The following is a 57671-nucleotide window of genomic DNA, read 5'->3' on the forward strand; positions in this document are numbered from 1 at the left end:
GGGTTAATGCCGTCGTCATCGCCATACTCGATACCTTCACGCTTAACACCGACAGCAATTGCGGGTTCAGTGACTGCCTTGCTTTTTGAGTGTGGGTAAGCAATGCCGTCCATTGAGGTAATGCTTTGAGATTCACGAATTTCAATGTCTGCCAAGAAGGCTTCTTTATTACTGATTCGGTTGTTTTCAAATAACATGCTTGCCAATTCTTCAAACAGTCCTTTTTTATTATTCGCTTGAAGGTTGTTATTAATTAAGTTGACGTTAGTTAGCTGTGTGACCATTTATTAACTCATTCACTATTGAAGTTCTTGAATTAAAATTAATGGATTAACGGCATTCGCGAAATAGCAAATAAAAGCCCTTCACTGTACATTTGTACCAAGCAAAATTAAGTGTGATTTGCATCATTCATCCAGTGTGAGATGGGTCATATTTGATGGTGTTTTTGATTATGTTTTTGATACGCCGAGCGGCCTCATCAGAAACAAAAATGCCCCGCATGAGCAGGGCAGTAAGACTTTGTACTGAGTTCTAAGGGAGCTAGCTGTAAGCGCGCGCGACACGTCCAGCACAATCCAGTTTGTAGCTCTCAGCGTAAGCGGGAATGAAAACCGACTGGCCTTTCTCTATCACGCAGGTTTCGCCGCACTGGTGAGTAAGCACCATAGATTCGTCGAGAGGTAGTAGGATCTCGGCACCTTCGGTAGTGATCCGTCGCTGATGTGAGTTTTGCACGATAGAGAACTTAAAATCCTCGACTGGAATTTGGTATTCCATCACATCACCTTGCTCTATCGGGCTGAGCAGTAACCTATCCGCAGGCTTTTCCTTAAATCGAGTACAAGAAACCAGTTCATTCACGTCCATGTATTTAGGCGTTAACCCAGCGCGCAATACATTGTCTGAGTTCGCCATGATCTCTAAGCCCGTGCCTTTGATGTAAGCGTGGGGTGTCTCGGCATCCAGATACATGGCTTGCCCCGGCTTTAGCGTGATAACGTTCAATAGCAGCGGAGCAAACAGGCCGACATCCCCCGGATACTGTTGTTCCAACTCTGAAATCAACTGGAACACAAGGGCATCTGAAAGTTTCGCCTTCATCAACAACATGGTCAGCGCCATGCCTTTTTGTTCACCTTGCAAAGACAATAAACTCGCGAAGAAGCTCGCTAATCCATTAGGCGTTTGATCGCCCGCGAGGTCGTTAACCATCGAGTGCAGCTCAGGAATATCGAGGTAATGGAAGTGCTCAAGGATCTCGTTAATCGACCTAAAGCCATTCATCGCCGTGTAGTCCGTTAGGGCATACACCAGTTCTGGCTTATGATTAGGATCCTTGTAGTTACGATTGCCAGCTGTCATTGGAATGCCTTGCTGCTCTTCGAGTGCATACCCAGATTCCGCTTGCTGTTTGTTTGGATGTACTTGAACAGACAGTGCCTTCTCAGCCGCTAATACCTTGAAAAGATAAGGTAACTCGCCAAAGCGACTCGCCACTTTCTCGCTTAGAAACAAGTTTAGGTTCTTAGAAATCAAGCTCGACAATGTGGTCTGTTGCCCGTTATCAGTCACCATTGAGCAACCATTGGGGTGTGCGCCCATCCAAATCTCCGCTTGTGGCTCACCAGATTGGTTATTAATACCAAACAGTTGGCTAAACGAAGACGGGCTACCCCATGCGTAGTTTTGAATCACGTTGGTCATAGGGTAGAAAAAGCGTTGTACGAACGAGTCGTTCGCTAAAGAAAAATCAGACATCGAGATCACCATGAGGGAAACATGGCTTGAGCTCTACTCGATTTACTAAAATACGAGAGTAGAGGGACTCAAGCCATTGGAGTTGAAATGGCTTAAGCCGCTGCTGTTGCTAGCTTGGCTTTGCGTAGATTTTTAAGCGCGATACAAGTAACCGCAGTCACACCTGCACCTGATGCCATGCACAGCAGTGCCAGCATTGGGTAGTTCATTGCGCCGAGCAGAGCCACAACAGGGCCACCGTGAGCAACGCTGTTGGTGATACCAAATGAGAACGCCATAACAGCTGCAGTCATTGAGCCAAGCACGTTGGCAGGGATAACCGACATTGGATCTTGCGCTGCGAAAGGAATCGCACCCTCAGAGATACCTACTAAGCCCATCGCACCTGCTGCTTTGCCTGCTTCAATTTCAGAAGATTCAAACAGGTCGAACTTGCGGCCCAATCTGGTTGCGATAGCCATGCCTAATGGAGCGACAGGAATTGCACACGCCATTGCACCCATGAACTGAGTTTGACCGCTGGCGATCATGCCGACTGAGAATAGGAACGCCACCTTGTTGAACGGGCCGCCCATATCGAAACCAGCCATGCCACCCAGTACGATGCCTAGCAAAACCACGTTGCCTGTACTCATGCTAGTTAGCAGTGCAGTAAGAGCATCCATCAGCCCAGCGATAGGTGCGCCGATAACAAAGATGAATAGACCTGCGATGAACAAAGAGCCTGTGATCGGAGCGATCATTATAGGTACAAGCGGTTGAACGAATTTGTGGTAGTTAAACGAGGTAATCCACTTAACGAAGTAACCCACTAATAGACCTGCGATGATTGCGCCAATGAAGCCTGTACCCGCGTCAGCGCCATAGAAAGAGCCGTTGTTAGCAATCCAACCACCGATAAGGCCAGGGGTTAGGGCAGGGCGGTCAGCAATCGCATAAGCAATGTAGCCAGCCAAGATTGGGATCATCAATGTGAAGGCAACCACGCCCACTTCTAGGATTTGGTTCCACATGCTGCCAGCAGGAATCGCCATGCCAGATTCACTTGGCTCGCCGCCAATCGCCAGTGCAAGGGCTATCAATAGGCCGCCAGTCACGACGAATGGGATCATGTGAGATACGCCATTCATCAAGTAACGGTAAAGGTCTGAACGTGCTTGTGAGGCTTTTTCTACAACAGATTGGTTGGTCGGCGTTTGTTCAGCTTGGTAACTAGGTGCGTTGAGCGCTTGCTTAATCAAGCCTTGTGCGTCTTTGATTGGTGCTTTTACGTTGGTGCTGATGACGCGTTTTCCGGCAAAGCGAGCCATGTCGACCTGTTTATCACAAGCCACGACAATCGCGTCGGCGCGTTCGATCTCTTCTTGAGTCGGGCTGTTTTTAACACCAATAGAACCGTTAGTTTCGACCTTGATGTCGTAGCCAAGAGCCGCCGCGCCTTTCTCTAGCGCTTCAGCTGCCAAATAAGTGTGCGCAACGCCAGCTGGGCAGCCTGTCACACCAATGATGAAGCCTTGTTTCTCAACGTTGGTTTCCGTTTCTGAAGGCTCAGGTTTGCTAAGCAGTAGTTCTAATGCTTCTTGTTCAGATTGAGCATTCATAAAGCTTTCAATAAAGCCTTCTTCAATCAGTTTTGAAGAAAGCTCTGCCAATACTTCGATGTGGTGATTATCGCCGCCATCAGGAGAGGCAATCATGAAGAACAGTTTTGATGGCTGACCGTCATCGGCGCCGTATTCGATGCCCTGTTTATGGACGCCGATAACAACCGCGGGTTTGATCACCGCAGCGCTTTTCGCATGTGGCAGGGCGATGCCTTCTTCAAACCCTGTGTTGCCTTGTTCTTCACGCGCCTTAATGTCGGCAAGAAACTGTGCTTTGTCTGAAATTCGACCTTGCGCATAAAGTACGTCTATCAGCTCTTTAAATACGTCTTCTTTTGAATCAGCGCTAAGCGAAAGCTTAATCAAATCTTGATTGATCAATGTTGTGATCATAATGAACCCCTACTCTATTTTTATTTTGTTAGGGGTATTTTGGAATCTATGGCTTAGCTTCTGTAGTGAAGAAAAAATGCATTTACTGGATGATTGTTGCGTTATAAATGGAGTGTGATTTTGATCGGTCGAGTGGTCGTTTTTAGGCTTGTGTTGACAGAGTTTAAGATGTTTTGAGGCTTTTATTTATAAGGGCTTGGGCGTATTTCGTTATCCAGGAAACAACGTGCTTCATCAATTTCCGCACTGGAAATTTATTTCTAAAACTGGATTTTTGTAACCTAGATCTCAAATTGTGATTTTGCTCAATAGCACTATGTTTCACTAAGGAGTATATCTATTCCCATAGCTTTATTGCTGCCCATAAGAGTTTTAAAAATGATATTTCATGACTTAATCTCCTCTGTATTAAATGAGCGAGAACCGTTTCACAACATCTGGTTTGCTGGAGATTTTCATACGCCTCCAGCGTGCAGTTACCAGGTGAACTTTCCACGTTTAGAGTTGGTGCTAGACGGAGAGTACGTTAATGAAATGGAGAGTCATGATCGCAAAATAACCAACGTTATTGCCAAAGCCGGAGACGCAATTTTCATCCCTCCGAACTGTTGGAATAAACCTAACTGGGATACCGACTGTTCGGTGTTGAGCATGCTATTTGGTCGTCGTCAGCTGGGTTTAAGTTTGGTGAGTAAGCGCAAAGGCGAGGAGAGCTTTTACGATATTCAAAAGCACAGTATTCAGACTCGTTCTGGGTTTGCGATTGATAACATTTTGGAGGCGCTAAGTTCGTTAGCGAGAGAGAGTAACAAGCAGCCGATGGATGAGTTATTGTTGCAAGCTCTACTGCAATACAGCAAGACGATGTTGGAAGCGCCCGTAGAAAAATCTCATAGCCGAGTACAGGATGTGTATCAGGGGATCTGTATCTACATTCAAGAGAACTTCCACCGCCAAATAACCCGAGACAGCATTGCCTCTCGCTTTAGCATTTCATCGAACCACTTGTCGCGAATGTTCCGTCAACAAGGCCACATGACCCTGGCGGAGTACATTACCCGTGTTCGTGTCGACCGCGCTAAGTTCATGCTTAAGAAGTACAACTTCAAACTCAATGAAGTGTCAGTCCGCTGTGGCTTTAAAGATGTGAACTACTTCTGCCGAGTATTTAAAAACCGAACAGGAAAAACCCCAACCGAATATCGTGGTTCAATCTAATATACTCTAAAGTTCCCTTTTCTGACCTGAGCTTATACGACCGAAATTTGTATGACTAGAGCATCACTGCTGGCTCTGAGCTGTGGTGGTCACTTACTTTGTGTTTTCCTCTAGTGTTTATTTCTACGCTTCATCTCTAAGCTCGTTTTTCTATTTATCCCACTTCACTAAATACCCCTAATTAATAACATTAAGAGTTAGCTTTGCGAGTTGCTTATTATTTCCGCTCTCTATTAATTGAATTAAACGTGTGAGAATTGATGTATTAACGCGATGCATTTAATGAATGTTAAGTAAATTAAAAACCACTTATCGAGACGACAAAATCTTGTTATTGTTGTCCGAGTTACTGATTGAGGTTCTTTTAAGTGATTGATTTTAAATGTTTACTTCATGTCGGATTATTCTTTGTTTACTAGCGCGTAATTAATGCCTCGAAATCGAATATTCAGGTTTATATGTCCCATCACAATCTTGACTTATAATACTACAAATTAAATTTTCTATGGATAATATGCTCTTCAGATATTAATAATAAAGAAGACTTAATTCATGGAACTCAATACTCTGATCGTAGGAATTTATTTCCTTTTCCTTATCGCAATAGGTTGGATGTTTAGAACGTTCACCAGTACAACCAGTGACTATTTCCGCGGGGGCGGTAACATGCTTTGGTGGATGGTTGGCGCAACTGCGTTTATGACTCAGTTCAGTGCTTGGACTTTCACCGGTGCAGCAGGTAAAGCGTATGCCGATGGTATGGCTGTCGCGGTAATCTTCCTAGCAAACGCATTTGGTTACTTGATGAACTACCTGTACTTTGCTCCGAAATTTCGTCAACTGCGTGTAGTAACGCCAATTGACGCGATACGCATGCGATTTGGTAGCTTCAACGAGCAAGTGTTTACTTGGTCTGGCATGCCGAACAGTATTGTTTCTGCGGGTATCTGGCTAAATGGCTTGGCGATCATTGCATCGGGCATCTTTGGCTTCGATATGACGACAACCATCGTTCTAACCGGTCTTGTTGTACTGGTGATGTCGGTTACTGGCGGTTCATGGGCGGTTATCGCGTCTGACTTCATGCAGATGGTTATCATCATGGCGGTAACGGTAACGTGTGCAGCTGTGGCTATCGTGCAGGGTGGTGGCGTTACTGAAATCATCAACGATTTCCCTGTTGCAGAAGGCGCGTCATTTGTTTCTGGTAACAATCTGAACTACGTAAGCATCTTCGGAATCTGGGCATTCTTCATCTTCTTCAAACAGTTCAGTATCACCAACAACATGTTGAACTCTTATCGTTACTTAGCTGCAAAAGATTCAAAGAATGCGAAAAAAGCGGCTCTGTTGGCGTGTATTCTGATGACAATTGGTCCAATCATTTGGTTCATGCCACCTTGGTTTGTGGCAGGGCAAGGCGTTGATCTTGCGGCGCATTACCCAGATGCTGGTTCTAAAGCGGGCGACTTCGCTTACCTATACTTCGTAGAGCAATACATGCCAGCAGGTATGGTGGGGCTTCTCATCGCAGCAATGTTTGCAGCAACTATGTCTTCAATGGACTCAGGTTTAAACCGTAACTCAGGTATCTTTGTTATCAACTTCTACCAACCTATTCTTCGTCCAAACGCGACAGAGAAAGAGTTGATGGTTGTGTCTAAGTTGATGTCTTCGGTTTTCGGTGTCGCTATCATCCTTATCGCACTGTTTATCAACTCGCTGAAAGGTTTGAGCTTGTTCGACACTATGATGTACGTTGGTGCATTAATCGGTTTCCCAATGACGATTCCAGCATTCTGTGGCTTCTTCATTAAGAAGACTCCGGACTGGGCAGGTTGGGGCACGCTAGTGGTTGGCGCGATTGTGTCTTACATCGTAGGTTTCGTGATTACCGCTGAAATGCTACAAAACTGGTTCAATCTAGAGCCGCTAACAGGCCGTGAATGGTCTGATTTGAAAGTAGCGGTAGGTCTGATTGCTCACTTAACGTTTACCGGTGGCTTCTTCATTCTGTCGACTTTGTTCTACAAACCATTAGAAGCGTCTCGTCAGAAAGATGTCGATACCTTCTTCAACAACCTTGCGACACCGTTGGTTTCTGAATCAACAGCACAGAAGAAATTGGATAACAAACAACGTCACATGCTGGGCAATCACTGATTGCAGTATCTGGTGTGGCAGTAATGGCGATGTTTGCTCTACCGAACCCATTCTGGGGAAGAATGATGTTCGTGCTATGTGGCGGTATCGTGTTTATCGTTGGTCTAATGTTGGTGAAAGCCGTGGACGATTCGGTGGAAGATGCGAAACAAGAGAACAAAACGGCTTAGGTAACTAAACCTACAAGATAGGCAATTTAGAAATAGAACGGCTGAGCGTGATTGCTCAGCCGTTTTTTATTGTGTGAGCCATTGAGATTATAACCAATAGAGTGAGTAACTTAGTTGATTAGGGAAATGAATTTAAAAGGGGGAGATGAACTAAATCAGGCGTGAAGAGATGTACATCAATAGGGCCTGTAGGTCGACACTGCTACGGGTCTTTTGTAAACGCTCGTTGACCTGATCGTGAAGCAGGTTTCTGGTTAGATTAGTGGCCGCCACAATGTGCTCTCGCTGTGGCTTGGTAGGCAGTACCAAAGCGATGGCAACATGCACTTCACCAATGCGTGATGCCCAATCAATAGGATCATCACTGACAATGACTGCAATCGAGAGATCTTGAGTCGATTCAAACATCACATGCGGCAGTGCGATCCCAGGTGACACACACGTCGAAGAGCGTTCCTCTCGTTTAATAAACGCCAGAATCAGTTCATCCGGATCTTGTGGATACACCAGATGAGCAAGCCCTTTCAAGCATTCAAATTTGGTCAGTTGAGTTTGTGCTTTGGCATGGTGCCACTTGATGTCACAAGGCGGGCATATCTGCGGCATGCGCTGGATTAAGTCTTTCGAGAACTCATGGTTCACTTGTGAGCCGACCATGGCGTAATGCTCAGCAATCACATCTTTAAGAACGAAACACGCTAGCTCGGCATCGATGCCAATGGCAGTGATCTGGCACAAATCGCCACGAAGTAGGCCCACTTGCAACATCGCAACAGATTTGGAGAGATCAGCCGTTCGATTTTGAGTGATGTTGATAATTCGGATGGTACTTTTGAATTTCTTTGCTAAGCGGCTAAGTGGCTGCGCAACGTGTGAGTTAGCTGCAGGATCGTCAACGAAGAAGGTGATCTGATATTCGTTCATGAAAGGTTTAGGTTCGACAATGCTTAATAAAGACTTTATCGACACTCAACAACACTTCTTCCATTGGAATGAATAAGGTTTTAGCTGGGTCGAAGCGGCTTGGCTGTTCAATGTCGATATCAGAGACGATCAACACCTTGTCTGCGAGGCTAATGTCCTGTGCAGAGAGTAAGTTTTCAATACCCATAGCGCCTTGTGTTTCAACTTTGATTGAAACGTTGAATTTAGGGGCTGTTTTATTTAAAGCATCAGCTGCCATATAGGTGTGTGCGATGCCTGTAGGGCACGCAGTTACCGCTACAATTCTCATTATTATTCTCGGCTTAATCTCGTCCCTGTTACGTTACATAAGCTACCTTTCAGAAGCTATTTTGCAAAAGCTATCTTGCGTGGGAAATCCAGTATGGAAAGCTCGCATAGGGGAGGGGCGATATTGTTATGGGTTCTGTGGATTTTATGGATTGGCGTTTTTTATTCCAAGGTGAAAGTCACACTCTGAGTTCTTGGTTACAATAATCCAGTTAATGCACCTTTCGTCCTATATATTGAGTGCCCCCACACCGTTAATCTTTTCATCTTATTAACCTCTTTATCTCATTCATTCAAATTGGTACTCGGACGAGGCAGCACATGGATATCACTGACATTATCGAGCCCGAGATTATCTGCTTGGAATTGAAAGCAGACTCAAAACAGGCGGTATTTGAAGAGCTTGTCGAACTGCTCGACCGTGCTGGTAAGCTTTCCAATAAAAGTGAATTCCTTGATGACATTTGGAAGCGTGAGGCCATTGGTAATACGGGCTTTGACGATGGTATCGCCATTCCACACGCGAAAAGTACCGCGGTTGCTAAGCCTGCCGTTGCGGTTGGGATTAGCCGAGCGGGTATTGATTATGGTGCTGATGGTGGTGAACTGTCTGATGTGTTCTTCATGCTCGCTTCGCCTGACAACAATGATGACCATCATATCGAGGTACTGGCTCAGATCTCGACCAAGCTGATTGAAGATAACTTTGTTACAAAATTAAAGGCGGTTGAGTCGGTCGAGGAAGCTCAAGAGTTGTTTCTCGAAGCTAATTCTGAATCGTTCGATAGTTACGCCTCAAGCCATCATGAAGTTTACGTCGAACCACTTAGCCCTTGGGCTCAATCTCTTAATCGTCTAAAAGAACACCTGCTGTACGGAACTTCGCACATGATCCCATTCGTGGTCGCGGGCGGTGTCCTGTTATCTTTGTCGGTGATGATGTCGGGTCACGGCGCAGTGCCTGAGAGCGGTGTTCTGGCAGATATCGCGCAGATGGGCATAGCGGGGCTAACCCTGTTTACTGCGGTGCTCGGTGGTTACATCGCGTATTCGATGGCCGACAAACCGGGTTTAGCGCCCGGAATGATTGGTTCTTGGGTCGCGGTCAATCAATACAACACCGGCTTTCTTGGGGCGATTGTGGTCGGCTTTTTTGCGGGCTTTGTGGTTAATCTACTTAAGAAGATCAAGCTGCCAGACAGCATGATCTCGCTGAGCTCTATCTTCATCTATCCGCTTGTCGGCACGTTTGTTACCTGTGGGGCTGTGATGTGGGTGATTGGTGCCCCCATTGCGCAGGTGATGCTTGAGATGAACCAAATGCTGACTGGCATGGCAGGCTCAGGAAAAATGGTGCTCGGCAGTATTTTAGGCGCGATGACGGCCTTTGATATGGGCGGCCCGATCAACAAGGTCGCTACACTGTTTGCTCAAACGCAGGTGAATACTCAGCCATGGTTGATGGGAGGCGTCGGGATAGCAATTTGTACACCGCCACTTGGCATGGCATTGGCGACTTTCATATCGCCGAAGAAGTTTAAACGAGACGAACGCGAAGCCGGAAAAGCAGCGGGAATCATGGGAATGATCGGCATCAGTGAAGGTGCGATTCCCTTTGCAGCCGCCGACCCTGCTCGTGTTCTGCCTGCTGTCGTGGCTGGTGGTATTGTCGGTAATGTGGTTGGCTTTATGTTTCATGTGGTTAACCATGCGCCATGGGGTGGTTGGATTGTGCTGCCTGTGGTAGATGGCAAGATTGGCTACATCATTGGCACACTCGCGGGAGCACTAACAACAGCTTTAATTGTGATACTGCTGAAAAAGAATGTGGTCGAAGGTGAGGCTCACTCTAACCAGTTTGCGGGTGGTTCGGTGACAGAAGAAGGGCAAGCGGATGTACTTGCGATCACGTCTTGTCCATCTGGTGTTGCCCACACTTTCCTAGCGGCTAAGTCTTTGGAAAAGGCGGCGCATCATCTTGGGGTTCGGATTAAAGTCGAAACACAAGGTGCCAACGGGATAGGTAATCGCATTACACAAAAAGACATTGAAAGGGCAAGGTTGGTGATCTTCGCTCACGATGTGGCGATTAAGGAAGTCGAGCGCTTTGCGAATGTCAAAACGTTAGATGTCAGCACCAAAGAGGCGATGCTTAATGCGCAGGCGTTGATCATGAGAAAGGTGTAATCCTTAGACCGCACAGTTTATCGGCTCCAAACTAAAAAGACTCCGCTCTAGACCTGTTAAGGTGAAAGTGGAGTCTTTTTGTATTGTGCTCAATCTAACAGGTCAGACGCTAAAAAGGGTGGTATTTAAATACGTCTTCAACCATTGAATTGAGTAAATCGATATCGTCACAGGTTTTTGCGTAGGTACGCAAGCCGGCGATTTGAACCTGAACATGTCGAGCAAGTTGAGCCGGTTCTCGCTCTTTGCTTATCTCACCTAGCTCTTGTGCTTCCGCAATCACTTTAGCAAATTCACCTTCCATGATCTTTAGTGATTTCTTTGCTTCTTCCAATAATTCTGAATGTTCATCAGTGAGTTCAGCAACCGTTTTTGCCAGCATACACATGCCGTTAGGTGAACTCTGTTTAGACTCGACAACAACGCGTCTTACAAAGTTTTCGAGTGCTTGAATGGGCGAGTCAGTTTCATTGCGAAAGCGGTTCAGATTGAGGATGCCAAGTTCGGTATAGCGAGCAAGAGTTTCCTTAAACAGTCCTTCTTTGCTGCCAAAAGTCGCGTAGATGCTTCCCGGGCGCATATCAATCACGTCCTGTAGGTTACGCATAGATGTTGCGTGAAAGCCTTTTTCCCAATACAGGTTAGTTGCTTTGTCTACTACATCTTGTCTATCGAACTTTGCCGTTTTAGCCATAACATCTACTTCATTAAACTGAACACATACTCAATATTTTATGCTGAACGATCGTTCTAGTAAAGCCACACCAGTAAGAAAACAGGCTGCTTAGTCTAGTTATTTGCTAAATGATTGAAACAAAATGGCTAGTGTGTAACTGCAGGCTGCAATTTATGCGTCAACAACTTCTACGGTTTTATGTTGCGCACCGTAATAGGTGCCTTCATCAATGGTATACATTAAAATTTCATCGCATTCTGGGCAGTTGAATTCTTCGTTGGGTTCAATTGCTGCCTCTTCTACCCATTCCCATCCAATGTTTTGTTCGCAAGCAGGACAATCCATAAAAAACCTCTAATTATGCATCTACGTTAATTTTACGAGCTCGGCATTATACATAGTTGATGTTGAATATATAGACGGTCGTGAGGACATAGCTTGATAAGGCTTGTACAGTTAGTGTGGTCTACCACTTTGTGGTTATGTAAAATCTGTCAATTTTCAGTCACTTGCGCCGGAAAAATGTTGAAGATCGTATTTGTTTTCCGCTTAAGTTGCATAGCTAACAGTTTTATAAACAAGTCAATGAGTTCTACAAGGTTAAGTGTTAGGTTTATCGATTGCCGCCGATAGGGAATGGTAATTACTAAAACTGAATAATTATATGATCTCAACAAGGGCACATGATATATAAGTGTGTCTAATTACAACCAGAAAGAGATTTGTTAGCTGCTAGGGAATAAAAATGAAATTAACCGATATGTCTTTTAAGCAAAAAATCATCGCTTTGCTTATTTTGCCGATCTTAGGCTTTCTATGGCTTAGTGTTTCTGCGATATCAAAAGGCGTAGAGACCACCAGTGAAATGTCATCATTAAACCAACTGACGCGTTTGTCGGTTGTATACAGTGAATTAGTGCACGAGTTACAGAAAGAGCGTGGAATGACTGCCGGTTTTATCGGCTCACAGGGTACTCAGTTTGTCAGTGAACTACGTTCACAAAGAGCAAGTGCGGATACTCGACGTGACCAGAGAAGCGAATATTGGCAGTCGGCTGATATCGATTTACCGCAAATCACAAAGTTGAATACAGAAATCAGCCGAAGCCTCAATCAGATCACTTCTATTCGTAATCGAGTCGACTCTCAATCTATCCCACTTTCTGAGGCTCTAGGTTACTACACTCAACTTAACGCAAAGTTATTGAGCGTATCGGCATTGATTGCAGAGTTGAGTTCGGATGCCACCATTACTACAGAAACCATCGCTTACTACAACTTCTTGCAAGGCAAAGAGCGTGCTGGTATTGAACGTGCTGTACTCAATAATACCTTCTCTAAAAATGAGTTTGGCCCGGGTATGCTTGTGAGGTTTATCTCTTTAATGACTGAGCAAAATACCTATTTCTCTAACTTTAAAGTGCTGAGCACCCCAAGCAATGTGAGTTTTTTTGAGCAACAATTGAATGATCGATCTGTCGCAGAAGTTGAAAAACTTCGACAGCTTGCACAATCGAAAATGAGTGGTTTTGATGTTGACCCTGTTTACTGGTTTGCACAATCAACGGCGCGTATTGTTCAGTTGAAGAAAACAGAGAACCAGTTAGCTGATTCACTGATCGCACTCACGGAACAAAAAACGACAGAAGCGCAGACTGCCATGATGGCGAGTATCGCGATGTTTGTTGTGATTACTTTGTTTGCAACTTTTGTTAGCTTCAAGGCTATAACCGATCTAACCACACGAGTGAAAGACCTTACTTTAGTGCTTTCAAAAGTTCGTGATGATAATGATTTGACAGTTCGTGCGACTTACGTAGGTAGCAGCGAGCTTGGCCAGATATCTTTATCGCTTAACGAAACTTTAGAGAAGTTCTCGCAGGTGATCGACAACTTGTCTCAATCGAGCTTAACACTCGCTTCGGCAGCAGAAGAGACGGCGCAAACTTGCCAATACAACTCCAATACCTTGGTTGAGCAACAAAACCAAATTGGGCTGATTGCAACGGCAACTGAGGAGCTTTCGGCAACCGTGAATGAAGTCGCGGCTAAAACGCAGCAAACGGCGACTTCGGCGAAAATGGTGGATCAACAGTCACAAGAGGGCTTGAGCACGGTCCAACACTCTTATGAATCGATTGAAATCTTAGCGTCTGAGATTAACGGCTTAGCTGAGAAAATTACTCATCTACACGAAAGCAGTAATAATATTAATAGCGTGATCGATGTGATTAAGTCGGTTGCTGATCAAACAAACTTGTTGGCGCTAAACGCTGCGATCGAAGCGGCTCGTGCTGGTGAACAAGGTCGTGGTTTCGCTGTTGTAGCTGATGAAGTCCGTACATTGGCTCAACGCACTCAAGAGTCGACGTTGGAAATTGAAGGCTTCATTAGTTCGCTACAGTCTGATGTACAAACAGCGTTCAATGTGATTGATAACAGTAAAAAAATGTCATCAAGAGCGGTTGAAGATTCGCGAGACGTAGAACAAACGCTACAAGATATTTCTGGTGCTGTGAGCGAGATATTCAGTATGACAGAGCAGATTGCAACGGCAACAGAAGAGCAAGCGGTAGTGACACAAGACATTGCTCAGAACGTAGTGGCGGTAGAGCAGAAGTCGACAGAATCTACGACGGGCGCGACTCAAATTGCGGCGACAGCGAAAGAACAAGCAGAATTGGCAACATCACTAAAAGAACTCTCGAATACGTTTAAGAGTTAATTTTTCCGAGATCATGGCTAATGGCTTAAAGTTAAGAGTTAAGAGCTATCTTACATAACGAAATGTCCCGCTTAGTGCGGGGCATTTTTTAGGGTTGAAGCGGCTAAGACTGCGCTTTATAAAAACGACAAGTTAAAGCTCAAACAATACGTCAGTACGAATAATGTATTTAGTCCCAGAAAGTATTGGTGCTGAGCCGTGTATACAATGGGCAGGGTGAGTACCGTGAGGAAAACATAGGACACTACCACTAGGTGTTTTAACCGATTCTATATCCGCATTCTCATGCCTTTGACGACGAGCAGGCTTACTCGGGTCGTCACGGTTAACCATGAATTGGGTTTCACCACCGACGAAATCATCACTCAATAGAAGCAAGAAAGTATACATGCTCCAACGGTCGCCAAAAGAGTCATCGATCAGTTCTCCATCGACAACTTGACTACCGGGCCAAGAGCCATCGGTGTGCATTTTAAAGAAATCCCCTTCATCGTAGCGATAAAATCGAAAACGACCGTTGATTCCAAGTGGTTTCACACCAGCAAAATGGTCGTACTTATCAACGAAATGATCTTTGCATCGGTTCCAGATGATTTCGAGTGTTTTAGGATCGGCGATCAGGTTGAGGTTTCGGTTATGGCGTATTTCTCTTGGCAATGAAACTGCGGCATCTTCTGTGAAACCAAGTTGGTTCGCTTCATCAAGTATCCGCTTAACCTCTTCAGGAAGAAGTACATCTCTTAGCTGGAAAGCTCCAGGTACATTGTTTACTTCAATGCGTGATACTGCGCTGACGCTGTTATTAAGTGAAAATGGATTAGCCGATTTTGGTGCCCAGACTGGTAGGTCACTGCACTGAGTGCCTGCTTCTCGTCTAACAACGTAGAATTTCTGTTCGTTATTCATTATGAATCCTTATTTTGAAACTACTTTCACTTGAGCAAATTGACGATGACCATCTACTGAACCGTGGTAGCCAAGGCCACTCTGTTTCGCACCAACCCAGGGAGCGTCACCACTACCGCCCTGACCTTGATTGATGCCAACCATGCCAGCGTCAAGTTCATCAGCAACCTCGTTGGCACCTTGGTTGCCGAATACCACAGCTCCCAATCCATACTCGCTGGCATTAGCACGTTCGATTGCATCATCAATATTGGAGTAGCGAGTGATAGCGACCACTGGTCCAAAAGTCTCTTCTGTTTCTAACTTCATTTCAGGAGTCATTCCAGTGATAACAGTAGGACGGATATAACGATCTGGTTGTTCAATCCCGCCTAGAAGGAAAGTTGCCCCTTTTTGTTGTGCGTCTTTTAATTGTTCAACGATTTTTCCATGCTGCGTGGCATTGATGATCGGTCCTATGTTTACGTTAGGCATATCCCACGGGCCAATCTGGTACATGTTGGCGATCTCGGTGACACGTTGTTCAAATTTTTCAGCGATACGATCATCAACATAGATACGTTCAATCGAAGTACACATTTGTCCTGAGTTCTCAAAGCTGCCTGCGACGGCAAAGCGAGCTGCTTGTTCTAGGTTGGCATCACGCATCACTATCATTGGGTCTTTGCCACCTAGCTCCATGACCAAGCGTTTTACCTTGCTCGCTGCGCGTCGCATGATGTCTTGGCCTGTTGCTTTTGAGCCAGTGAACGCGATCATTTGGATGTCGCCTTCGACTAATGCCTCACCAGTTTCTCGGTCGCCATGCAAAATTGTTAATACGCCTTCGGGTAGGTGTTTTTGCAGCTCACCAAAGAATGCTTCAGCGATGAGAGGCGTTTCTTCTGAAGGTTTTAGAATCACGCTATTGCCCGCGACCAGTGCTGGCACAATGAGGTTGTTTGCCATCATCACAGGGTAGTTCCAAGGAGATATAACTCCGACAACACCTAGTGGGCGGTATTGAAGCTCTGTTGACCCTGACAATTTGCGAGTGTTGAGCGCGCGGTGTGCTTCTTCTGCATAATGCTGCCCCATGTAAATTGCGCCTGTTGCTTCACCAGTGGCGCGTCGGATATCTTTACCCATTTCGCGAGCAAGTAGTTCTGAGAGGGAATCTGCATACTGATCAAGGTGTTGGTAAGCTCTAATAATGGTTCGCACGCGCTCATTTATCGGGAGTTTTTTCCATACCTTTTGTGCTGACTTTGACTGGCGGATCGTTTGAACGACTTCATCTCTAGAGGCGTTATTGACTTCACCAAGCAGTTCTCCATTACTAGGATTAAAAGATTGAATAGACTTGCTCATGTTTACCAACTCCGTTTAATTTTTCGTATATTTTTTCTATTTAATTACATATCTACATAGCTAGATATTGAGAAATTTCGATATCTAATCTTCTAAAAATAGACAAGATTAAAATGGGCGGCGTTATCCACCCAGTCTGTTTTGATTCTGCTTGTTAGAGTGAGTTAGATAACTCTTTTAAAAACTTCTCGATGTATTCGTCATTACGCTTGTAGTACGTCCACGAGCCAATGCGTTTTGAAGTAACCAGCTTTGCACGTTGCAAGTTAGAAAGATAAGACGAGACGGTCGATTGGGATAAGCCACTTTTCTCTTGAATAATGCTGACACATACCCCTTCAACGTCGGTATCAACGAGTTGTTTCTCTAGGTTAAAGTGCTCATGCGGTGACTTTAGCCAGTGTAGAATATCCCTTCGTACTGGGTTGTTGATTGACTTTAAAACTTCATTCATATCTGACATGGCGTTTGGCTGCTGTTTTCGACTAACGTGAAATATACTCTTTAAAGTAAGATATCGCAATATCTCGATATCCTGCTTTCTCTACATTGAGGTAAGAATGGCATTCATGTTTATCGTCGGCGTGTTGATTTCCTTAGTTAAGCTCTATTTCTCGTTCTATGTTCAAGACTTTTTGGTACCGACTGTCGTTTAAATGGCAGTCGGTATGTCATTCGTTTGGGGGCTAACTCATGAACCAAGATATAAAGATCAGAGCACCAAAACCGAATGTTGCGATAAGTGCCGTGTCGCCACCGGCTGCAGTATAGCTGCCTTCAGTTTGAAGGTGAGGGAAATCAGGTCTACGAACCTTAACTACCATCGCGAGAGGGCCCCATATAGCTAAGAACACCAATACCATGCCCGCATAATCCAGCATGCTCACAAACTGGCTCGCGAACAGTTCAGCGAGTGCCAAAGGCAATACAAAGGTCAGAGCGTAAGCTAGCAGTTTGTTATTGGTGACGGCATCTTTGTTTTGGTCGTAAAGTGCCATCGACACACCAAGGAAAGAGGTCACCAATGCCAATGCTGAGAACAAAGCAATCACGACTTTCAGCCAAGCAGACTGTCCGCTAAACGCTGAGATCAGTTCTGAAATATTATGGAATTGGCTGATTGCATCTGTGCCAAGGTTGCCGATAATCGCAAATAACCAAGTTAGGTAGCAGATTAGTGGAATCACCGAGCCCAGCAGAATCATATTGCGGATCTGTTTTTGAGTCGCTTCTCGGTTGTAGATAACCAGGGACGGGATCACCACCATAGAGGCAAAGCTAGTAAAGATAACCGCACTGTATTGCACCACATCGTTAGCCGTGTATTTGCTGGATTGAGTCAGGTAATCAAGGCGAATGTTGCTAAACAAAGAGGCGATAACAATAAATAGCATCACCACCATCATGATGAATAAACTGCGATTTAACTTGTCGATATACGATTTACCCGCTACCACAATCACACCCATTAATAGGCTGAAAACGGTATAAGCAGCCGATGCAGAGATGTCTACGCCCACATCGAGCAATTGCTTATGAATGATATCGCCAACACCCAAGATATAAGCGATCAGCATGCATACCAGCAGCAGGTAAAAGAGTGCATTGATAAAGTGTTTACCTTTGCTGCCCAGAGTTAGGTAAGCAACGCTGCTCATTCCACTGTTGTCTTTAGTTTTAGTGCACGCTTCTGCCAGTAGAAGAGCTGAGTAAGTGGTGCCGATAAAGATAAGTAGCATCAGCGCAGAGCTGATCATGAAGCCAAATTGGGCCAGGACCATGGGAATGGCAAGCATACCAGCCCCTAATGCAGTTCCTGACAGAATCAAAGAACTACCGAATAATTTCATATTCAAGAAAACAACCTCGAGGTACCCAATTAATTTTTAGTTGGATTGTAAATATTTGTTGCCAAGACTATCAAATTACTCACTAAAGTTAGGGGTTAAATACTAATAATTTTTGAATTTTTCTAAAATCATTTCAGAGGAATTTGTGGTGTATATGGTTGGTGATTTTTGGTATTCACCTTGTGATTTATTTTAGCTTTTTGATAACTTTTTCAAATTAATAGCCGTTTAGTAATTCGCTTGATACGGATGTTTAATGGATGCATTAATTTAAGTGAAAGCCAGTCAAACCTCGCTTCTTTTATGGAGTCTTGTCTTATTTCTTTATCTGATGAGAGTTAATTGGTGAGCGTCAAGAAGGAGAGGATCCAGTTGTAGCATTATGGTTTGTCGTAAATGGAAAGATCTGTTGTCGTAGATGCCACTCGGTAGTTTGGCGTTTCGCTCTTATTATCCTCACACCAATTATGTGGGGGTGTTATGTACCGTTTTCTATTTTGTAGTTTTACGCTTGTTCTCTTGTATCCGACGGCTATTGATTTGTATTTAGTTGGGTTGCCTCAAATTGCCGCGGACCTAAATGCGTCTGAGGCTCAGCTTCATGCCGCGTTCTCTATTTATCTCGCAGGAATGGCAACCACCATGTTGTTTGCCGGTAAATTTGCCGACAGTGTAGGAAGAAAACCTGTCGCTATTTTCGGTGCAATTGTCTTTGCTACCTCTTCGATGTTCGGTGGTGTTGTGACCAGTGCAGAACCATTTCTTCTCGTGCGTTTCTTTCAAGGTGTGGGGGCTGGCTCTTGTTATGTGGTGGCGTTCGCTATCTTGCGAGATGTATTGGATGACCAAAAACGCGCTAAGGTGTTGTCGATGATGAATGGCATTACCTGCATCGTTCCAGTGCTTGCGCCTGTTATCGGTCACTTAATCATGACGGTGTACCCTTGGCCGAGTCTGTTCACGACTATGGCGAGTATGGGTGTTATCGTGTGTTTTCTCTCGGTGTTAGTGCTAAAAGAAACCAAGCCGAATGGTCAAGATTCTGAAGTGACCAAAGCTTCTGTGTCTCACTCCACTTCAACCGAAACGTTCAAAGAACCCTTGTTTATCAGCCGAGTGATCATGACCAGCTTGGGCGTGACGGCGATTCTGACTTACGTGAATGTTTCTCCAATGCTGATCATGACCGAGCTTGGCTTCGACCGTGGTCAATACTCCTATACCATGGCTCTCACTGCATTGGTGAGTATGTTGGTGTCGTTCTCGGCGCCAATTGCCTTGAATGTGTTTAAGCAGAAAAGCCTGATGCTGACTTCACAAGTTTGCTTTGTCGTTGCGGCTATCTTGTTGCTCGCATCGATTGATGGTGGGTTAGGGCATTACGTGACGTTGTTGGGCTTTGCTTTTGTGTGCGGCGGCTTCTCGTTAGGTTTTGGTGTTGCAATGAGCCAAGCATTGAGCTGTTATTCACAACGAGCAGGTGTCGCGAGTTCGATATTGGGCGTTTCCCAAGTATGTACTTCAGCACTGTTTATCTGGCTTATGGGCGTTATCGGGCTAAGTGCATTGAATATGTTGGTATTTATATTGGCTGCTGGTGGAGTTATCAGTATTGCTCTAATACTATGGATAAGTCCTTCCCAAGTAAAAAGTGATTATGAAGAAGCCACTAGCCCGTCTTGATCTGAATTTGTTGTTTACTCTGCAATTGCTGTTGCAAGAGCAGAGTGTTTCGAAAGCTGCCAAAAAGCTCAACGTCACGCCGTCAACGGTGAGCAAATCACTTACTAAACTTCGAGACTGGTTCGATGATCCTCTATTTGTAAAGACACCAAGAGGTTTAACGCCAACACCGCTTGCGCTGAGCATGGTGAAAGATCTTCAAGACTGGTTGCAGATCGGTAGCCAAATATTGACGACTCGTGGCGACGATGCGCCTAAAGATCTGCGCTTGAATCTCGAGGCGGAATCTCCTCTGTCGCTAATCATGCTCAATGAGCTGACGCAAAGCGTGTACCAACGCTATCCAGATGCAAAAATCAAAATGCGTAATTGGGATTATGACTCTATAGATTCCATCGTTCGTGGCGAATCTGATATTGGGTTTTCTGGGCGAGAAAGCCACCCGCGTTCGAAAGAATCTCTAGACGCGTTGCCATACTTCATCGACTTCGAGGTTCTGTTCCACGACTTGCCTGTCGTGTATCTAAGAAAAGACCATCCTGCCTTGCAAGAAGAGTGGAACCTTGAGGCTTTCCTCAAATACCCTCACATCAATATTGTGTGGGAGAAAAGTGAAGCATGGGCGTTGGATGAAATTCTCACAGATTTGCAACTCGACCGACATATCGCACTTACGCTAGCGGGTTTTGAGCAGTCTTTGTTTATGGCGGCTCAGTCAAACCACACCATGACTACCGTGGCACCGAATTACTGCCGACGTTACGTTGAACAACTTCATCCTAATCTTACTTGTCTGCCTATTCCTCTAGATGAAGAGAATGCCAAAAAGCTGCTAATCCCGTTCACCATGATTTGGCATAAACGCAATGCTTATAACCCAATCGTTCTATGGCTAAAAGACACGCTTAGAGATCTTTACCAGTTTGAAGGTGAAAATGTCTAACCTTGTGATGAGATTAAATGTGATTAGATCATCTGAGGGCTTGTGCCGTTAATATTGGATCGTTGATTTAAGTAATAATTCAGACTTAGAACAAAACCCATCAGGTGTTACCTGGTGGGTTTTTCATTTTAAATCATGCAGGTAGAGTCAGAACTGTTCAAATGAATATAGTTATTCCATAATTGTTGATTCGATAAATTCAGCCTATTTGAACGAATGTTCAAAATAAAACTTGAACGATCGTTCTTGTTTGTTCTATATTGTTTTCACGCCAACGGAGAACAGTCTCATATCACTCCGATTGTGAACCAAATTAAGATAAAGAATCGAAAGGAATAGAACATGAGCAACTTTAAAATTCATTCAGTAGAATCAGCACCAGAACAAAGCAAACCTATTCTTGAGGGTGCAGTAAAACAAATGGGCCGAGTTCCTGGTCTTTTTGGTGTGATGGCTGAATCACCAAATACTCTGAAAGCTTACACACAGCTTCATCAAGCATTTAATGAGTCATCTTTTGATGCCGATGAGCTGACAGTGGTATGGCAAACTATCAACGTTGAACATGAGTGTCACTACTGCGTTCCTGCACATACGGGTATCGCACATTCAATGAATGTAGACCCAGCGATTACCGAAGCACTGCGTAACCGTGCTGCACTGCCAACTGAAAAACTTCAAGCACTGCATGATTTCACGCTAAGTATGGTACGTAATCGTGGCAATGTGCCAGAAAGTGAAATGGCAGCTTTTTTCGCTGCGGGTTACGGTCAACAACAAGTGCTAGAAGTGATTCTTGGCTTGTCGCAGAAAGTGATCAGTAACTACGTAAACCACGTTGCTCAAACACCAGTAGACAAAGTATTTGAACAGTTTGCTTGGGAAGGTTAATCGCTTAAATATCAACTTGCTTAGAGAGTAGGTTGCTTGAAGGCTACGCTAATTAGCCTTTGGCTATGGATATAGTGAAAGCCCCGCTTGGTTGAGTGGGGCTTTTTTGTTGGTGTCAGTTCTAATTGAGGAAAGTGAACGGTTAATGTGTATGTTTAGCGATGATCATAGCCAGTGTCACTATCCCTTCTTTCCAATCTTTGTTCTCTTCAATGTTCGCGACCGTGAAGCGCAAACAGTGTTTGTATTGGTCGTGTGTGCCAAAGACAGTACCAGGTAAAATACCTAATTTATGTTTTAAGCAATCTTGATAGACGGAATAACTGTCGACCGATTCCGGTAGTGTTATCCAGTTTAAAAATGAGCCTTCAGGTTTTGATAGGTGGTAACGCCCGACAAGGTGAGGGTAGCTATCTAATGCATGGATTAATAGGCTTTGGAACTGCTTTTGATTGGTTTGATAGAGTCGTTTCATTTTAGAAAGATGACTGCGGTATTTGCCTGTAGTGAGAAACTGACCTACTGCGGATTGCATCAGGTTTGAGCTCCCCATGTTGTCACAAAGGAGATATTTTTCGACTTGAGCTTGGTAACGCCCCGAGAGCAACCAACCTATACGTAGGCGTGAGTCTAAGGTTTTAGAGAGCGAATTCACGTAGATAACTCGATCTTGGTCATCAAGCTCTTTTAGGCTGGCAATAGGTGCATCAAACGCCAGGCTACCGAACACATCATCCTCGATAATCGGCAAAGTTCCGGTTATCTCCAACAACGTTTTTCGATTAGATAATGGCATCCGTGAGCCCGTTGGATTGGTAAAGTTTGGTGTTAGCACTAGCGTTTTTACATCCCATTTATCCAGTGCACTTTGTAGAGAAGGGATGTCAATTCCGTGGCTAACACTGCTTGGTATTTCAAGGGCTTTTAAACCTAGCGACTCGAGCAACAACAAATTGCCGAAGTAACACGGTGACTCTACCGCCACGATGTCGCCCGGTTTGGTGAGCGCGCGTAAAGCCAAACTGATCGCCTGTTGTGCGCCATGCGTAATCGCAATCTCTTTCGATCCCGCAGGTACGCCTAGATCGTGGGTGATCTTTAACAATTGTTTTACTAATTGCTCGTCACCAGGAGGCAATTGGTAGTAACCGGGTAACTGAGTTTGCAATCGGCTGTGGCGACCGATCTCAGCGTACAAGCTTCGTATTGCGGGGTTATTGATGTTGGGATGGGCAGAGCCAGCTAGAAGCTTTAAACGACCTTTGGGACGAGAGAGAACTGATTTAGTGACAGATAAGAGGTCAACTTTTTGAGGTTGGCTTGGTGCATCCCAGCTGGTGGTATTGGGCGCTTTCACACGATAGCCTGATTTAGGTACTGAATAAACCCAGCCTGTCGCTTCCAGTTCTTGGTAGGCGCGAATCACGGTATTTTTACTCACACCAAGCTGCTCGCTTAATTGACGAATTGAGGGAAGGCGATCGTCTGGTTGAAAGAGTCCTTTATCGATCTGAGCCTTAATATGTTGTTCGGTAGCAAGGTATTTGTTGCCGCTGAGTTCTGCTTCCACGTTTTTCTCCCTCGTTGCCCACTCTCAATCTGTAACCATTTAAAGTGTTATATCTGTATCTTTATTAGTTATCTGTACCCAACTAAGGTAACAGCATTGATGAAGAGTTGACCAGAGGTTTGTAATGCTGATTAAAATGATTCCGTTTGTGTTTGTAATATTGTGGTCGTCAGGCTTTGTCGGTGCACGTCTTGGTGTGGAATACGCGGAACCCGCAACATTACTTTCACTGAGGATGGTAGCCAACGTGGTGCTGTTCTTGGTTTTGATTGCAATCCTTAAGCGTCGTATCCCTCTTGGTTGCGCATTCTTCCATGCTTGTGTGGTCGGCATCTTGATTCATGGTTTCTACCTTGGTGGCACCTATCTGGCGATTGATATGGGTATGCCTGCCGGGTTGAGTTCTCTACTTGTTGGCTTACAACCGATTCTTACCGCATTGATTATGATCAGCTGTAGTTCGCAGCGTTTTAATTTCGCACAATGGCTAGGATTAGCCCTCGGTTTTGCGGGTATTAGTTTGGTGTTGATGGGCAATATTGAATGGCAATCTGATGACCAAAAGGGCATGGCGACGTTGTTGTGTTTGGTTTCGCTGGTGGGTATCACGGTCGGTACATTGTACCAAAAGCGTTTCTGCAAAGGGACAGACATGGTCGGTGGTGCGATGGTGCAATATCTTGCTGCGGCTTCGCTATTTTTACCTTTCGCCGTGCGTTACGAAACCATGCATGTGAATTGGACTGTTGAATTTACACTAACGTTAGCTTGGTTAGTGATTGTCTTATCTTGCATTGCTATTCTGTTGTTGTTGTACATGGTGGAGCATGGGGCTTCTTCGAGTGTAGCATCGGTGTTTTATTTAGTACCACCAACGACGGCAATTCAAGCTTGGCTTATTTTTGGAGAGTCGTTTGATATCTACGGCGCAATGGGATTCGCGTTGTCAGCGACAGCGGTATATTTGGTCGTGAAAAAGCCAGAGTTACTAAAAGTTCGTAGGCAAGCAGCACTTGATCGATAGATATAAAAAGAGCCTGAATCTTCAGGCTCTTTCCGTTTTAATCATTGGTTAGCGTCTATTGATTAGCGCTGCATCAAGCAAGCGTAAGCCGTTGTAAACGGTGCTTCTTGGTATTGCTTAAGGCCAGTTTCTTTGAACTTCATCATAAGAGGGTTGCGCTTTAGGCTCTCTTTGATGTCAGCAGGTGATACAACCGTTACGTCTAGGCCGTCGATCAGTTGAATTGCTGCTTCTAGTTTGAAGCCAAAGCCACCGCCAGCAAATTTGCCTTTTGTTTGGCGTTGACGAATTACAACTTTATCTACTTGGTAATCTTCCATCAACTTTGCAAAAGAGAATTGAAAGTCTTTCATATTCTGCGTGTCGTTTGCGTCGCTAATCGCAACTTTAGAAACTCGGCAATCAGGGATATTAAATACACCATCTGACAGAGAAAGAAGACAGATGACAGCATCGTTACCTTTGATTTCAACACCACAAATTTTCATGTTCATACCTATTTACTTTTGAGCCGTACATTATGGTGCTATTTCTATGACTTCTCCAGTATTTGAGCATGTCTGTGGTAAATAAGTGCAAAAATGTCTTTGGCTCTACTTTTTAATGTTGACCTTTGGTTGAATAATAGACAGTCGATTCAAGGGTAACGTTTGCTATGCGACTAGGTTCACAAACTTTTAGCTAGCTTTTAAATTGATACTGTATATTATGCGCGCGTCCCTATTTATTGTGTGGTTATAAGCCCCCTTATGAGTATCAACAACCTTTCAATTAAGAGTAAAATTGCGATCCCATTAATGGTTATCGTGATCGTTTTTTCTACTGTTACTGTGCTTAATGTTCTTAAATCTAACGCTCAAGCTGCAATCAACCATGAGTTGAATAATGTGGTTCAGCCAGTGTTAGATAATTTGGAAGATGGCTATCGTGATATTTACCAAGTTATCGCTTCTGCTCAAGGTCTATTATTAGCAAAAGACCAAGCGGCGATTGAGTACCAAAAGTTTGAATTTAAAGACAATGCTTACAAAGCGGTGCCTCGTTTTCAAAGTGTCGAAACCTTATATCAAGCAGGGGTGTTGGATCCATCTTCTCGTGGTGAATTATCAAAGCTTGTTAACGCGATGAGCAAGTGGGTGGCATTGCACGAACCTATGTTTGCCGACCCTGAGAATGCATACCAATACAACATTGATTACTCTCCTGCGTTAGATGCTGAGTTTGCGATTATTCGAGATCAACTTCGTGACATCAGAACCTTGATCGAATTGAAGCAGAAAGAACTTCGTCAACAAGCCGATGAATCTATTGAATCAAGCAAGGTGATCATTGAAGTCGGCATGGGTGTGGCGATCCTGGCTGCTGCTTTCGCGTTATGGTTGTCGAATCGCTTTATCGTTAAACCGATTCAAAATGTTGAAAAAGCGATGGTTGAAATTGCTTCTGGCGATGGTGATCTTTCTCAACGTATGAGCGTTGAGGGGAGTGATGAAATTGCTCGACTTAGCTCTGCTTTCAACCAGTTTGTTGGCAAGATTCATGTGACCATCGAACAGGTTATTACCACTTCTAACGCTGTACGCTCTGAGATGGAAAACATCAAATCACTGACTCAAGGTGTGGCTCAGTTTTCTTCTAATCAACAGAAAGAGAGTGAAGTAGTTGCTGCTGCAGTTCATGAGATGCAAGCAACCAGCGTTGCCGTAAGTGGTAATGCGTTAGAAGCGGCTTCTGCAAGCAATACGGCAAATAGAGAAGTGGAATCTGCAGATAAAACTTTAGGCTTAACGGTGAGTTCGATTGAGCGCTTGGCGCATGATATCGAAAACGCGAGTGGTGTTGTTCATGAACTAGACAGTGATGTTAAGAACATTGCTTCTATTCTTGGTGTAATTAGAGGCATTGCTGAACAAACTAACCTACTTGCATTGAACGCTGCGATTGAAGCGGCACGTGCTGGTGAACAAGGTCGTGGTTTCGCTGTTGTTGCTGATGAAGTTAGAGCCTTGGCAAGTAAAACTCAAGACAGTACGGGTGAAATTCAGTCGATGATTGAACGCTTAGAAGTTGGCGCTAAACAAGCGGTGAGCGTGATGAACGAAAGTAAAGTTAGTGGCGAGAAAACCATTGTTCAAGCGAGTACAGCTGCGTCGTCATTGAGTGAAATTCGTAACTCTATCGGTATGATGAATGAGATGAACACGCAAATCGCAACTGCGGCTTCTCAGCAATCTCAAGTATCGGAAGAAGTGAACCAGAACGTTCAACGTATAGCTGAAAGCACTATGCAAATGGTAGAAATGGCGAACAGTGCAGAAAACGCATGTATGGCTTTGGCGGAGCAATGTGAAGCGCTAGATGGTTTGGTTTCTCAATTCGAAGTCTAAGAGATGCTGTTCAAGAGAGTTACTGGCTAGACGGTCAATCTATAGTGAGTAGCGACAACTAAAAAGATTTATCGAAAATGAATTATTAAAAAATAGCCAAAATGAACACTAAAAAGCCCGCACTCAATGAGTGCGGGCTTTACTTTTATATACGAGCATTCTTTATATAAAGACTTTTTAGATACGGGGTTTTATTTTAGGCACGCAGGTGCTTTGCCGATCTAGTCAGTATTAGCTGCTACGACCGTCTTTATATGTGTAACGGTAGTCAACTTTTACGTTAGCTTGATAATGGGTGTCGCCGCTCATGTTGGTGATTTTTTTCACTTCCATATTCGCATCATCAATCTTGAATGAATTGTACTTAGTTGTTTGTTGGAACTGTGGCAGTTCTCTAGAAAGCTCAAAAGATGTCTTTGTGCTTAGCTCATCCATAAGGTTGGTTCCTGCATCGTATGCTTCCGCTTCAGTAACAAAAGTATCAGATTTTAGCGTTGTTTCTTGAATCGTTGTTTTAGTTGCTGCAAACGCTGTCGTGCTGAGTACAAGAGTTGATGCAAGTATGATTAATTTTTTCATATGAGTACCTTACTTTGTTCTTTGTTGAAGTACCTGTGTTGCGGTACAGAACCAACATATCAATGAAGTGGTAAGACTAGTGTCAGAAGAAATACTAAATTTGTTAGTGTTCAGTGAGAAATATTTAGAAATGTCAGGGCTTGGTTGAGATCGTTTTGAACGATTGCAGATAGCGAAGGTTTATGTACAGAGCATATCAAGCAAGTGACACTGATTTATAACTTCAATACACTGTATGGGTAACCGTTGTTTAGCATAAGGTAAAGGCATGGCTAATTGGGAAGGGGTAAGTGAGTTTGTTGCAGTAGCAGAGCGTGAAAGCTTTACTGGTGCAGCGCAGAAGCTTGCTACATCAGTGGCTCAAATCAGCCGTAGAGTGGCAAACCTCGAAGAACGTTTGGCAGTAAAACTGCTTAATCGAACGACACGTAAGGTTTCCCTAACAGAGGCTGGGCAACTCTATTATCAACAATGTAAGTTGTTGGTCGAAGGTTTAGAAATTGCTGAACTTGCGGTCACGCAGATGCAGTCGACACCTAAAGGGTTGCTTAAAGTGACCGCGCCTGTGACTTATGGTGAGCGCCAACTCGCGCCTCTGTTACATCAATTTTTAAAGCTTCATCCACAGGTAGAACTTGAATTGATGCTGACTAATCAAAAACTTGATCTTATCGATTCTGGTGTTGATGTAGCGATTCGTCTTGGTCGCTTAGAAGATTCAAGCCTGGTGGCAAAGAAGCTCTCTCAACGCCAACTCTATGTATGTGCCAGCCCAGAGTACATTGAACGGTATGGTGAGCCACATACGCTCTCTGAATTGAACAATCATCAATGTTTAGTCGGTGGTTTCGAACATTGGCGTTTTAAAGAAAATGGCCGACCTCGTTCGGTTCGTGTTAATGGGCGCATTAAGTGCAATAGTGGTTTAGCCTTGTTAGATGCAGCCAAGCAGAGCATTGGCTTGGTACAGTTGCCTGAATACTACGTAAGTGAAGATCTAGAATCAGGAGGGTTGGTTGAAGTACTGTCTGACTATCGAGACGATAAAGAGGGGATCTGGGCGCTTTATCCGCAAAATCGCAACCTATCTTCTAAGGTTCGATTGTTAGTAGACTTTCTTTCTGAACAATTGGATTAGTTTATGATCTAAAGCTACCACCGATAAAAAAAACGGGCTTCAGATTAGAGATTCTGAAGCCCGTTTTTATTTAGTGTGAAAAGTCTTAACGTTAAGTTGCGTTTACTTGCTATTTAATAGACCGTAAATGTCCTAGACCGTGAAGCGATCCACCAAGTGGTAAAGCTCATTCGCGCGGCTGTTTAGGTTTTGGCTACCAGTGCGGTTCTGATTCGCCAGCGATGCTGATTGCGAGCTTTGATCTGAGATTACGACGATACGTTGTGAGATCTCTTGGCCTACAATGTTTTGTTGTTCCGTCGCGGTGGCAATCAGTGAATTCATATCCATGATGGTATCAATCGACGCCTGAATTTTCGCCAGTGCTGCAGCAGCGGCATTCGCTTCTTCCACGGTTTGAGCACTTCGATTTTGGCTCGAATCCATGGCTTTTACGGCAGCATCTGAAGCGGCTTTTAGCTGTTGAATCATCTTGTGAATGTCACCTGTACTTTCTTGGGTTCGACTTGCCAACTTACGAACCTCGTCAGCTACCACCGCAAATCCACGTCCTTGTTCACCGGCACGTGCGGCCTCAATTGCAGCATTCAATGCTAATAAGTTAGTTTGTTCCGCAATGTCTTGAATGACTGTCAATGAAGACGAAATGTTTTGTACATCACCCTCTAGTCTTGATACCACAGTGTTCGCTTCTGATACTTCGCTGGCAAGGCCTGCAACCGAGTTTGCAGCCGCATTGACAATCTGTTGAGCTTCTTTAGCGTTGTTTTCTGCTTGTTTCGCGGAATCCGCAGCTTGACTCGCATTACTCGAGATCTCTTGTGCGGTAGTCGTCATCTCGGTCATTGCCGTCGCGACTTGTTCAGTTTCTTCACGTTGGCCACTGGCAATCTCATCAACCTGTGCGGCACGAGAAGACATACTGCTGGTTTCAGCGACAACTTGCTGGCCAACATCACTTACGCTGCGAATGATGGTTTGTAGGCTAGCAACGAAGGCATTGAAATTTTCGCTAAGCTTGGTGAATTCTGGGGCTTTGAATGCTTCCATTCGGGCCGTGAGATCGGCTTCGCCACTGGCAAAAGCACTAATTGAGCGGTCAAACTGCTCAAGTGGCTGCATGATAGTGCGATTCACCGCGACAGCAAATATCGCGACAATAAGGGCAATAAAGCCACAGAAAATCGCGATAGCCGTTAATGAGCTTTGTAGCGCGGCATTTGAGCTTTCTTTCATTTCGGCAATAACAGCGTCGATGTCATCAGTGTAGAAGCCAGTACCCAACATCAAATCCCACTGCGGCACAAATACTGAGTAGCTGAGTTTAGGTAGCGCGACAGATTGGCCCGGCTTCGGGAAATAGTAAGTCGTGAATTCCCCTAATTTAGCATTCTTGATCAGGTCGCGGATTAAGTAGTTGCCTTGCTTGTCTTGAAGGTCATAGTAGTTTTTACCGATGCCATCGTTACTTTGACCAACCACAACTCGGACACCTTTCGAGTCATAACCAAAAATATAACCAGATTCGCCATATTCTAATGTTCTCAATGTTGGTAAAGCTTCTTCTAGCGTTGCGCCTCTGTCCAAAAATGGACTGATCGCAGAGTAGGCCATTTGCAGGTACGCTTTGAGTTCTTTTTCTTTCATCGCCATCATATTGCTACGCGTCGATTCTACTTGTTGTGCGGTTAGCTCGGTGCTCTTCATATAAGTCACGCTCATCATACCAATCGCCATGAGTAACAAAGGTATGAAAGAGAGAATATAGAGGCGGTTTTTGATGGTTAGGGTCATGTCACGGTTCCTGTGCGATTGTCCAATGCAGTTTTCAACAGATTATTAATGTGATTTAAAAATGTAAATGAACTTGTTGTTTAATTGTTATCCCAAATAGCATTTGTTTGGTAAATATGAAGGTGGTTCTGTTTTCTTGCTCACAGGCCTATGTAATCAAGGGCAGTGCACGTCGTTATTTGGTGCGTTTATGTGCTTTTGCATTCGACATTGCTTTGTTAGAATGCGACGCTTTGTAGCACCCTGCTATGTCTATTCGTTAAGTGAGAAGATTCATGAACAAAAGCCATGTGACTATTGGTTTAACTAACCCAAAGAGTCCTACGAATGTTGGCGCTGTTATGCGTGCGGCTGGTTGTTATCAAGTCGACGAAGTTAAATATACAGGGCAACGCTACGAAAAAGCCGCTAAATTCCATACCGACACTAAAAGCGCAGCGCGTACGATCCCGCTTACTGGTGTTGAGTCATTTTTAGACGACCTTGAGCCTGAAACACAAATTGTGTGTGTGGAACTTGCTGAGGGTGCAACACCACTTCCGCGTTTTAAACACCCAGAAAACGCTATCTATATTTTTGGCCCTGAAGACGGTTCTATTTCTCAAGATGTTGCCGATAGAGCGGATCACGTTGTGTATGTGCCAACGGTTGGTTGCATGAATTTAGCGGCAACCGTGAATGTTTTGCTTTATGACCGCCTTGCTAAGTCAGATGAAATAGATGAGAGCAACGATCTCATTAAGAGAAGCCGTGATAATCGCAATCACTTATTGGTTAAAGAAAAGTAACTCTCTGCTTCTAGTGTTATCTATCCCGTCCGCAATCGGATATTATCTTGAGTTCATCATCAGATAATTGAAGGGTTAGATAACACCATGGAAGACAAGCAATTACTTGCCGCACTGCAACAACATCCTGTCCTCGATTTATATCAGTTATTCCAAGAAGTCGGTCAAAACCAATCTCTATATGCTTTGTTAGAGCGATTATCTTCCCTTAAAGAACAGCATCAACTAAGTACTCGTCTTAGCCCTTTCAAGCCTCACATCGAAGGGTTACTTGCTCAGTTTGATAGTACTACACCAGATAGTGAAATCCTCGAATCGATTGCACTTCAATCTGAGATTCAACAGCGAGGCCACAGCATGAGCCGTTACATAATGACATCAGATAATCATCGCCATTTTTCTCCGAATGCAGACTTAGTCGTGTTTGGTGATTCGATCACTGAGTGGGCTCCGTGGGCGGATATTTTCCGTGATGTCTCAATGGTCAATCGTGGCCTTGCGGGCGATACCACAACGGGTATGTTGCGCCGTATTGATACCACGTTGAACGTGAAGCCAAAGCTGGTGTGTTTTATGGCGGGAATTAACGATCTTGCACAAGGTTACAGCGTTGAGCATATCTATCAGAACTATGTTGATATGCTTAAGGTATGGCAAGAAAACGATATTCGAATCTTGGTGCAATCAACGCTTTATGTAGGCTCTAAACTGCAAGGGTTGAATCCTCAAGTTTCAGAACTCATCAAAAGACTACAGGCTTATTGCGAACAACATGATATCGAGTTTTTGGATGTAAACCGTGTGCTAGCACCGAATAAATTACTATCCAATGAATACAGTTGTGATGATTTGCATTTGAATGCTAAGGCTTATCAAGTTTGGGCTGAGATACTTCAACCTAAGATAAAAGAGTTATTAAAATAAACTCACGCAAATAGCAGAATGGATAAATAGCTAGCTAATTAAACAGATAGACAACTTAGCCAATACTAGAAAGCCAAGCCTAAACTGGTTTCGTGAACCATAAGGACATCAATTTGAACCTAAGACAGTTGGAAGTCTTTTACGCCATTATGCAGACTGGAACCGTATCTGGAGCCGCGCGTAGTTTGCATGTGTCTCAGCCTAACGTGACCCGTATTCTGGCGCACACCGAGCAACAACTCGGGTTTGGTTTATTCGAACGTGTTAAAGGGCGACTAGTGCCAACGGTAGAGGCAAAAACCTTGTTGCCCGAAGCTGAAAAAGTGTATCAGCAACTGGGTCAGTTTCGATCTTTGACCAACAAAGTGAAGCAAGGCCATCAGCATTTACGTATTGGTGCGCCGCCGATTTTAGCGACTAAATTACTGACTCCGGTAATCGCCCAAATGTCTCGCGAGCAAAATGGCAGTAAGCAAGATCTCTCTTTTGAGTTGCTGACAGCAAACCGTGATGAACTGTGCGCTGGGCTATTAAAGCATGAGCTTGATATTGCTATTGCGTTTGGGGACGAAGCACCGCCTACCATATTAAATGAAACGCTCTTAACCGAATCCCTCAAGGTTTTGGCTCCTTCTAATACGGTTGATCATTTACCCTTGGAATTAACCCTCGATGATCTGATCAATTATCCTTTGCCAATCATCGGGCTCGATAGCCGTGACCCATTAGGGCTGCTGTTGCATCAAAGCCTTGTGGCGCGAGATGAGCATTATCATTATCCAATATCTGTGCGTGGATATAGCGCGGCTGCTGAACTAGTTAAATACCAAGCCGGGTTTGCGATTGTGGATCCGTGGACGGCAGAGCAGTATCAACATGACGACTCGGTTTGTGTGTTGTCACTACAGCCGGACATACAATTCTCGGTATCGACTCTCTGTGCAGAACATACGCCACAATCTATTGCGACTAAGCAGTTCATTTCCGCACTGCGGGGGGGGGGGGGGATTGTTAGTTAAAAGTTGTTCGTAAAAAGCTGTTATCTAAGAACTGTTCGCTGAGAGCAGTTAGCCGATAGCGTTTAGCTTTGCCTATAATTCCCCCAAGTTTATAACCAAATCTTTCACCCATAACAGCATGTTATAGGCACGCGATAAATAGGTATTCGGCAGCTTCTAAGCTCTTAATTAAAGTAAACCCATACAAGGATTTATTAATTAGGAAAGCTCATGTTTATCGCTCAACCTTATCTTCTTTTTCTTGGGGATGTTACTGACCCGCTCGCCGCAAAAACAGCCCGTGGTATCCACCAATGGCGACCAGAAATCTGCTTAGGCCAACTGCGTTTAACGGGCGATACCGTTTCACTGGGCTTAATGGACATGACCTTGCAAGAGGCGCAAGCGCAGGGGGCGAAAACGCTAGTGATTGGCACCGCAAATCCGGGGGGGCGTCATTCCTGATTCTTGGCAGTCAATCCTTTTGGCTGCTGCAGAAATGGGATTTGAGATTGCATCTGGCATGCATCAACGATTGGGTGAATTTTCACCGCTTGCTGACATGGAGCTAAAAGGATTGACTAAGCTTCATGATGTACGCCATTTTGACGGTGTTCTTAATGTTGGTAACGGTAAACCTCGTCAAGGTAAGCGCTTGCTTACTGTCGGAACAGATTGCTCAGTAGGCAAAATGTTCTCGGCATTAGCGATTGAAAAATCGCTTAAACAAGCGGGAACATCCGCTCAGTTTAAAGCGACAGGACAGACAGGTATTTTGATTGAAGGCAGCGGAATTTCGATTGACGCTGTGGTTGCGGATTTTATTTCCGGTGCGGTTGAAGCGATTAGCCCCGATTTTACCGACCACGAGTGGGACATCATTGAAGGGCAGGGTTCTTTGTTCAACCCTTCGTTTGCAGGCGTGAGTTTGGGGTTATTACATGGCGCACAAGCCGATGCTTTGGTGTTGTGCCATGAAGTCGGGCGACCACATATTCGTAACCTTCCTTATGCTCAATTGCCAAGCATAGAACAGACGATTGAAGCCAACTTACAAGCGGCACGACTGACGAATCCAGATGTGAAATTGGTTGGCATCTGCTTGAACACGTCGGCAATTAGCATTGAAGACGCTGAGACATTATGCCAAGAATGGACCACACTCTATCAAGTGCCCGTGACGGACCCTGTTCGTTTTGGTGTACAACACATTACTGATCATTTGCGACATTCACTTTAACGACTTCATCATTTCTACGTTTCCATTTGTTAAAGCGAACATCAACCGAGTGAAATTATGAAGATTACAGCAGAACCCATTACTATCGCGATGCAAACGGCTTTTCGCATCTCTCGTGGCAGCCGAACTGAGTGTCACGTTGTTCGTGTTTACATTGAACATGATGACAAACAAGCTCAGGGAGAGTGCACACCTTACCCAAGGTATGGCGAGTCATCAGAGTCTGTATTAGCGCAAATCCAACAAGCGTCTAGCGCACTTGAAGCAATGTTTGAACGAGGCATTACCGATCCCGCAGAGCTAAGAGATCACCTCCAGTCTTTATTGACTGGAGGTGCTGCGCGTAATGCGGTTGATTGTGCGCTTTGGGAGCTGGAGGCCAAACAACATAACCAGTTATTTCCGAATAGCCTGTTTGAGTTGCCAACTCAAATCGTGACTGCAATGACTGTCTCAATTGGCACTCCAGAAGCGATGGCGACTCAGACTCGAGACTATGTCGCGAACGGTGCGAAACTTCTGAAAGTGAAGCTTGACGGCGAGCAAGTCGTCGAGCGCGTTCGTGCTGTGCGAGAAGCTGCACCTGATGTTCAGATTGTACTGGATGCGAATGAAGCGTGGACAGGGTTGAACCTCGAAGAACTATTTAATCAACTGACTGAATTTGATATTGCGATGATCGAACAGCCTTTACCGCAGCAACAAGATGCGTCATTGGCACATATAGAGCACCCAATTCCACTGTGTGCCGATGAAAGTTGCCATACCACTTCACAGCTTTCATCTTTGTTGGGTAAGTATGAAATGGTCAACATTAAGCTCGATAAAACGGGTGGTTTGACAGAGGCATTGGCGCTTGCAGAGGAAGCTCAAAAGCTCGGATTCACTTTGATGTCGGGTTGTATGCTTGGCACGTCGTTGGCGATGCGTGCAGCGCTTCCGATTGCGGTTCAATCTGAGATTGTCGATCTGGATGGCCCTGTATTACTGGGGCAAGATGTTTCACCAGCCCTGACATATAGAGATGGGATGATCATTCTCTAAGTTTGTTTGTTCCTATTTATTGAGAGCAACGTTATGAATAAAAATCGCATAGGTGAGAGCTTGTGCGATTTTTTGTTTTTGTGGGGTAGGAGAGTTAGAGTGCTAATTGATTAATAGTATTAGAGTTTTTAAGCGCTTGAGTTGACTTGTTCGTTATTAAAGCTTTTCTATTGTTGGCTTTCTTATTGATAGAGTAATCACGTTTCTGTCGGTGGGGTCACTTTTCATTATCGCAAAACAGACAAACCAAGCTTTATAAAATAATTGTTATGATATCTTATGTGAAATGTTAATGATTACTCTTCGTTTAATAGTTCTACTAAAGCTATCTGATGTGAGGTTGAATAAGGTGTAAGCCTTAACTATTTGAATCATTGACCAATTTCTATTGATTTTTGATGAGAAGAGGGTGGAGCTAGTGAGTCGTCATGTCTCCAAGGTTACAGAAAGTAAGGACAGCTTTGAGCGCCCGTTTTCGATTAAAATCCCACACCGCAAGTGGTTTGGTTGGAAAGGTATTGAGCTTCGCTTAGTGCTGGCATTAGCCATGTTATCAATGACTACCATCTTTCTTTCCGTGGTTTCCAGTTTCACTTTTGACGATTTAAACCAGCGTTTAGTTGAGTTGAAAGAGAGTGAAATCCCAGCCTTAGATAATGCTGCACGCCTTAATGATATGGTAAGAGTGATTATTACAACCTCATCCCAACTCAGTGGTGCGGAATCTAATTTAGAGCGTAAACAGGCAATGCTAAAAATTGAAGGTGCTATTTCAGAAATGAATAGCGTCATGATTCAGTTCCCAGATTATCACTCCTATTTCAAAGATATTATCGCCCAAGTTAATAATAGTCTAAGCCTGTTGTATCAAAGTGAGATTGAGTCAGAACAGCTCAATCAGGAACTTCGCAATTTGCTTGAGGGCTTTTACCCTCTGTTACAACAAGCCAGTGATGAGCTCGACCGCTTACCTGAGTCAGCTAAAGAGCAAATTCAATACACCCAGTTAAAGTCTTTGCTTTATTACCAATTAGGCTTGGTCGAAAAGCTCTATAACGACTCCAGTTTTAATGAACTAGACTACACTAGCTACCGATTAGAGCAGATTGGTGAAGAGTGGTGGAAACTTTGGGTAAGTGGGGACCTGAGAAGTGATTTCCCAAAATTAGATCATCAATTGACCGTTATTTATGACCTTGCTTCTAGTGACAGTAGCTTATATGAACTCAAGAACAAAGCGCTCGATCATCTCTATCAAGAACAGTACTTCCTCCAAAACAGTCGTGAGCACCTGAATCAGCTTACCGTACAGATTGAAAGGAACACCAGCAAAGTGAATGGCAATATTGACGAATCCATTCAACAAGCGCAGCAGTCTTTGCAATCCAACCAACGTCTCTCTCTTTTTCTTTCTTTGTTTAGCGTATTGGCTGCCGCTGCCATTTCATGGTTTTACGTGCGAAAGAGCATTTTAGAAAGGCTGTTACAGTTGAAAGACAACATGTTTGCCATATCTACAGGACATTTAGATACCGAAGTCTCGATTCGTGGAAAAGACGAAGTGACGCAAATGGCCAAGTATCTCAAGGTGTTCCAAACCACTGCCAAAGTTGTAAAACAAACCAACCGTAAACTAGAGGCTGAGGTTGAAGAACGAACTATAGCTGAAGCAAAACTGCGAGTGACTCAAGACGAGTTAATCCAAGCCGGAAAGTTGGCTGCTCTGGGGCAGTTAAGTGTCGGGATTACGCATGAGATCAATCAACCTCTGACGGCGGTGAATAGCCACGTTCGAAGTGCTCAGCTTTGGTTAGGAAAGCAAAGGCCTGATAGGGCAGAAGATAACTTGAAAAAGATCGAGGTCTTGTTAGAAAAAGTGGCTGCGATCACCCGCCATTTGAAGGCTTTCTCGCGTAAGAGCGATGGCAAGATCGATAATGTTGAATTGGAAAATGTGATTGGTGATGCGATTGATCTTTTTGAAACCAGGCAGAGTGCAGTGTCGATTCAGTATTCACCACAAAACAACCTATTTGTGCGAGCCAACAGCATCCGCTTAGAGCAGGTATTGGTTAATTTGATCAGCAATGCTTTGGATGCCGTCGAACATAAAGATCAACCTAAACTCAGAATATCTACACAAGAACTCACACACACAATTCAGATTTCAGTTAATGACAACGGATCAGGCATCTCTGAAGAGGATATACCGCATTTGTTCGACCCCTTTTATAGCCAAAAAACAACAGGCAAAGGGCTTGGGCTCGGCCTGTCTATCGCCTACAACATAATAAAAGACTTTGGTGGTTCGATTCATGTTGAATCAGTGGAATACCAAGGCACAACATTTATCGTCACTTTACCAAAAGGCACAAGATCATGATTTCAGACAAACACATAGTTCTTATCGACGATGAAATCGATGTCGTTGAAGCCGTGAGCGAAATGTTAGAGCTGGAAGGTTTTCGCGTCACCACTTTTACCGACCCCAACCTTGGCCTTAAGTCACTCAAGGCGAACAGCCATTCAGTGGTGTTGTGTGACGTACGTATGCCGAAAGTGGATGGCTTGACGTTATTAAGTTCAATTCAACACCGAGCGGCTGATGTTCCTGTGTTGTTGATGAGTGGCCACGGTGATATTCCGATGGCAATAGAAGCGATGAAGTTAGGTGCTTTCGATTTTTTAGAAAAACCACTAAATGCTAGTGAGCTAGTGGAAAAACTCGATCTCGCGTTGGCACAATGTCAGCACAACAGTCCGAAAATATCCGGTGACGATCAGGAAACAGACTTACCGATTGAGTCGGTGGTCATTGGCCAGTCAAAAGCGATGGAAACCATACGTAACCAAGTGCTTGCCTTATCGCATACCGGTGTCGATACCATTATTAATGGTGAAACCGGAACGGGTAAAGAGGTGATTGCTCGTGCTCTACATCAATTTAGCCGTCGTAAGGCTAGACCGTTTGTTGCGATTAATTGCGGGGGTATGACAGAAAGCATTATTGAGAGTGAGTTGTTTGGCCACGAAGCCGGTTCATTTACCAGTGCTAACAAAAAGCGTATTGGTAAAATAGAGCAAGCCAATGGCGGTACTCTGTTTCTCGATGAAATAGAAAGTATGCCGATTGCGGTGCAGATTAAATTGCTTCGTGTGATTCAAGAGCGAATGATAGAACGCGTTGGCGGCAATGAATTGATCCCTGTCGATATCGTGGTGGTCGCTGCCAGTAAAGCTGATCTGGCAAGCCTCAGTGAATCCGGTGAGTTTAGAGCGGATCTCTTTTATCGTCTTAATATTGCAAGCTTAAACCTCCCTGCGTTACGCCATAGAAAAGAAGATATTCAGGTGCTGTTTCGCCACTTTGTGATTCAGGCAAGCCAAAAATACAAGACGCGCCCTTCAACGATTTATCCGGAGCAGATACAGCAGCTATGTCGACACGAATGGCCTGGAAACGTGCGCGAATTACGTAATGTGGCCGACCGTTTTGTTTTGGGTATTGTAGGCGACGGTTTTGACCTGCAATCGCCGATTTGTGAAGCGCCTGGAGAAGATTTTGCGTTTGAAAAGCAGATGGAACAGTACGAAAGAAACGTGCTGACCGAAGCCCTTATTGAAAGCGCAGGCAATATCAATGAGGTTTCAAATAAGCTGAACCTACCGCGCAAAACTCTTTATCGAAAAATGAAAAAACATCAACTGGATAAAGAAAGTTTCAAGGCTTAACCCGTTCAGTTGATTGTTAAATGGAAAACCAAAGTCAAAAGGAAATGCACGAGACAACAATGACCCATTTGGTTTTTAGTCGCATGGTTAATCGTTTCAAGTGGTTGTAATAAAAGAGCTTTAACATTTGGCACAAAGCGTGCACCCCCCTACATTGTGGCGTCAGCCCACATGAGGTCATTTCAGAGAAAACCTAAATGATCGAATCAAGGAAATTAGAAAAATAATTGCTTGTTGCAAGGAGATACAAACATGAAGCAAATACTGAAGGGTTCTATTGCTCTGATGCTAGGCGTTAGCTCAATGACGGCATGGGCCTCTACTGAGCCTGCAAACTTAGGACCTCGTCCCCTCTTTTTAGTCAACAATATGGATGAGAGCCCTTTGAAAACCAAGCTACTGAGTTGTAGCGAAGGACCTTTTCATCGTAGCGATTTTTCTATTGGGCACCGTGGTGCTGCGATGCAGTTTCCGGAGCACACCAAGGAATCCTACTTAGCCGCGATTCAAATGGGCGCGGGCGTCGTTGAATGTGATGTTACTTTTACTAAAGATAAGGCGCTGGTATGTCGTCATTCCCAAAGTGATCTGCACACCACAACCGATGTTTTAGCGCACCCAGATCTCGCTAATAAGTGTTCAGTGCCATTTACACCTGCTAACCCAGCGACAGGCGAAGATGCTCAAGTTGAGTGTCGTACGTCTGATTTCACGCTGGCTGAGTTTAAGACGTTAAAAGGCAAAATGGATGGGGCGAACCCAAAAGCCACCACGGTGGAAGAGTACATGAACGGCACTCCTGGTTGGAGAACTGATCTTTACAGCCAAAGTGGGACATTGATGACACACGCAGAAAGTGCAGCACTGTTTAAAAAGCATGGAGTGAAGGTCACTCCTGAATTGAAATCAGCAGCGGTTGACATGCCTTTCAATGACTTTAGCCAAGAGATGTATGCGCAGAAGTTGGTGGATGAACTAAAAGAGGCGGGCTTCGAGCCCTCTGAGACCTACCTACAGTCATTCAACTTGGATGATGTGAAGTATTGGATCAAAGAAGCACCGAAGTTTGGCAAACAAGCGGTTTATCTTGATGACCGTGTTTACGAAAAAGCGGACTTTGTCGCGTCTGTTGAGAACATGAAAGAACTGCGCGATGCAGGTGTGAATATCATCGCACCACCTCTGTTCGCTCTGGTTGATTTAGATGAAAACAACGAATTGGTTGCGTCCAACTACGCCAAGCTCGCTAAAGGTGCAGACCTCGACATTATCGCGTGGACACTTGAGCGCTCTGGCCCATTAGCGCAAGACGGTGGTTGGTATTACAAGAGTGTAAAAGACGGCATCAATAATGATGGCGATATGATGAAAATGCTTGATGTACTGGCGCAAGACGTCGGTGTAATGGGCGTATTCAGCGATTGGCCAGCAACCGTAACTTACTACGCGAACTGTATGGACAGCGACGCTTAGGCGGTGACAGGCTAACGATTTCGACTGTTGATGGTTAATCGCTTAGCCCAATAATAAGAGAAAAAGCCGTGAACCAAAGAGCCTTCGGGCTCTTTTTTTACCACTAAAACTATTGGGACAAAAATGACCCAAATTATGAATTTTTAGTTGGACATTAATGACTCAAAATATATTGTCTAGCTTGGGGTTTATTATAACTTATTGAAATTTAATAAATAAAAAATTGGCACAAAGGCTGCAATGGTCAACGTGACTTTCAACAATAAGTAAAAGTAAGGTTTGAATATGAAAATCAGTGTTAAAGGACTGTTAATCGCTAGCTCATTACTGCTTCCTTCAATGGCTATGGCAAGCGACTGCTCTAGCCGTGGTGTGTTAGACGATCGATACTGTGATGAAAACCAAGATTTAGTGGCCGATTCACCAAAGAACCCAGATGAGTGGAACGACCCAAGTACGCTTGTGTTTACTTACACTCCGGTTGAAGACCCAGCATTATACAAAGACGCGTTCGCCGACTTCCAAGCTCACCTAAGTAAAATTACGGGTAAGCGGGTAATTTACTACACGGTGCACTCGAATTCTGCGCAAGTAGAAGCGATGCGTTCTGGTCGACTGCACGTTGCTGGTTTCTCTACGGGCCCGACAGGCTACGCAGTTAACCTAGCGGGTTATGTTCCTATCGCAGTAAAAGGCGATGAGTCTGGCTTCCAAGGCTATAACCTAATCACGATTGTGCGTAAAGATAGCGGCATTAATAAAATGTCTGATCTGAAAGGCAAAAAGGTTGCACACACTTCTGCATCTTCCAACTCTGGCAACCTAGCTCCACGAGCGCTATTCCCAGCGAAAGGTCTAGTGCCAGATGAAGACTACAAAGTGCTTTATTCCGGTAAGCATGACCAATCTATTTTAGGTGTCTTCAATGGAGACTATGATGCGGCACCTGTGGCATCAGATGTGTACGATCGAATGGTGGCAGCTGGTCGTGTCGACGATTCCGAACTGAAGATCATCTACCGCAGCCCACGCTTCCCAACTTCTGCTTTTGGATACGCTTACAATCTAAAACCAGAGCTAGTTGAGAAGATCAACGAAGCGTTCTTTAGCTACCGCTTTACGCCTGAAATGAGTGCATCATTCAAGGGCGCAGATCGTTTCTCGCCGATTAGCTACAAGGAAGAGTGGGGTGTTATTCGTGATATCGCACACGCAACTGGTACGGCTTACACTAAAGCTGGCCTAAAGAAACTGGCAGAGAAAGACGCAGCGAAACGTGCTAAGAAAAAAGCAGCAGAGCTAGCAAAACAAGCCAATAGCCAGTAATTCCCTCCGTTAATTAGTTAACTATTCAGCTTATTCACTGAGTAAGCTTATTTAAAATCTATGCCCTCATGGGTAGGGCATAGATCATTCTAAAATTCGCACAAGGAAATGCAGTATGGCCGTAGCAAGCTATGAAGGAATAAAGATAAATAACCTTTTTCATGAATACGTGGCAGGCAAGCCAATCCTTAAGGGCATTAACATCGATATCGATGAGCCGGGTATCATTGCCATCATTGGCCCGTCGGGTACTGGTAAAAGTACGCTTCTACGTTGTATCAACCGTCTTAACGATCCAAGTCAAGGCGAGATTATTTTTGATGGCGCCGATTTGACTCAATTAAAAGGACAAGCGTTACGTAGGCAGCGCCGTCATATAGGAATGGTTTTCCAAGAATATAACTTAGTTGAGCGTTTAACCGTTATCGAGAACGTGCTGAGTGGTCGTTTAGGTTACATGACAGCTTGGAATGCATGGCGTCGTAATTACTCTGCCCAAGACTTGGCAAAAGCTTTCGAGCTACTCGAGTTTGTTGGCTTACAAGACTTTGCAAACCAACGTGCCGATAGCTTATCGGGCGGGCAAAGACAGCGTGTTGGTATTGCTCGCGCCGTCATGCAAGACCCATATATCTTATTGGCGGATGAACCAACTTCATCACTCGACCCGAAAACCGCGGTTGAGATTATGGAGCTAATGGAAACCTTCGCCGAGCAGAAAAATATTCCTGTGTTGGTGAATATTCATGATGTGAACTTAGCCAAGCGTTATGCCAAGCGCATCATTGGTATGTGTAATGGTAAGGTGCATTACGATGGTAGCCCTGAAGGTATTTCAGAGGACGATCTTAAAATTATCTACGGGGGTGAATCATGGCTGGATTAAACCCAAGCTCATCAACAAGTGCATCTTCGTCAACGAGTTCATTTTCGAAGCATGAAAATCCGTTCAAAACTTCGTGGACGAACCGAGCAATCATCGCTGCAATTGTTGGGTATCTTTTTTATAGTTTCTCGACATTGGGACTGACCTTTGATCGTTTGATCATTGGGTTTGGTGAAAGTGAGCGGTTACTATCAAGAATGTTTCCACCTGATTTTTCGCGTACTAACCTTTTATTGAGCGGCTTAGCAGAAAGCTTACAGATTGCGATCATCTCTAGCTTTTTCGGTATCGTTATTTCACTGTTCCTTGGCTTACTTGCGGCGAGAAATATGATGCCCTCAATTGTCTCAACGCCAATCCGTTGTTTCATCGCACTGTGTCGTTCTTTTCATCCAGTGATTATTGCCATCTTGTTTGTAAAAGCGGTTGGTTTTGGCGCTCTCGCGGGGATTCTGACATTAGTATTCGCATCCATCGGTTTTATCGCCAAGCTTTTTGCAGAAGCGATTGAAGAGATCTCGTTCAAACCGGTTGAAGCAATTAAAGCAACAGGTGCGAGTTTCATTAGTGTCATCTTGTACGCGGTGATGCCTCAAGTATTCACTCGTTTCATTGGCTTTGCGAGTTACCAACTGGACTCAAATTTACGTAATTCAACCATGGTTGGCATCGTGGGGGCTGGAGGCCTAGGCGGTACGCTTTTCTCTGCATTCCAACGCTTTGATTACGACTTCGTCGCTGCTATTTTGATCACCATTATCGCACTGATTCTCGTTGGTGAATTTCTTTCCAATATTGTTAGGAGAATCTTCTAATGACAACTGCATCTATCGATAAAGAGTGGCAACGCTTTACACCAAATGAACGAGTAGCTCGATTTGCCGTTTACCTTAGCCTTGTGTGCGCAATTGTTTGGTCTTGGCAGACGGTTGAAGTGATACCTGAGTTTCTATACGACGCGCCTGCACAGTTTGCCGATATGTTTGAACGAATGGTCCCAATGGATTACGCGTTTTACCCTGAATCAATTCATGCGGCGATGATCGAAACATTACACATCGCGACGTTAGGTACCTTGTTTACCCTAGTGTTTGCGATTCCACTCGCGCTATTGAATGCACCAAACATTACGCCAAATAAAACGCTGAACTGGATTGCTCAGTTCTTTCTCGTGTCTTCACGTTCGGTGAATTCACTGGTGTGGGCATTGCTGTTTATTGCACTGTTTGGGCCTGGTGTCCTCGCAGGTATCATGGCAATTGCTATTCGTAGTATCGGCTTTGTAGGGAAGCTGTTGGCGGAAGCTATTGCTGAAGTGAACATGGGGCCGATTGAAGCTCTACGTGCAACGGGTGCTTCATGGATGAGTATCTTGCTCAAAGGTTATTGGCCACAAGTGATGCCAGCGTTTTACTCAATCGTATTGTTCCGTTGGGACATCAATGTACGTGAATCTGCGGTATTAGGTTTGGTGGGCGCTGGTGGTATAGGTGTGGTGCTAAATGATGCTCAGAACTTGTTTGAATGGCAAAAAGTGTCGATGGTATTAGTGAGTATCTTTGCGGTGGTTATCATCGCTGAAGCCGTGGTAATTCATATCCGTAACAAACTCATTTAACCCGATAGTTTTATGCGGTGCGCTCTGTGTACTGCATCAAAGTTAAGAGCTTATCTAGCATGTTGAAGCTCAAGCGACCCTAGGTACTTCGGTCTACCTAGCGGTCGTTTTTTTGCATCAAAAGATAAATAGGCTAGAGATATGAGTGTGTTTAGAAAACACAATGCTTAGCAAAGTCACCGGCTTCATTGGCTGTCCAGTCACCTTTAGGCTTCTCTTTCATATCAGTACACCAAGCTTCACTGCCGACTTCTGTACACGCCATTAGTTGTGTTGCTAGAAAAAGTATCAATGCGATTTTCTTCATAATTAACATTCCTTTGTTGTCTAAATTAGGGTTAAAGTTCTATTCTATAATTTCTCTTAATACTACTTGTACTTAAATAGCAGCCAATGGCTTAAGCGAGTGAAAACTGTATGAGATCGGGTTAAGTTTGAGGTTAGAACGACAAAGTAGGTCTTGGTCTAAAGATCGAAAAAGCCAGCAAAAGGTGCTGGCTTTGAAATTCTTACTGAGCGTCTATTACTATTAATTAGTACGTTTCAACCACGTGAGTAATTATACCAGTTTCATCTCTTGGATGATGTCTGAAGCAATTTCTGGCTTCGTGCTCGTTGGTTTCTCGTGTAGATCTGCTTTTAATTGTCCCTTACGGTTACTTAGGCCTGCTTCCAGTTTCTTGAGTGCTGAAGCGATTGCTGGGTACATAACGTCATCTGTTGCTTTAGCTGATACACGTACACCTTCGTAGTTGGTGAATACTTCAACCTGATGATGACCGTGTTCTTTTGTAATGATGATGTCACAGCTAATCAGTGATGGGAAATGGCTAGATATCTTCTCGAATTTACTCTCGATGTCTTTACGTGACTCGTCGTTAATTGATACATGATGTGTTTGAACATTTACTTTCATAAATCATACCTTTCCAATGACTGTGTCATTTAAACGTAGCAAACATCGGACAGATTCACCAACTGAGAAAGTACACATGTGTGATTCACTTCAGTGTTATCAAATAATCTCTTGGTCGTCCCTTGAAAGTCAGATTAACTGATCGCATATTATGTTTCGTGTTTTCAATACATGTTCAAAAAAACTCCATCTTTGAATTATTGCTTTACGTCATTCTAGAAAACTAAATTTTATCGCCTTAGCAATCTATCAACTCAAAGACTTATTCTAGCTGGGTATCTATAAATTACTGAATATTTCATAGAGGTTCTCGTGCATTTAGACGTTACCCACACTGAAATAAATAATTGTACTTTGGTTGAATCGAGTACTGAAAAAGGCAACTGAAGTTGCCTTTTTATGGATAGATTGAATTCTATTGTAGGTTAGGATTTATTAAACTCGTAAGACGATGGAACCACGATCACACCTTTTTTTGACATATGAAAGCGCGCAGCATCCGCTCTACTGTCAATACCGATTTGAGTACCATCTGGTACTTTCACATGCTTGTCGATGATACAGTTTTGTATGTGACAGTTTTTCCCGATTTCAACATCTTCAAAAAGAATACTGTCAATCACAATGGCCGCGTTGTTGACTTTTACCTTAGGAAAGAAGATCGAATTCTGCGCTGAACCACCCTCTATCACCACACCATTTGCGATCATTGAGTTAATAAATATACCTTGATTACCTTCTACTGACGCTATGGTTCGCGCGGGCGGCAATTGAGGTTCGTAAGTTCGAATTGCCCAATCAGGTTGATATAAATCGATAGGAGAAACCGGTTTTAGTAAGTCCATATTGGCTTGGTAATAAGAGTCGAGTGTACCGACATCTCTCCAGTATGCATCTTGTGTGACTCTGCCTTCGGTATCTCCAAACTTGTAAGCATAAACGCTTTTCTCACCCACTAATTTAGGTATCACGTCTTTGCCAAAATCGTGGCTGGAGTCTGGATTTTCTGCGTCCGCCAATAGTGCTTGTGTTAACACTTCTTTATCGAAGATATAAATACCCATTGAAGCCATGCTTCGTGTTGGTCTTCCGGGTACACATGCAGGGTAGCGTGGTTTTTCTGTGAAGTTACTTATTTGATGCGCTTCGTTAATTTCCATAACGCCAAACTCTTTGGCTTCGTCTATCGACACTTCCATACAAGCCACGGTTAAGTCGGCTTCATTCTGTTTATGTTGTTTGAGCATTGGCGCGTAGTCCATACGATATATATGGTCGCCTGACAACACCACCACATGCTTCGCTTCACTGCGAGAGAGCAAATACAAGTTTTGATAAATGGCGTCGGCCGTACCGCTGTACCAGCTATCACCTGTTCGCATTTGTGGGGGGACATTGGTGATGTATTCGCCAAGCTCGGGGTTAAGCACCGACCAACCATCTCGTAAATGTTTTTGTAAAGAGTGAGATTTGTATTGAGTCAGCACTAAAATTTGACGAAGCCCCGAGTGCAGGCAGTTCGCTAGAGTGAAATCGATGATTCGATATTTGCCACCAAATGGTACCGCAGGTTTTGCGCGATTATCGGTGAGGGGGGAAAGCCGAGAGCCAACACCGCCGGCCAGAACGATAGTTAGAGTGTCTTGCATGGTCAGAACCTTAATGTATTTATGATTATGTACATACACTTGCAAGCACCAAGCCAGATGTAACTCATTGAATATTAAGTGCGGTGTGAGAAAATAACATATGGTTGCACTAAATTGAGGCGCACGTATGTTGGCTTGCTCTATTTTGATCCAAAAGATCTAAGTAAGGTTGAGACCTTGAATTTAATGGCATGACGCACGGAAAATCTGCATTACAAAATTGTCAATAAAATGAGGAAATAAAGTGATCAGGTCGATATAAATTCACATAAATAGTCACAAGTTTTCACAAATTGATTTCCATCAATAAAGTAGGGTTATTCTGTGCTACCTTGCACGCAAAATAAGAAATGATTACTCATTCACAATTAGAATAAGCCCTCAAAAGGAAATAATAATGAAAAAAACAGTATGTGGTATTGCGGTTATTGCGGCTCTTATGTCAACTAATGTGCTAGCTCATAAAGAAGGTGATTTCATCATCCGTGCAGGTGCTGCAACAGTATCTCCAAATGATAGCAGCGGCGCAGTGCTTAACAATCCAGACCTAGAGTTTTCAGTAGATTCAGATACTCAACTAGGCCTTACTTTCGGCTACATGTTCACTGACAACATCAGTTTTGAAGTGCTAGCGGCGAGCCCTTTCTCTCACAGCATTTCTGTTAATGGCTTAGGTAAAGTTGCTGACACTAAACACCTGCCGCCAACGTTTATGGTGCAGTACTACTTCGGTCAAGCGAACAGTGACTTCCGTCCTTATGTAGGCGCGGGTATCAACTACACGGTATTTTTTGATGAAAGTTTGAATGCCAACGGCAAAAACGCAGGCCTAACGGATGTGTCTTTAGATGACTCTTGGGGCTTGGCGGCAAACATTGGTATTGACTACATGATCAATGAAGACTGGTTCCTGAATGCTTCAGTTTGGTACGCAGATATAGGAACAACAGCAACATACAAGACTGCGACAGATACATTCAAAACTGACGTTGATATCGACCCATGGGTATTCATGATCGGTGGTGGTTACAACTTCTAACCCACCTATTCAGTTTACTAAAGGCGCTCAAGCATCAGCCAGTTTGGGCGTTTTTTTTGTTTATTCGCTAGCTAACTTTATTAATGAAAAATATTCCTCATTCGTAATAGATTGTTAATAAAACAGAAAGCCAACTGTCATATTCGGCTCCTATGATCTCGATTCTAATTATGGAGGATATATGAATCGTAAATTTAATAAGCTGGCTCTATTACTGCCTATCGCGGTAAGTTCTGCTCTGGTTGGGTGTTCTCAGTCAACTTCAACGTTGGTAACACCATCAACGACTGCAACATCATCTCAAACGTCACTTGATACTTTTAGCCTCCAATGCCAATCCATTCAACAACCGAACATGACAGATGCCACTCTTTCTGGAATTAGTTTGGTTGGTCGTGCTATTGCTGACGCCCCGTTTGATACTTCTGCAGCCGAAATCGTCAGCTACGATTCATGTACCGACAAGCTTTATGTGGTTAACGCTCAAGCACAAAAAGTTGATGTGCTATCGATGGACGCTGACAGCGCACCAACTTCTGAGGGCTCTATCGACCTTCAATCAGCCGCTGCGGCTTCTGGTATTAATATCGGTGCTGCGAACAGTGTATCTACTCATCAGGGTTTAGTTGCTGTCGCGATTGAAAACGCCGACAAGCAACAAAATGGCATCATTGCTCTGTATCGCTCAGACACGCTAGAGCTGATCACTACTTATACGGCTGGTGCATTACCGGACATGGTGAGCTTCTCGAAAGATGGTCACTATATTGCCTCTGCAAATGAAGGAGAGCCGAATTCGGATTACAGCATTGATCCTGAAGGCTCAGTGACACTGGTTGATTTAACCAATGGTCCTTTGCAAGCGAAAGTCACGCAGATTGATTTTAAGGCATTTAACCAAGGTCAGCCACGGTATGCAGAACTAACCGACAAGGTTCGAATCTCGGCGCCTAATGCAACCGTTGCTCAAGACCTTGAACCGGAATACCTAACGTTTGCTGATAACGGAAAGCTTTACGTAGCCCTGCAAGAGAACAATGCATTGGCAGCAATTGACGTGGCGAGTGCAGAAGTGGATGCGATTCTGGGATTAGGTGGAAAGCCTTGGGATACTGCTCAGTTGGATGCGTCAAATAAAGATAAAAACATAGGTAACCTACAAAGCTACGCAATGCTAGAAGGCCTTTACATGCCAGACAGCATCACCAGCTACAGTGTTGATGGTAACACCTACATTGTGACTGCAAACGAAGGCGACGGCCGTGAATATGGCATCAAGACGACGCAACAATTGTGTGACGACAAAGGCTTTGAGTGGGATGGTGATGACTATCAAGGCACCGAAAACTACACCACAGAAAAAGACTTTTGTATTGCTTATGTCGATGAAGTGCGTGGTAAGAAGCTAGACGTTGACGCGAACCACCCATTGGCTGGGGCACTCAAAGACAATAAGCAACTTGCTCGTCTTAAAGTGATTAAGCCACAAGAGACACTTGCTGCTGACCAAAAGGTTCAAGCATTCGGTAGCCGTTCTTTCTCTATCTGGGATGAGTCAGGCGAGTTAGTGTTTGATAGCGGTGATGATTTCGCTCGAATCGTTCTTGAGCAAGATCCTGCAAACTTCAACAGCACCAACGATAACAACCAAAGTGGTGACGATCGCAGTGATGATAAAGGGGTTGAGCCTGAAGCGATCGAAGTGGCTGAGATTAACGGCAAGCAGTATGCCTTTATTGGACTTGAGCGCCAAGGTGGCATTATGGTTTACGACGTAACGCAGCCTAAGAACGCAAGTTTCATCAGCTACTTGAACAACCGCGATTTTACTCAACCTGTATGCACAAAGGTTGATGAAGACGGTGATTGCGACAACGAGACTTACAACTCGAAAGCGGGTGACCTAGGCCCAGAGTCAATCAAGTATTTCACTCGCTCTGGTAACCACTTTATTGCGGTTGGCAACGAAGTGAGTGGTAGCACGTCAGTTTATCGCGTTGAGTTTTAATCACGGTTACTGCTTGTAGCTAGACTCAATAAAAACAAAAGCGCCACTACTGAATCAGTAGTGGCGCTTTTTATTTATGCATCACAAATATATGCGTGATAATTAACTTCTATGGTTGTTGCTTAGTTGGTGCTAGAGCAATCTCACGGATACATACGTTCTGTGGTTGTTGGTAAGCGAATGATACAGCGCGAGCGATATCGTCAGCTGCCAATACGCCGCCCATGTCTTCTTTCCAAGAATCGTAACCGTCTTTGATCTCTTGAGATGTTGTGTGAGACAGAAGCTCAGTTTCTACAGCACCCGGTGCGATAGTGGTAACACGAACGTTTGAAGCCGCCACTTCTTCACGTACGTTTTCAGAGATAGCGTGAACCGCGAACTTAGTACCACAGTAAGCAGCGTGGCTTGGGAATGTTTTCTTACCCGCGATAGAGCTGATGTTGATGATAGTACCTGTGTTACGTTCCATCATCGGAGTAAGTACAGATTGCATGCCGTTTAGAAGGCCAATAACGTTCACATCGAACATTGTCTTCCACTCTTGAGCGTCTTGAGTATCGATTTGACCAAGAAGCATTGCACCAGCGTTGTTGATAAGCGCGTCTACAGGGCCAAATTTCTCTTCACCTTGTGCGATTGCTGCATCAAAAGACGCTTTGTCTGTTACGTCTACTTTCACTGATAGTGAGTTTGGTAGGTTCAGCGCTTCAAGGCGGTCAACACGACGAGCTAAAAGTAGCAGAGGGTGACCTTCATCGCTTAGACGACGAGCGATTGCTTCACCAATACCAGAGCTTGCACCTGTAATTACGATTAGTTTTTTCATTTTATTTCCTCTGTACTTTTATTGCGTCGGTTGGCTACGACGTGTTGTTTAAGTGCATTCGAATCAAGTGCTTGTTGCCTTGCTTCGTTGCGATGGAAGTATATTAAGGAAAATAACATTGTTGATATATAGCGCTTTACTTGAAACACTGTTGCTGTGGTGCAACAATAAAGGTGTTCACTTTATAGCTTTATAGCGTCATAACTCTATAGCCTCATCACTTTTAAATTTCACAAGTAAGCTGGCGACCATGCTCAATCAAATTAACCTGTCTGATATTCGTTCTTTCGTGCTTATCGCTCGTTTAGGTAACTTCACTAAAGCGGCGGAGGAGCTTGATGTGTCGCGCTCCCACGTGTCACGCCAAGTGAGTAGCTTAGAAAAACAGATGGGAGTGACCCTGTTTATCCGTACTACTCGAACTTTAAGGCTGACTCACGCAGGGCAAGATCTGTACGCGAGATGTGAACAAGCCTTAGATAATATAGACCAAGCTCTGATTGCTGCTGTGGATGACGTCGAAGAAGTACGTGGTGACATAAAAGTAAACTGTGTCGGTGGTTATCTTGGTGAAGTGATCATTGCGGATCTAGTGAATGAGTTCATGCAACTCTACCCAGACATCAGTATTAGCCTTGATTTCAGCAGTAACCGAGTCGACTTGATTGAAGACGCGTTTGATATCGCTTTTCGCATGGGAAGCTTAGAAGACGCGGGCTTTATCGCAAGAAAGCTTTTGGACATAGAGATGGGAACACTCGCAAGCCCTGAGTATTTCGCTCGCAAAGGGAAGCCTAACCACCCTAAAGATCTGATCCACCATGATTGTTTAACGGGGTCGGTGCGCAAGTGGAGTTTTCAAGCGTTGGATGACACCAAGAAAACGGTCGATGTGCATGTGACGGGCAGACTGCAATGTAAAAATGGGCGAGTGTTGGTACAGGGCGCGAAGTCGGGCAACGGGATTATTCGTGTACCTACCATCTATTGCTTACAAGAGCTCCATGACGGGCAATTGGAACAGGTGTTTGATGAGTGGATAGTACCTAAGGTCGACTTTTCAGCGATCTACCATCGAGACCGCTATCAACCGAGCCGAATTCGAACCTTCATTGATTTTGTAAAAGGTCGCTTCGAGCAAATGCCAGTCAGCTAAATGGCGCGGCCTACCTTCCTCTTTCTTTTAGCAATAGTTGGACAGGCTTGGGCTTACATCTCGTCGATTTCGTTTTGTAGGTTTTCCAGCTGGTCTAGAATCAACAAGAACTTCTCGCCGAACGGCGTCACTTGGTATTCAACTCTTGGTGGCAGTTCGTTGAACATTTGCTTATCTAAAATCCCAAACTCTACATTTCGCTTCAAACATTCATTCAATACCTTGGTCGATAGCCCTTCTACTGAGCGCACCATTTCACCGGGGCGATTAATGCCATTTGCCAGTAATTGGTAAACCGTTAGCGACCATTTACAGCCATAGATGGTTTCCACCATGCGAGCTGAACGCTCTGGTGCTGATTTTCTTGAAAAAAAGTTTTCCTGATTTTTCATAAAGATGTACCAATAAGTACCTACCTAACCGATTTGTACTTACTATTCATAGTGTTAGTTCAAGGCCTAAGATTACCACGTTCACATGACTTAGGAGATAACAAAATGAACTTCACTAAAAATGGTATTGCAGTAGTAATCGGCGGCACGAGTGGCATGGGCTTTGAAACAGCGAAGCAATTAGTCGCTCAAAACATTCATGTGTTGGTTGTCGGCAATAACCCAACTAAGTTAGATAAAGCAGTGTCAGAATTGCAATCGTTAGGTCACGCTTCAGGTTGGCAAGCTAACCTTTATGATGAGGCGAGTGTGTCTCGCCTTATTGAACACCTTGAGTCGTTAGATGAAGGTATTGGTTACCTTGTTAATGCTGCAGGTTATTTCAACCCTAAAGCGTTTATTGAGCACCAAGAATCTGATTACGAGCAATATATGCAGCTGAATAAAGCAACCTTCTTCATCACTCAAGCGATAAGCAAATTGATGATCAAGAACGGCGGTGGCAGTGTGGTTAACGTTGGTTCTATGTGGGGTAAGCAAGCAATCAAAGCGACGCCATCTTCTGCCTATTCAATGGCTAAAGCTGGCCTGCACGCATTAACACAACACATGGCAATGGAACTGGCTGAGCATAACATTCGCGTGAATGCCGTGTCTCCGGCTGTGGTTAAAACGCCAATTTACGAATCATTCATTAAACCAGAAGAAGTGGACCAAGCACTAGAAGGTTTTAATGCGTTCCACCCAATTGGTCGAGTAGGTTTGCCGAAGGACATCGCTAATAGTATCTCTTTCTTACTGTCAGACAGTGCTGATTGGGTAACGGGTGCAGTCTGGGATGTTGATGGCGGTGTGATTGCTGGCCGCAATTAATTAGGATTCTTTTAAGGTGGCTGTCGCGCAGGAAAAATGCAGCGAGATGGCCTCTTTGATGAGTATTCGCGTAGAATAAAAGCTGGAAAGATAATAAGAATAATTATAACGATAACAAGAGTAAGGTCGCCATTATGTTCAACATGGACTTTTCAAAAAAACTGGTTATTGAAACCGAATCATTAGACTGGATTGCAAGCCCTGCTATAGGGGTATGGCGCAAGCCGCTTGAAAGAGAAGAGAAAGAATCAGGTCACACGACCAGTATTGTGAAGTACGATCCTGAATCTTCGTTTTCTGAGCACCCGCATCCGAAAGGCGAAGAAATCTTCGTGTTAGAGGGTGTTTTCTCTGATGAAACTGGAGATTTCCCTGCTGGCACTTATATCCGTAATCCGCCGGGAAGTGCGCATTCTCCATCAAGCAAAAATGGCTGTACGATCTTGGTTAAGCTTAATCAGTTTAATGCGAGAGACTTAACTCAAGTTCGTATCAATACCCTAGAAACGGAATGGCTTGCAGGTATTGGTGGCTTACAAGTTATGCCACTGCATGAGTTTGAGCACGAACATGTCGCTTTAGTGAAGTGGCCTGTCGGCGAACGCTTTCAGCCGCATCGTCATTTTGGTGGTGAAGAGATCTTTGTGTTGTCGGGCACCTTTAAAGATGAACACGGCGAGTACCCGAAACACACATGGATGCGTAGCCCTCACATGAGCGAGCATTTCCCTTATGTGGAAGAAGAGACTGTTATCTTCGTGAAAACGGGGCACTTGCCATTGGATTAGAGGAATGCTCCATATAAAGATGAAAAAGCCGCATTGCTTTGAGCAATCGGCTTTTTCAATTTTCACATATGGGCAGACTAGTAAGCGACACCAATACGTTGACGCGGGAACTTGCCAGCTTCTAGTTCATCAATCATCGCAATAGCGTAATCGCTGACGGATATTTTGCTGTTGCCATCTTCGTCGGTGAGCAGTTGATCACCACCAGTGCGGTAAGTTGATAGCTTATCGCCCGGGAAGATTTCTGCTGCAGGGCTAATGAACGTCCAGTTAACTTCGTTATCAGATTGTCTGAACACTTCAAGCGCTTCGCCCTGTGCTAGCGCTTCGTTTTTGTAATCCGCTGGGAAGTCAGGAACAGTAACTAACGGAATGTTTGGCGCCACTTCTAATGAGCCTGCACCGCCAACCCAAAGTAGGCGCTCGATACCAATGCTCGGTAATGTTTCCAGCAATTTAGTCGCAGTGTTTTTTACGATGTCGTGATTGCCCAAAGCACGTCCGCCAATCGAAGTGATTACTGCATCAACGCCGGATAGTGCGCTTGCTAGATTTGCGACTTCATCTTGTAAATCAAATGAACGAACCTCAACACCTTTGGTTTCTACTTTGCTTGCATCTCTTACTACAGCAACCACGTCGTGACCACGAGATTGAGCTTCTTGAGCAATGTGACTACCAATCCAACCTGATGCGCCTAATACTGCAATTTTCATAATGTCTCTCCAGTTATTCAATTTATTAAGTCGTTTTCTCGACAGCCATTGCAGTCTAATAGTTCACTAAGCTGCGATAAATATCATAAAATGATGTAGATTGTATCTATATGGTTATCTAATTGGCTTGTTAGGTGGCACAACTTGAATCAAACCGGATAATCAGTAAAAAGTTGGGAGTGTGTTATGGATAGGTTGACGGCGATGCGTAGTTTTGTCGAAGTGGCAAATTGTGCCAGCTTTACGCAAGCGGCAGAGCATTTGGATATGAGCCGTTTACAGGTATCGCGCCACGTTCAAGAGATCGAAGCGTGGCTAAAACAAAGACTTTTGCATAGAACAACTCGAAAGGTGAGTTTGACGGCGGCAGGGGAAATCGCATTACAACGCTGTGAAAAAATACTCCATGAGACCGCAGAGCTAGAGGTTACTGCGCTTAATCAAACCGATGATCTTTCCGGGACAATTCGAATCGCAGCGCCTATTGGGCTGACTCAAAACATGTTATTGGATGTGGTCGAGCAGTTCACTGAACGCCACCCTAATATTATGGTCGAACTTTTTGCTTCGGATCGTTTTACTCAGTTGGTGGATGAGCGAATTGATATTGCCCTTCGATATACCGATCAACCTGATGAAAACTTAATTGCCAGAAAGCTGATGGAAATCGACTCGGTTGTGTGTGCATCTGCTGCTTATATAGACAAGCATGGAGAACCTAAAACGATTGAAGAACTTCGACAACATAATTGCTTTCGCCACCTTAGTGTGACTAAATGGGATTTCGTGAAAGATAACCAACATTATTCAGTTGAGGTGTCTGGGACCATTAAAGCCAACGATGTTGAGGTGTTAACCCGAGCCGCACAGCATGGAAAAGGGATCGTACGCCTCCCATGCGATCTAGCGAATCCATTGATTGCTGATGGTAAATTACAAAAGGTGTTAGGGGGTTTTGTTTCACCGAGTAGTATACTTTGGGCGGTGTATCTATCACGCAGCTATCAACTCCCTGTTGTTCGTCAGTTTATTGATTTTGCTGCAGAAGCTTGGTCTAGCGATATTAAATCTGAGGATGTTTGAGGTTATATATCCTAAGTACACAAGGAATAAACATATAAATACAAAAATCCGATATCAAAGGTGATATCGGATTTGAACTCAATAATTCAGAGTTCCAGCACGCTCTCCTCTCACGAAGTCTTTACATGTAATGATGTACGGATAATCGGGTGTCTATCGCCTTTTCGTTGATGTCAGGTAAAGGTCGATACAAGCTTCTGGTTATGTCCGTCAATACTTGGTCGTATACTTTTGAAACGACGGTTGATATATCGCTTGTCAATTCGTACATGGTATCTGCCGGTTGAGTTGCTTCGGTGCTTGATGCGATCTCAGTGAGTGCATGCATCGCACGTGTACAAATCGGTGAGCCGCTACTGATAGGGCAGATCATTGATAATTGATTGAGCTTACGGTGTGTCTGAGATGCATAGAACTTGAATCTCGCATACTCTTCAGGTTTTTCCATATCAGGTATGCACATTCGTAGTTTGGTCAGGATTTCCATGCAATCCAAGATTTGTTGCCAATTCATATGGTATTCACTACTCATGTCTTCTCGTTCAGATTGAATCAGCCATATGATCATGACTTCATCCATCAAGAACATGCTGTGACGAATCGTCTTGCCGTGAATTGATTGGTTACGTACCAAAGTTCGGTTTTGCCAGTCACTGTGCATGGCGATGAGCTTGAGGTGATAGATGCGATACATAGGACGGCTATCGAACGACACATGAGATTGAAGCAGTTCAGATACTTCAAGTATGTTGTCGTAAATCTCATTCACTTTACGAATCGAGTCGCTAGACAACTTATAAGCAAGAGCGTAGTGTGTTGCGGCGCGATGTTTACGTGATAACAACAGTAGCTCTCTGAGTAGAACTAAAGTTTCAAACCTATGTGATAGCGCTGTCTGTCTCTTTTTTGAAAAGTGAAACAGTGCAGCAAGCACTGCAATCGATAAACCCACTGAAATAACTACAAACATATTCAACTCCTAATATTTGCATACCTACTTAGTGGTAGTGCAGACACCGTGCCAAAATAAATAAATCTTATATTTCAATTGCTTATGTTTTATCGGTAATCATGGGTGATCAATATTGGTGCATAAGGTCACCAATTGAGTGAAAACGTTTCAGTTATTGCGGTAATTTTTGAGAGGTTAAACTTATTGATTTGGTGTGTTTTAATACAAGGCTTTGTCATTAATCACACTCAATGCGCAGCATGTTTTAGGGCAAGATACAGAAACGAAAAGGCCTCACTCTTTATATGCTTTTAACTAGAAATAGCAATAAGTAGTGAGGCCTTTCAATATTCATTCTGACGTTTGTATCTATTTTGATGATTGCTGACCGTCAGTATTGAGAGTTAACGATTAAACGTTATGCAAGCTTAAGGTCGAACTCGGTGCGGTACATCACCATATCTTCAATGGTCAGTACTGGCATGTTGTGCATTTTACCGAAAGCAACGATCTCTGGCGCTTTTGCCATCGTGCCGTCTGGATTGGTTACTTCACACAGTACGCCTGCTGATTGAAGACCTGCCATTTGCATAAGATCCACAGTGCCTTCTGTGTGACCGCGGCGTGCAAGTACGCCACCTTTACGCGCACGTAACGGAAATACGTGGCCTGGGCGAGCAAGATCAGTAGGCTTAGCTGTTGGGTTTGCAGCTGTCTTGATCGTTGTTACACGGTCAGCGGCAGAAACACCTGTTGTTACACCCACTTTTGCTTCGATAGTTACGGTAAACGCAGTTTGGTTTGCGCTGTTGTTATCAACAACCATAGGTGGAAGTTCAAGTTGATTTGCTTGCTCGTCGGTTAGACACAGGCACACAATGCCGCTGCATTCGCGGATCATAAGCGCCATTTGAGCATTGGTTAGGTGTTCTACTGAGTAGATGATGTCGCCTTCGTTCTCGCGATCTTCATCATCGAGTAAAAGTACGCCACGAC

At 44.2% G+C, this 57671-nt stretch carries 49 protein-coding genes and 2 pseudogenes (2 of these 51 running past the window's edge); 28 read left to right on the forward strand and 23 right to left on the reverse strand.

Features of this window, described 5'->3' with window-relative positions:
• The 3 genes from OCW38_RS15540 to OCW38_RS15550 all read right to left on the reverse strand — a co-directional run.
• Nucleotides 1–284 carry the 5' portion of a PTS sugar transporter subunit IIA gene (locus OCW38_RS15540; RefSeq protein ID WP_016786019.1) on the reverse strand. The gene continues 157 nt to the left of window position 1, outside the view, so only the first 284 of its 441 coding nucleotides appear in the window; the start codon lies at nt 282–284; its stop codon lies off the left edge, out of view.
• Nucleotides 285–543: 259 nt separating this feature from the next.
• The gene (manA, locus tag OCW38_RS15545) at nt 544–1761 is read right to left on the reverse strand and encodes a mannose-6-phosphate isomerase, class I (RefSeq protein WP_016766998.1); all 1218 of its coding nucleotides are present in this window, start codon (nt 1759–1761) and stop codon (nt 544–546) included.
• 92 nt (nt 1762–1853) lie between these two features.
• A complete protein-coding gene (locus OCW38_RS15550; protein ID WP_016792715.1) occupies nt 1854–3758 on the reverse strand; it encodes a PTS fructose transporter subunit IIABC in 1905 nt (634 codons plus the stop codon).
• Nucleotides 3759–4136: 378 nt separating this feature from the next.
• Here OCW38_RS15550 and OCW38_RS15555 point away from each other — a divergent pair, with 378 nt between their 5' ends.
• On the forward strand, nt 4137–4976 hold the full coding sequence (locus tag OCW38_RS15555; protein ID WP_016767000.1) for a helix-turn-helix transcriptional regulator: 840 nt from the start codon (nt 4137–4139) through the stop codon (nt 4974–4976).
• Between the two features lie 552 nt (nt 4977–5528).
• Nucleotides 5529–7309 (forward strand): annotated as a pseudogene (locus OCW38_RS15560) (sodium:solute symporter family protein).
• Nucleotides 7310–7459: 150 nt separating this feature from the next.
• Here OCW38_RS15560 and OCW38_RS15565 read toward each other — a convergent pair.
• Nucleotides 7460–8233, reverse strand: a complete 774-nt coding sequence (locus tag OCW38_RS15565) for a PTS sugar transporter subunit IIA (RefSeq protein WP_016767002.1) — start codon at nt 8231–8233, stop codon at nt 7460–7462.
• A 7-nt stretch (nt 8234–8240) separates the two neighbouring features.
• Complete coding sequence (locus OCW38_RS15570) at nt 8241–8543, reverse strand: PTS fructose transporter subunit IIB (RefSeq protein ID WP_010432939.1); 303 nt, start codon at nt 8541–8543, stop codon at nt 8241–8243.
• 320 nt (nt 8544–8863) lie between these two features.
• On the opposite strand from OCW38_RS15570, the gene OCW38_RS15575 reads away from it, so the two are divergent.
• The gene (locus OCW38_RS15575) at nt 8864–10729 is read left to right on the forward strand and encodes a fructose-specific PTS transporter subunit EIIC (RefSeq protein ID WP_016787571.1); all 1866 of its coding nucleotides are present in this window, start codon (nt 8864–8866) and stop codon (nt 10727–10729) included.
• 109 nt (nt 10730–10838) lie between these two features.
• Here the strand turns inward: OCW38_RS15575 and OCW38_RS15580 are convergent, their stop codons facing one another.
• Nucleotides 10839–11423, reverse strand: a complete 585-nt coding sequence (locus tag OCW38_RS15580; protein WP_010432944.1) for a TetR/AcrR family transcriptional regulator — start codon at nt 11421–11423, stop codon at nt 10839–10841.
• 153 nt (nt 11424–11576) lie between these two features.
• Entirely contained in the window at nt 11577–11750 is a 174-nt protein-coding gene (locus OCW38_RS15585; RefSeq protein ID WP_010432946.1) for a hypothetical protein, read from the reverse strand.
• A 400-nt stretch (nt 11751–12150) separates the two neighbouring features.
• On the opposite strand from OCW38_RS15585, the gene OCW38_RS15590 reads away from it, so the two are divergent.
• Nucleotides 12151–14130, forward strand: coding sequence for a methyl-accepting chemotaxis protein (locus OCW38_RS15590; protein ID WP_010432949.1), 1980 nt, complete (start codon nt 12151–12153; stop codon nt 14128–14130).
• Between the two features lie 132 nt (nt 14131–14262).
• Here the strand turns inward: OCW38_RS15590 and OCW38_RS15595 are convergent, their stop codons facing one another.
• From OCW38_RS15595 to OCW38_RS15610, 4 genes are all read right to left on the reverse strand, one after another.
• Nucleotides 14263–15036 carry a 2OG-Fe(II) oxygenase family protein gene (locus tag OCW38_RS15595; protein ID WP_016790107.1) on the reverse strand — a complete coding sequence of 258 codons (774 nt, stop codon included), beginning with the start codon at nt 15034–15036 and terminating at the stop codon, nt 14263–14265.
• Nucleotides 15037–15045: 9 nt separating this feature from the next.
• Nucleotides 15046–16386: an aldehyde dehydrogenase family protein gene (locus OCW38_RS15600; protein ID WP_102270191.1), complete on the reverse strand. Its 1341-nt coding sequence runs from the start codon at nt 16384–16386 to the stop codon at nt 15046–15048.
• A 154-nt stretch (nt 16387–16540) separates the two neighbouring features.
• The gene (locus OCW38_RS15605; protein ID WP_010432957.1) at nt 16541–16849 is read right to left on the reverse strand and encodes an ArsR/SmtB family transcription factor; all 309 of its coding nucleotides are present in this window, start codon (nt 16847–16849) and stop codon (nt 16541–16543) included.
• 223 nt (nt 16850–17072) lie between these two features.
• Nucleotides 17073–18236 (reverse strand): amino acid permease, encoded by a 1164-nt coding sequence (locus tag OCW38_RS15610; RefSeq protein WP_016767006.1) that lies wholly within the window; start codon nt 18234–18236, stop codon nt 17073–17075.
• A 480-nt stretch (nt 18237–18716) separates the two neighbouring features.
• Between OCW38_RS15610 and OCW38_RS15615 the strand changes: the two genes are divergently transcribed.
• From OCW38_RS15615 to OCW38_RS15625, 3 genes are all read left to right on the forward strand, one after another.
• Nucleotides 18717–19919, forward strand: a complete 1203-nt coding sequence (locus OCW38_RS15615) for an MFS transporter (protein WP_102392555.1) — start codon at nt 18717–18719, stop codon at nt 19917–19919.
• Entirely contained in the window at nt 19894–20862 is a 969-nt protein-coding gene (yidZ, locus tag OCW38_RS15620; RefSeq protein ID WP_102392556.1) for an HTH-type transcriptional regulator YidZ, read from the forward strand. Before OCW38_RS15615 ends, yidZ begins: the two co-directional genes overlap by 26 nt.
• Before the next feature lie 342 nt (nt 20863–21204).
• A complete protein-coding gene (locus OCW38_RS15625; protein WP_010432969.1) occupies nt 21205–21753 on the forward strand; it encodes a carboxymuconolactone decarboxylase family protein in 549 nt (182 codons plus the stop codon).
• Between the two features lie 142 nt (nt 21754–21895).
• On the opposite strand, the gene OCW38_RS15630 is transcribed toward OCW38_RS15625, so the two are convergent.
• Entirely contained in the window at nt 21896–23323 is a 1428-nt protein-coding gene (locus tag OCW38_RS15630; protein ID WP_010432972.1) for an aminotransferase-like domain-containing protein, read from the reverse strand.
• A gap of 124 nt (nt 23324–23447) precedes the next feature.
• Between OCW38_RS15630 and OCW38_RS15635 the strand changes: the two genes are divergently transcribed.
• Nucleotides 23448–24347, forward strand: a complete 900-nt coding sequence (locus OCW38_RS15635) for a DMT family transporter (protein WP_016767008.1) — start codon at nt 23448–23450, stop codon at nt 24345–24347.
• A gap of 62 nt (nt 24348–24409) precedes the next feature.
• Here OCW38_RS15635 and OCW38_RS15640 read toward each other — a convergent pair whose 3' ends face one another.
• The gene (locus OCW38_RS15640; RefSeq protein ID WP_010432976.1) at nt 24410–24835 is read right to left on the reverse strand and encodes a DUF3010 family protein; all 426 of its coding nucleotides are present in this window, start codon (nt 24833–24835) and stop codon (nt 24410–24412) included.
• A 261-nt stretch (nt 24836–25096) separates the two neighbouring features.
• Here OCW38_RS15640 and OCW38_RS15645 point away from each other — a divergent pair, with 261 nt between their 5' ends.
• Nucleotides 25097–26734: a methyl-accepting chemotaxis protein gene (locus OCW38_RS15645; RefSeq protein ID WP_010432978.1), complete on the forward strand. Its 1638-nt coding sequence runs from the start codon at nt 25097–25099 to the stop codon at nt 26732–26734.
• A gap of 231 nt (nt 26735–26965) precedes the next feature.
• Here the strand turns inward: OCW38_RS15645 and OCW38_RS15650 are convergent, their stop codons facing one another.
• Nucleotides 26966–27313, reverse strand: a complete 348-nt coding sequence (locus OCW38_RS15650) for a DUF3316 domain-containing protein (protein WP_010432981.1) — start codon at nt 27311–27313, stop codon at nt 26966–26968.
• 268 nt (nt 27314–27581) lie between these two features.
• Between OCW38_RS15650 and OCW38_RS15655 the strand changes: the two genes are divergently transcribed.
• On the forward strand, nt 27582–28451 hold the full coding sequence (locus OCW38_RS15655) for a LysR family transcriptional regulator (protein ID WP_010432983.1): 870 nt from the start codon (nt 27582–27584) through the stop codon (nt 28449–28451).
• Between the two features lie 132 nt (nt 28452–28583).
• Here the strand turns inward: OCW38_RS15655 and OCW38_RS15660 are convergent, their stop codons facing one another.
• On the reverse strand, nt 28584–30245 hold the full coding sequence (locus OCW38_RS15660) for a methyl-accepting chemotaxis protein (RefSeq protein ID WP_010432986.1): 1662 nt from the start codon (nt 30243–30245) through the stop codon (nt 28584–28586).
• A 275-nt stretch (nt 30246–30520) separates the two neighbouring features.
• Here OCW38_RS15660 and OCW38_RS15665 point away from each other — a divergent pair, with 275 nt between their 5' ends.
• From OCW38_RS15665 to phnE (OCW38_RS15720), 12 genes and pseudogenes are all read left to right on the forward strand, one after another.
• A complete protein-coding gene (locus tag OCW38_RS15665; RefSeq protein ID WP_010432989.1) occupies nt 30521–31033 on the forward strand; it encodes an RNA methyltransferase in 513 nt (170 codons plus the stop codon).
• Nucleotides 31034–31120: 87 nt separating this feature from the next.
• Complete coding sequence (locus OCW38_RS15670; protein ID WP_171343511.1) at nt 31121–31957, forward strand: SGNH/GDSL hydrolase family protein; 837 nt, start codon at nt 31121–31123, stop codon at nt 31955–31957.
• A gap of 113 nt (nt 31958–32070) precedes the next feature.
• Nucleotides 32071–32976, forward strand: a complete 906-nt coding sequence (locus tag OCW38_RS15675) for a LysR family transcriptional regulator (RefSeq protein ID WP_081276174.1) — start codon at nt 32071–32073, stop codon at nt 32974–32976.
• A gap of 210 nt (nt 32977–33186) precedes the next feature.
• A pseudogene (dgcN, locus tag OCW38_RS15680) lies at nt 33187–34195 on the forward strand (N-acetyltransferase DgcN).
• 57 nt (nt 34196–34252) lie between these two features.
• A complete protein-coding gene (gene dgcA, locus OCW38_RS15685) occupies nt 34253–35239 on the forward strand; it encodes an N-acetyl-D-Glu racemase DgcA (RefSeq protein ID WP_010432998.1) in 987 nt (328 codons plus the stop codon).
• 409 nt (nt 35240–35648) lie between these two features.
• Nucleotides 35649–37622, forward strand: coding sequence for an ATP-binding protein (locus OCW38_RS15690; RefSeq protein ID WP_102385029.1), 1974 nt, complete (start codon nt 35649–35651; stop codon nt 37620–37622).
• Nucleotides 37619–38971, forward strand: a complete 1353-nt coding sequence (locus OCW38_RS15695; protein ID WP_016767012.1) for a sigma-54-dependent transcriptional regulator — start codon at nt 37619–37621, stop codon at nt 38969–38971. Before OCW38_RS15690 ends, OCW38_RS15695 begins: the two co-directional genes overlap by 4 nt.
• Nucleotides 38972–39223: 252 nt before the next feature.
• Complete coding sequence (locus OCW38_RS15700) at nt 39224–40444, forward strand: glycerophosphodiester phosphodiesterase family protein (protein ID WP_102385028.1); 1221 nt, start codon at nt 39224–39226, stop codon at nt 40442–40444.
• Between the two features lie 285 nt (nt 40445–40729).
• The gene (gene phnD / locus OCW38_RS15705) at nt 40730–41770 is read left to right on the forward strand and encodes a phosphate/phosphite/phosphonate ABC transporter substrate-binding protein (protein WP_010433011.1); all 1041 of its coding nucleotides are present in this window, start codon (nt 40730–40732) and stop codon (nt 41768–41770) included.
• Between the two features lie 115 nt (nt 41771–41885).
• Nucleotides 41886–42656 carry a phosphonate ABC transporter ATP-binding protein gene (phnC, locus tag OCW38_RS15710; RefSeq protein ID WP_010433014.1) on the forward strand — a complete coding sequence of 257 codons (771 nt, stop codon included), beginning with the start codon at nt 41886–41888 and terminating at the stop codon, nt 42654–42656.
• Entirely contained in the window at nt 42644–43471 is an 828-nt protein-coding gene (gene phnE, locus OCW38_RS15715) for a phosphonate ABC transporter, permease protein PhnE (RefSeq protein ID WP_010433017.1), read from the forward strand. Before phnC ends, phnE (OCW38_RS15715) begins: the two co-directional genes overlap by 13 nt.
• Complete coding sequence (phnE, locus tag OCW38_RS15720; protein ID WP_010433019.1) at nt 43471–44274, forward strand: phosphonate ABC transporter, permease protein PhnE; 804 nt, start codon at nt 43471–43473, stop codon at nt 44272–44274. Before phnE (OCW38_RS15715) ends, phnE (OCW38_RS15720) begins: the two co-directional genes overlap by 1 nt.
• Before the next feature lie 151 nt (nt 44275–44425).
• Here the strand turns inward: phnE (OCW38_RS15720) and OCW38_RS15725 are convergent, their stop codons facing one another.
• From OCW38_RS15725 to glgC, 3 genes are all read right to left on the reverse strand, one after another.
• Entirely contained in the window at nt 44426–44581 is a 156-nt protein-coding gene (locus tag OCW38_RS15725; protein WP_004732998.1) for a DUF3012 domain-containing protein, read from the reverse strand.
• A 252-nt stretch (nt 44582–44833) separates the two neighbouring features.
• On the reverse strand, nt 44834–45190 hold the full coding sequence (hpf, locus tag OCW38_RS15730) for a ribosome hibernation-promoting factor, HPF/YfiA family (RefSeq protein WP_010433026.1): 357 nt from the start codon (nt 45188–45190) through the stop codon (nt 44834–44836).
• A gap of 425 nt (nt 45191–45615) precedes the next feature.
• Nucleotides 45616–46839, reverse strand: a complete 1224-nt coding sequence (glgC, locus tag OCW38_RS15735; RefSeq protein WP_010433030.1) for a glucose-1-phosphate adenylyltransferase — start codon at nt 46837–46839, stop codon at nt 45616–45618.
• A 397-nt stretch (nt 46840–47236) separates the two neighbouring features.
• On the opposite strand from glgC, the gene ompW reads away from it, so the two are divergent.
• Together ompW and OCW38_RS15745 are read left to right on the forward strand one after the other, a co-directional pair.
• A complete protein-coding gene (gene ompW / locus OCW38_RS15740) occupies nt 47237–47878 on the forward strand; it encodes an outer membrane protein OmpW (RefSeq protein ID WP_010433032.1) in 642 nt (213 codons plus the stop codon).
• Nucleotides 47879–48059: 181 nt separating this feature from the next.
• Complete coding sequence (locus OCW38_RS15745; protein ID WP_016787852.1) at nt 48060–49886, forward strand: choice-of-anchor I family protein; 1827 nt, start codon at nt 48060–48062, stop codon at nt 49884–49886.
• A gap of 109 nt (nt 49887–49995) precedes the next feature.
• Here OCW38_RS15745 and OCW38_RS15750 read toward each other — a convergent pair whose 3' ends face one another.
• Nucleotides 49996–50715 carry an SDR family oxidoreductase gene (locus OCW38_RS15750; RefSeq protein WP_016792708.1) on the reverse strand — a complete coding sequence of 240 codons (720 nt, stop codon included), beginning with the start codon at nt 50713–50715 and terminating at the stop codon, nt 49996–49998.
• Nucleotides 50716–50965: 250 nt separating this feature from the next.
• Between OCW38_RS15750 and OCW38_RS15755 the strand changes: the two genes are divergently transcribed.
• Nucleotides 50966–51871, forward strand: coding sequence for a LysR family transcriptional regulator (locus OCW38_RS15755; RefSeq protein WP_016784396.1), 906 nt, complete (start codon nt 50966–50968; stop codon nt 51869–51871).
• 53 nt (nt 51872–51924) lie between these two features.
• Here the strand turns inward: OCW38_RS15755 and OCW38_RS15760 are convergent, their stop codons facing one another.
• On the reverse strand, nt 51925–52263 hold the full coding sequence (locus OCW38_RS15760; protein WP_004733017.1) for a winged helix-turn-helix transcriptional regulator: 339 nt from the start codon (nt 52261–52263) through the stop codon (nt 51925–51927).
• Nucleotides 52264–52368: 105 nt separating this feature from the next.
• Here OCW38_RS15760 and OCW38_RS15765 point away from each other — a divergent pair, with 105 nt between their 5' ends.
• The gene (locus OCW38_RS15765; protein WP_016767017.1) at nt 52369–53136 is read left to right on the forward strand and encodes an SDR family NAD(P)-dependent oxidoreductase; all 768 of its coding nucleotides are present in this window, start codon (nt 52369–52371) and stop codon (nt 53134–53136) included.
• A gap of 134 nt (nt 53137–53270) precedes the next feature.
• Nucleotides 53271–53924 carry a cupin domain-containing protein gene (locus OCW38_RS15770; RefSeq protein ID WP_016784397.1) on the forward strand — a complete coding sequence of 218 codons (654 nt, stop codon included), beginning with the start codon at nt 53271–53273 and terminating at the stop codon, nt 53922–53924.
• Nucleotides 53925–54001: 77 nt separating this feature from the next.
• Here OCW38_RS15770 and OCW38_RS15775 read toward each other — a convergent pair whose 3' ends face one another.
• Nucleotides 54002–54640, reverse strand: coding sequence for an NAD(P)-dependent oxidoreductase (locus tag OCW38_RS15775; protein WP_016767019.1), 639 nt, complete (start codon nt 54638–54640; stop codon nt 54002–54004).
• A gap of 186 nt (nt 54641–54826) precedes the next feature.
• On the opposite strand from OCW38_RS15775, the gene OCW38_RS15780 reads away from it, so the two are divergent.
• Entirely contained in the window at nt 54827–55723 is an 897-nt protein-coding gene (locus tag OCW38_RS15780; protein WP_016767020.1) for a LysR family transcriptional regulator, read from the forward strand.
• A 121-nt stretch (nt 55724–55844) separates the two neighbouring features.
• Here OCW38_RS15780 and OCW38_RS15785 read toward each other — a convergent pair whose 3' ends face one another.
• Both OCW38_RS15785 and ribB read right to left on the reverse strand, forming a co-directional pair.
• Nucleotides 55845–56693 (reverse strand): hypothetical protein, encoded by an 849-nt coding sequence (locus OCW38_RS15785; protein ID WP_010433054.1) that lies wholly within the window; start codon nt 56691–56693, stop codon nt 55845–55847.
• A 400-nt stretch (nt 56694–57093) separates the two neighbouring features.
• Nucleotides 57094–57671: the 3' portion of a 3,4-dihydroxy-2-butanone-4-phosphate synthase gene (gene ribB / locus OCW38_RS15790; RefSeq protein ID WP_004733029.1), read on the reverse strand. Its footprint extends 79 nt past the window's final position; only the last 578 of its 657 coding nucleotides appear in the window; the start codon falls outside the window, past its right edge — the gene reads right to left on this strand; it ends in the stop codon at nt 57094–57096.

The organism is Vibrio cyclitrophicus (assembly GCF_024347435.1).
GTDB classification, from domain to species: domain Bacteria; phylum Pseudomonadota; class Gammaproteobacteria; order Enterobacterales; family Vibrionaceae; genus Vibrio; species Vibrio cyclitrophicus.

Bases quoted from the DNA above. Each gene is read 5' to 3' on its own strand.
- manA (WP_016766998.1), bottom strand. From the start codon at position 1,761: ATGTCTGATTTTTCTTTAGCGAACGACTCGTTCGTACAACGCTTTTTC.
- OCW38_RS15550 (WP_016792715.1), bottom strand. From the start codon at position 3,758: ATGATCACAACATTGATCAATCAAGATTTGATTAAGCTTTCGCTTAGC.
- OCW38_RS15555 (WP_016767000.1), top strand. From the start codon at position 4,137: ATGATATTTCATGACTTAATCTCCTCTGTATTAAATGAGCGAGAACCG.
- OCW38_RS15565 (WP_016767002.1), bottom strand. From the start codon at position 8,233: ATGAACGAATATCAGATCACCTTCTTCGTTGACGATCCTGCAGCTAAC.
- OCW38_RS15570 (WP_010432939.1), bottom strand. From the start codon at position 8,543: ATGAGAATTGTAGCGGTAACTGCGTGCCCTACAGGCATCGCACACACC.
- OCW38_RS15575 (WP_016787571.1), top strand. From the start codon at position 8,864: ATGGATATCACTGACATTATCGAGCCCGAGATTATCTGCTTGGAATTG.
- OCW38_RS15580 (WP_010432944.1), bottom strand. From the start codon at position 11,423: ATGGCTAAAACGGCAAAGTTCGATAGACAAGATGTAGTAGACAAAGCA.
- OCW38_RS15585 (WP_010432946.1), bottom strand. From the start codon at position 11,750: ATGGATTGTCCTGCTTGCGAACAAAACATTGGATGGGAATGGGTAGAA.
- OCW38_RS15590 (WP_010432949.1), top strand. From the start codon at position 12,151: ATGAAATTAACCGATATGTCTTTTAAGCAAAAAATCATCGCTTTGCTT.
- OCW38_RS15595 (WP_016790107.1), bottom strand. From the start codon at position 15,036: ATGAATAACGAACAGAAATTCTACGTTGTTAGACGAGAAGCAGGCACT.
- OCW38_RS15600 (WP_102270191.1), bottom strand. From the start codon at position 16,386: ATGAGCAAGTCTATTCAATCTTTTAATCCTAGTAATGGAGAACTGCTT.
- OCW38_RS15605 (WP_010432957.1), bottom strand. From the start codon at position 16,849: ATGTCAGATATGAATGAAGTTTTAAAGTCAATCAACAACCCAGTACGA.
- OCW38_RS15610 (WP_016767006.1), bottom strand. From the start codon at position 18,236: ATGAAATTATTCGGTAGTTCTTTGATTCTGTCAGGAACTGCATTAGGG.
- OCW38_RS15615 (WP_102392555.1), top strand. From the start codon at position 18,717: ATGTACCGTTTTCTATTTTGTAGTTTTACGCTTGTTCTCTTGTATCCG.
- yidZ (WP_102392556.1), top strand. From the start codon at position 19,894: ATGAAGAAGCCACTAGCCCGTCTTGATCTGAATTTGTTGTTTACTCTG.
- OCW38_RS15625 (WP_010432969.1), top strand. From the start codon at position 21,205: ATGAGCAACTTTAAAATTCATTCAGTAGAATCAGCACCAGAACAAAGC.
- OCW38_RS15635 (WP_016767008.1), top strand. From the start codon at position 23,448: ATGCTGATTAAAATGATTCCGTTTGTGTTTGTAATATTGTGGTCGTCA.
- OCW38_RS15640 (WP_010432976.1), bottom strand. From the start codon at position 24,835: ATGAAAATTTGTGGTGTTGAAATCAAAGGTAACGATGCTGTCATCTGT.
- OCW38_RS15645 (WP_010432978.1), top strand. From the start codon at position 25,097: ATGAGTATCAACAACCTTTCAATTAAGAGTAAAATTGCGATCCCATTA.
- OCW38_RS15650 (WP_010432981.1), bottom strand. From the start codon at position 27,313: ATGAAAAAATTAATCATACTTGCATCAACTCTTGTACTCAGCACGACA.
- OCW38_RS15655 (WP_010432983.1), top strand. From the start codon at position 27,582: ATGGCTAATTGGGAAGGGGTAAGTGAGTTTGTTGCAGTAGCAGAGCGT.
- OCW38_RS15660 (WP_010432986.1), bottom strand. From the start codon at position 30,245: ATGACCCTAACCATCAAAAACCGCCTCTATATTCTCTCTTTCATACCT.
- OCW38_RS15665 (WP_010432989.1), top strand. From the start codon at position 30,521: ATGAACAAAAGCCATGTGACTATTGGTTTAACTAACCCAAAGAGTCCT.
- OCW38_RS15670 (WP_171343511.1), top strand. From the start codon at position 31,121: ATGGAAGACAAGCAATTACTTGCCGCACTGCAACAACATCCTGTCCTC.
- dgcA (WP_010432998.1), top strand. From the start codon at position 34,253: ATGAAGATTACAGCAGAACCCATTACTATCGCGATGCAAACGGCTTTT.
- OCW38_RS15695 (WP_016767012.1), top strand. From the start codon at position 37,619: ATGATTTCAGACAAACACATAGTTCTTATCGACGATGAAATCGATGTC.
- OCW38_RS15700 (WP_102385028.1), top strand. From the start codon at position 39,224: ATGAAGCAAATACTGAAGGGTTCTATTGCTCTGATGCTAGGCGTTAGC.
- phnD (WP_010433011.1), top strand. From the start codon at position 40,730: ATGAAAATCAGTGTTAAAGGACTGTTAATCGCTAGCTCATTACTGCTT.
- phnC (WP_010433014.1), top strand. From the start codon at position 41,886: ATGGCCGTAGCAAGCTATGAAGGAATAAAGATAAATAACCTTTTTCAT.
- phnE (WP_010433017.1), top strand. From the start codon at position 42,644: ATGGCTGGATTAAACCCAAGCTCATCAACAAGTGCATCTTCGTCAACG.
- phnE (WP_010433019.1), top strand. From the start codon at position 43,471: ATGACAACTGCATCTATCGATAAAGAGTGGCAACGCTTTACACCAAAT.
- OCW38_RS15725 (WP_004732998.1), bottom strand. From the start codon at position 44,581: ATGAAGAAAATCGCATTGATACTTTTTCTAGCAACACAACTAATGGCG.
- hpf (WP_010433026.1), bottom strand. From the start codon at position 45,190: ATGAAAGTAAATGTTCAAACACATCATGTATCAATTAACGACGAGTCA.
- glgC (WP_010433030.1), bottom strand. From the start codon at position 46,839: ATGCAAGACACTCTAACTATCGTTCTGGCCGGCGGTGTTGGCTCTCGG.
- ompW (WP_010433032.1), top strand. From the start codon at position 47,237: ATGAAAAAAACAGTATGTGGTATTGCGGTTATTGCGGCTCTTATGTCA.
- OCW38_RS15745 (WP_016787852.1), top strand. From the start codon at position 48,060: ATGAATCGTAAATTTAATAAGCTGGCTCTATTACTGCCTATCGCGGTA.
- OCW38_RS15750 (WP_016792708.1), bottom strand. From the start codon at position 50,715: ATGAAAAAACTAATCGTAATTACAGGTGCAAGCTCTGGTATTGGTGAA.
- OCW38_RS15755 (WP_016784396.1), top strand. From the start codon at position 50,966: ATGCTCAATCAAATTAACCTGTCTGATATTCGTTCTTTCGTGCTTATC.
- OCW38_RS15760 (WP_004733017.1), bottom strand. From the start codon at position 52,263: ATGAAAAATCAGGAAAACTTTTTTTCAAGAAAATCAGCACCAGAGCGT.
- OCW38_RS15765 (WP_016767017.1), top strand. From the start codon at position 52,369: ATGAACTTCACTAAAAATGGTATTGCAGTAGTAATCGGCGGCACGAGT.
- OCW38_RS15770 (WP_016784397.1), top strand. From the start codon at position 53,271: ATGTTCAACATGGACTTTTCAAAAAAACTGGTTATTGAAACCGAATCA.
- OCW38_RS15775 (WP_016767019.1), bottom strand. From the start codon at position 54,640: ATGAAAATTGCAGTATTAGGCGCATCAGGTTGGATTGGTAGTCACATT.
- OCW38_RS15780 (WP_016767020.1), top strand. From the start codon at position 54,827: ATGGATAGGTTGACGGCGATGCGTAGTTTTGTCGAAGTGGCAAATTGT.
- OCW38_RS15785 (WP_010433054.1), bottom strand. From the start codon at position 56,693: ATGTTTGTAGTTATTTCAGTGGGTTTATCGATTGCAGTGCTTGCTGCA.